Origin of the sequence: Streptomyces sp. NPDC051172, from assembly GCF_040682555.1 — a bacterium.
Lineage (GTDB): Bacteria > Actinomycetota > Actinomycetes > Streptomycetales > Streptomycetaceae > Streptomyces.
In genome coordinates this window covers 18,761-76,431 of sequence record NZ_JBFBBE010000014.1, presented here as the reverse complement: position 1 = coordinate 76,431, position 57,671 = coordinate 18,761, and the positions used below count along the sequence as shown (strand labels likewise).

Below are 57,671 nucleotides of genomic sequence, written 5' to 3'. Positions count from 1 at the left end.
ATCACGACTCCTTCGGGACCGCCGAACTCGTTCATCGCCAGATCCTCCACGGCGTATCGCAGCGGCAGGCTGGCGACCGGCGCTTCGACACGCAGCGTCTCCTCGATCACGTCGTCCCAGGAGGCGTGGCCGCTGCGGACGAGGGCGAGTTGGTCGGGGTGGGTGAGCAGTGCGTGAATGGCGTTGTCGATGAGGTTGACCGTGGTTTCGTGGCCAGCGCTGACCATGAGCACCAGGGTGTCGAGGAGTTCCTGCTCGCTGAGGCGGCTGCCGCCCTCGTCGTGCCGCGACGCGATGAGGGCGGACGTCAGGTCGTCGCCGGGTGACTCCCTTTTGGCAGCGACGAGTTCGGCGAGCGCCGCGTAGAACCGCGTGTAGATGTCGGTGACCTCCTCCGGTGTGGCGGAGGTGTGGAAGATGCCGTCCACGACGGCCCGTAGCTCTGCGCCCTGGTCCTCGGGCAGGCCGAACAGTTCGCTGATGACCTGGATCGGCAACGGGTAGCAGAACCCGTCGCGCAGATCGACGACCCGCCCGTCCTGTCCGGCCTGCTCGACCCGGTCCAGCAGGTTCTTGGTGATCTCTTCGACACGAGGCCGGAGCGCGGCGGTGCGGCGTGCGGTGAACGCCTTGGAGACCAGGGCCCGCAGGCGTTTGTGCTCGCCGCCGTACGCGGTGAACATGTTCTGCACCGCGACCCACGTGAACAGCGGCCATTCCGGGGCGATTTCGCCGTTGATCCAGCGGGTCCAGTGGCGGCGCGGGTCCTTGGAGACGCGCGGGTCGGTCAGCAGGCGCCTGAGCAGATCGGGGGAGCTGACGGCCCATGCCGCGACCCCGTCGGGGAGTTCGACCAAGGTCACCGGTCCGCGATCGCGGATACGGGCGGCTTCGCCGTGAATGTCGCGACCGGTCGGGTCGATCACTAAGGGGTCGGGATGTTCCATCGCAGCCTCACAGAATCTCGAACGCCGATACGAAGCGTTACGCTACTTCGCCGTAGCGTCGCCGGGCGAGAGCGCCGTGGTGGATGCAACCCGCGTTCGGTGAAGCCGAACACACCGGTCGTCCGGGAGGCGCCGAAGCCGATGAGGGCTCCGAGCGCGACACCGGCGGCCGACTCCCGCAGGGCCAACCGGCATCCCGGTCGGTGGACTGACCAGCAGCAGAGCGGCGAGGGCCACGGAGGCGGCGGCCGGCCGCACACCGATGCGCGTGGCCGCCCCGATGGTCGTACGGGCGATGGTCACGCTGGGCAGGCTTCTGCCTCCCGGCGCTCCTGGTAGAGCGCGGCCGGCCGGCGGGCGGGTCGTGGACCCGAAGCGCATCTGCGTCCGCGGGCCGTGACCGCCTGACTTTCAGTCGAACGCGCCGAGGTCCAGGCGGGCGAGCCGTTCCGGGTCGGCCAGGATGTGCAGGGCCACGATCCGGCCGTCGGCGACGGTGACGCCCATCACCGACAGCGGCCGTCCCTCGGGCGCGTTGATGACACCGATCTCCCCGTTGACCAGCACCACCCGCGCGAACTGCGCGAACTGCCGGAACAGCAGCGCCTGTTCGGCCACCGGCTTCGCGCCGCGCACCGTCTTGGACGCGGCGGCGCCTCCGACCAGCGCACCGGAGTCGGCCCGCAGCACCACGTCGGGATGCAGGACAGCGACCAGCGCCTCGAAGTCACCGGCTCGGGCGGCCGCCATGAAGGCTTCGACGACCTGCCGCTGTCTGCCGAGGTCGGGCTCCGAGGACGGTGTGGCACCGCGGACGCGGCGCCGGGCCCGGCTGGCCAGCTGTCTCGTCGCCGCGGAACTGCGCTCCACGATCGGCGCAATGTCGTCGAACGGCACGGCGAACATGTCGTGCAGCACGAACGCCAGCCGCTCGGCGGGTTCCAGGGTCTCCAGGACCACCAGCAGTGCCAGCCCCACCGAGTCGGCCTGCAGGACCTCCTGCTCGGGGTCTATCTGCGCCAGGGGCCTGATCACGGGATCGGGCACGAACGTCTCGTCGATGGGATCCTCGCGACGCGAGGCCCGGGAGCGCAGCATGTCGAGACAGACCCGTCCGGCCACGGTGGTCAGCCAGCCGCCCAGGTTCTGGATGGCGTCCACGTCGGAGCGGCTCAGCTTCAGCCAGCTCTCCTGGACGGCGTCCTCCGCCTCGGCGACCGAACCGAGCATGCGGTAGGCGACCGCCTTCAGCTGACCCCGGTGTTCCTCGAACCGGTCGGCCAGTGCGTCCGTGCCGTTCATGTGCTCCCCCTGTGCGTCGTGAACGTGCGGGTGATCTATCGGTTGAAGACCTCGAAAGCGACCGAGGGCCGGCCCCCGAACCGCTCCCCCGTCGCCGTGGCGTTCGCGGTCAGGAATCCGCGGGCGTACGTCTCCGGGTCCTCGTCGGTCAACACCTCGATGTAGCTGCGGTGTTCGAGCAGTGAGTGCACCGCGCGCTCCAGTCCGGCCGAGGCGTCCGCCGCGTGCGTGGGCGAGGCGGAGCCTGCGACGGCGACCCAGCGGACGCCGTTCCAGGGCTCCAGACCCTCTTCGACGAGTTCGGGGAAGATCCACCGGTTGCCGGCGTCGCCCGTCGCGTCGAGCACGGCGCGGCCGACGGCCACGTGGTCCGGAGTGTTCCAGGCGCCCCCGCCCCAGGTGTCGCGGTGGTTCATGGTGATCACCAGCTCGGGTCGGTGGCGGCGGATCGCGGCGGCGACGTCACGGCGCAGAGCGGTGCCGTACTCGATCACGCCGTCCTGGTGGTCGAGGAACTCCACCTGCGTCACCCCCACCACCGCCGCGCTCGCCCACTGCTCCCGCTCGCGCAGCGGACCGCACTTCGCGGGCTCAAGGGTGTCGATACCCGCCTCACCGCGCGAGGCCAGTACGTAGACGACCTCGCGGCCCTCGTCGGTCCAGGCGGCGACGGCCGCCGAGCACCCGTACTCGAGGTCGTCCGGGTGCGCGACGACGGCGAGGGCGCGCTGCCAGTCGGCGGGCATGGGCCGCAACTCGGTGATCTTCGGCTCGGTCATGGTCGAAGACTAGTGCGTGACGCCGACATCACTCCCGGTGAAATCTCATGCCTCGTCGCGCGTCAGCGCCAGCAGCCGGTCCAGCACCCGCGGCCCTCCGGCCCGTACGCCGTCGTGCTCGAACTCGTCGGTCACCCAGGTCCGCAGGCCGCGGATGGTGCGTGCCGTCTCAAGAGCGTGCGCCGTGTCGACGTACATGTCGTCGTGGTAGATCGCCGCCGCGACCGGGACCTCGTTGGCGGCGAGGCGGGCGGGGTCGTAGAGGGGTGGCCAGTCGGTGCGGGCGGCGAGGAGGTCGGCGGTCTCGCGCAGGGGGCGCAGCGCCGGGTCGCAGTCGAACATCCACGGGTGGACGGACTCGCCGGTGAACAGGAGCGGGCCGTCGCCCGCGAGGGTCTTCGCGGCGTCGAACTGCGGGAACTCGGCGCGGACGCGTTCGGCGGACCACGCGGTGGGGCGTTCGTCCTGGCCGTAGATCGCCTCGTGGACGAGGGCGTAGAGGGGGTGGCTCGCGTAGGAGAGGAGGCCTTGGGTCTGTTCCTGGAATGCGTCGGAGAGGGCCTGGCCGTGCGGGGTGCGGACGAAGGCGTGTTCCAGGAGGTAGTGCAGGCGGTGGCTGCCCTCACTGCTGCCGAGGACGATACCGAGGGACTGGAAGGCCTCGGCGGTGAGGCGGTAGCCGCCCGCGAGGGTGACCTCGTGGGTGAGGAGGTGGTCGGCGATACGACGGGCCCGCTCGACGTCCTGCGGGTAGCGGGCGTAGTGGGCGGCGACCTTGCGTTCGATGCGGGGGTAGGCGGCGCGGTAGACGTCGTCGGCGTGCGCGTCGAGGGAGGGCAGGCCGCCGGTGATCACGGCGGCGGTCAGGCCTTCGGGGGCGCTGGAGAGGTAGTTCACGGTGCAGAAGCCGCCGAAGCTCTGGCCGAGGACCGTCCAGCGGGCGCCGCCGGTGACCTGGGCGCGGATCGCCTCGCAGTCGCGGACGATCGCGTCGGCCCGGAAGTGCGCGAGGTAGTCGGCCTGTCGGGCGGGGCCGCCGCGCAGCGGAAGGGTCTGGCGGTTGGCGGGTGTGGAGTGGCCGGTGCCGCGCTGGTCGAGGAGGAGGACGCGGTACTCCTTGAGGGCGCGGCCAAGCCAGGACTGTCTGCCCACGAAGCGGTTCGCGCCGAAGCCGGGGCCGCCCTGGAGGTACACGAGCCAGGGCAGGTTCTGCTGGGTCTTGTCGCTCGCGACGACTTCACGGGCGTAGAGCTCGATCGTCTCCCCCGCCGGCTCGTCGTGGTCGAGGGGAACGGTGAAGTGGCGGTCGGTGAGGACGACGCCGGGCTGGCGGTAGGTGGCGGTCAACGGGTCTCCAGGGACGGACGGGTGTCGGGCCGCGTCCCACTTCACCACATGTTCGGCCGGCGGCGGACCCCCGGGATCATGAAAACTTACTGACCGGGCGATCAGCGGGCGGACAGGCTTGAGCGTCGTACGACGAGCTCCGGCTGGAGTACGACACGCCGGTGCTCGTGCCGCCTTGCCGCGGTCTCCGCCTCCGTCTCCTCCAGCAGCAGCTCGGCGGCCAGGGCGCCCATGGTGACGGCGGGCTGGCGTACCGAGGTGAGCGGGACGGCCGCGGCAGCGGCGAACTCGATGTCGTCGTAGCCGACGATGGCGAGGTCGTCGGGGACCGTTATGCCGGCTGCGTACATGGCCTGCAGGACGCCGAGGGCGAGGAGGTCGTTGGCGCAGAAGACGGCGGTGGGGCGGTCGGCGAGGCCGAGCAGGCGGGCACCGGCGTCCCGTCCGGCGGCCACGTCCAGCCGTTCGGTGGGCAGTTCGCGCAGGCGGTCCGGTGCCAGGCCGGCCTCGGCGAGGGCGTTCAGGGCGCCCGTGCGGCGGTCGCGGACCTGGTTGAGGCCGGGCGGACCGCTGACGTAGGCGATGGTGCGGTGCCCGGCGTCGACGAGGTGGCGCACGGCCAGGGCGCCGCCCGCCACGTCGTCGACGGAGACGGAGCACTCGGTGGTGCCCTCGGCGACCCGGTCGACGAGGACGAAGGGGATGTTGTGCCGCCGGAACGTCTCGATGTTGCGGCCGGTCGCGTCGGCGGGGGTCAGCAGCACGCCGCGCACCCGCTGCTCGGCGAAGAGGGAGAGGTACTCGGCCTCCTCGCCCGCGCTCTGGGCGCTGTTGCAGACCATGACGCCGAGCCCGGCGTCGCGTGCGGCACGCTCGGCGCCGCGCGCGACGTCCACGAAGAACGGGTTGCCCATGTCCAGGACCAGCAGCCCCATGATCCGGCTGCGGCCCGCGCGCAGCTGGCGCGCGGACTCGCTGCGGACGTAGCCGAGCCGGTCGATCGCGGACAGCACCCGGGCCCGGGTCTCCGTGGCGACCGTGTCCGGACGGTTGATCACGTTCGACACCGTGCCGACGGAGACTCCGGCGGCGCGGGCGACGTCCTTGATACCCACCGACTGGCTCATCGGGCAGGGACCTCCAGGGGACGTGATTCGGCCGGAATGCCTTCACATTACCGTCATCGTCCGACGCATCCGGCCCGGTCACGCGGGCAGTGCGAAGTCGACGACGTGGAGTGCCGAGGGCGTCGTACCGCTCGACCTCTCCTGGTACATGAACGACAGGACGTTGTCCGCCTCGACCCGCAGCTCGTCGATCACGACCTCGCCGAAGGCGTTCAGTTCGCTGCCGTCGTACAGCAGCGTCCAGTCCGTGTGTCCGGAGGCCTTCGAGGCGCCGGCGATCCGGCCGAAGGGGAAGATCGCGTAGGCGTTGTCGTACTTGTCCAGGATCAGCTTGGTGCGCTGGCTGGAGCCCAGCGCGACGGGGATCTCGGTCTTCTGCCAGGTGCCGGAGGGGTTCTTGCGGAGGTGGAAGGCGCGGCCGCCCGCGGTGCGGTCGGCGACGTAGTCGGTGGTGCACTGGCCGAAGCGGCCGGGGACGTAGCTGATGATGGCGTGCGGGAGGCCGGAGGAGTCGGTGAACTGGCTTTCCTGGTTCATCAGCGAGTGGTCGGGACCGAGCGAGTCGACGACCAGTCCGGTGTCGGTGACGGCCACCGTGTCGGAGCTGCCGGTCGTCGCCACGAGCGCGCCGACGTCGTTGCGCCAGGTGCGGCCGCGGTCGGTGGAGTAGACGTAACCGGTGTCGTGGTTGGTGATGCCGCCGCTGTTGCACATCACGGCGGCGTTCTGCTCGCGCCAGGTGAAGAAGGAGTGCAGGCGGCCGCCCGCGTCGTAGTCGATGCCGTGCAGATACATGTTGCGGGCGGTCGAGGAGCCGTGCGAGCTGGTGTACGTGCCGGTGGAGCTGGACCACTCCCCCAGTGCCGTCCACGTCGAACCGTCGTACTCGGCAAGGGCGTTGCGGCCGTTGCCGGAGATCCCGACCCGGTAGCTGAGCTGCAGCTTGCCCTCGGGGGTCGAGATGAACTGGGGGTAGGTGAACCGGGAGGTGAGCGCGAGGCCGTCGAGTGAGGTCTGCACCGCGCCGAAGACGGACGAGGTCCAGGCCGTGGTCGCCGGGTTGTCGAGGAGTCCGGCGACGGACTTCACGTAGAAGTAGCCGTCGCTGTGGGAGTCCATGTTGAGGTGCAGGCGGCCGTCGGCCTTGGAGACGCCCATGGAGATGACGTTGTGGGAGTCGCTGGTCTTGAGGACGTGGGACAGCGTCACGGTCGACCAGCTGCTCCCGTCGAGCACGCGACGGCCGATCACGGCGTTGCCGGTGGAGGTGTACCAGGCGGCGTACTGGTGGCCCTTGTAGGTGAGCAGGCCGCACTTCTGGAACGAGTTGTTGTTGACCAGTCCGTCGTAGGAGACGAAGAAGACGGCCTGACCGTCGAGTTGGGTGGTGCTCTTCTTGCTGACGGAGGGGCCGGGATCGGCGGCCCGTGCGACGCCCGGCGATGCCACGGCCGTCAGCATGGCGGTCGCGAGCACGGTACGTCTTCTCATGAGCGGCTCCAGCAGGGGGGCGAGGGGACGTCAGGCGAGGTGGAAAACTTCGGTGAGCGGTTTCATTACCTCGTCGGGCCGGGCGCCGTCCAGCGACTCGAAGAGCGTCGCCATCTCGGCCTGCCAGCGGGAGTTGACCTCGGTGGCCTCCATGCCGGCGATCGCGGCGGCGAAGTCCTCGGTCTCCAGGTAGCCGACGAGCAGGCCGTCGTCGCGCAGGAAGAGGGAGTAGTTGTGCCAGCCGGTGGCGAAGAGCGCTTCGAGCATCTCCGGCCACACGGCGGCATGGCGTTCGCGGTACTCGGCGAGCCGGTCCTCGCGGACCTTGAGGAGGAAACAGACGCGCTGCATGAAGTACCAGCTCCCGCAGGGGTGGAAGGGGCTCAGAAGTTGAACTGGTCGATGTTCTCGGCGTTGAACACGGTCGGCTTTCCCAAGGTGATCACGCCGTCCTTGCCGATGGTGTAGGTGGTGTTGCCGGCCTTGAAGGTCTCGCCCTCCTTCCCGGTGATCTGACCGGAGGCCAGCGCGACGGCGGTGCGGGCGGCCAGGTCGCCGAGCTTGGACGGGTCCCACAGCTCGAAGCCCTCGACGGTGCCGTTCTTGACGTACTTGCGCATGTCGTTCGGGGTGCCGAGGCCGGTCAGCTTGACCTTGCCCTTGTACTTGGAGCCGGACAGATACTGGGCGGCCGCCTTGATGCCCACCGTGGTCGGGGAGATGATCCCCTTCAGGTTCGGATACTGCTGGAGCAGGCCCTGGGTCTGCTGGAAGGACTGCTGGGCGTCGTCGTTTCCGTAGGCGACCTTGACCAGCTTGATGTTCTTGTACTTCGGGTCCGCCAGCTCCTTCTTCATGAAGTCGATCCACACGTTCTGGTTCGTCGCGGTCTGGGCGGCGGACAGGATCGCGATCTCGCCCTTGTAGCCGATCTGCTGGGCGAGCAGCTGCACCTCGGTACGGCCCAGGTCCTCGGCGGAGGCCTGCGAGACGAAGGCGTTGCGGCAGTCGGGCTTGGTGTCGGAGTCGTAGGTGACGACCTTGATGTTGTTCCTCATGGCCTGCTTGAGCGCGGTGCACAGGGCGCCCGGGTCCTGCGCGGACACGGCCATCGCGTTGACCTGCTGCTGGGTGAGCGTGTTGACGTAGGAGACCTGGCCGGCGGTGTCGGTGGCGCTGGAGGGGCCGACCTCCTTGTACTTGCTGCCCAGCTCGGTCAGCGCCTGCTCGCCGCCCTTGTCAGCGGAGGTGAAGTAGGGGTTGTTGACCTGCTTGGGCAGGAAGCCGACGGTCAGGCCCTTCTTGAGGGCGGCGCCCGGGTCGGCCTTGGCGGTCGAGGTGGCCGCCGTGTCGTCACTCTTGGAGTTGTTCTTGGTGGTGCCACCACAAGCGGTGAGGGCAAGGGCGAAAGAGGTGCCGGCGGCGAGCGCCGCACAGGCACGGCGGAGGGATGACTTGCGCATGGTGAAGGTCCTTTACGAGGGAGAGCTGACTTACGACGTCGGAGTCGAGGCGGCGGCTCTGCGTCCTGCCCTCGCGACGGAGATCTGGCGTGCGACTCGGGGGCCGAGCACGGAGATGACGAGCAGAACGCCGGTGACGACGATCTGCGACTGCGCCGAGACATTGAGCAGACTCATCACGTTCTGCAGCGCCCCGAGCAGAAACACCCCCGCGATCGCACCGCCGATCGTGCCCTTGCCGCCGTCGAAGTCGATGCCGCCGAGCAACACCGCGGCGACGACGGAGAGTTCGAGACCGGTGGCGTTGTCGTAGCGGGCGCTGGCGTAGTGCAGCGCCCAGAAGATCCCGGTGAGGGAGGCCATCAGCCCCGTCACCGTGAAAAGGATCAGCTTGTGCCGCTTGACGCGGATGCCGGCGAACCGCGCCGCCTCCTCGTTCGCGCCGATCGCGAACAGGGAGCGTCCGAACGGGGTGGCGTGCAGGACGACCATCGCGACGGCGACCAGTACCAGGAAGGGCAGGAGGGTCTGCGGGATGAAGGTGTTCCCGATGCGTCCGGCCGCGAAGTCCAGGTACTGGGTGGGGAAGTCGGTCACCGCGTCGGAGCCGAGCACGATCTGTGCGATGCCACGGTAGGCGGCCAGGGTACCGATGGTGACGGCGAGGGAGGGCAGCCCGAGCCGGGTGACGAGGAGGCCGTTGACGAGCCCGCAGACCACGCCCAGCAGCAGGCACAGCGGGATGATCGTCTCGATGGCCATTCCGTCGTTCCACAGCTTGCCCATAACGGCGCCGGAGAGGCCGGCCGTCGAGGCGACGGACAGGTCTATCTCGCCGGAGACGACCAGCAACGTCATGGGCAGGGCGATCAGGGCGATCGGCAGGGTGTTGCCGATCAGGAACGACAGGTTCAGGGCGTTGCCGAACCCGTCGACCGTGCCGAACGACACCAGCAGCAGGACGACCAGGAGCGCGCCGACGACCGTGTCCCAGCGGACCGCGCGCGTCAGTGACTCAGGCATGGCGGGCGTTCCTCTTCTTCAGGGCGGAGGCCACGCGCAGCGCGACGACCCGGTCGACCGCGATGGCGAGGATGAGCAGGATGCCGTTGATGGCGAGCACCCACACGGAGCTGACGCCGAGGGCGGGCAGCACGCTGTTGACGGAGGTCAGCAGCAGGGCTCCCAGCGCGGCCCCGTAGACACTGCCGGAGCCGCCGGTGAAGACGACGCCGCCGACCACGACCGCGCTGACGACGGTGAGTTCGTAGCCGTTGCCCGTCCCGGAGTCGACGTTGCCGAACCGGGCCAGGTACATGGCGCCCGCAAGGCCGGCGAGGCCGCCGCAGAAGGTGTACGCGGCCAGGATCCGCTTGCGGACCGGGATACCGGCGAGCCGGGCGGCCTCCGGGTTGGAGCCGAGGGCGTACAGCTCGCGCCCGCTTCCGAAGTGCTTGAGGTAGTACGCCGTCGCCACCAGTACCGCCAGGGCGATCAGCGCCAGCCACGGCACGGCGGAGAGACCGCCCGAACCGAAGTCCACAAAGCCGCCCGGAAGATCGGCCGCCGTGATCTGACGGGAGCCGACCCAGATGGAGTCGACACCGCGGATGATGTAGAGCGTGCCGAGGGTGACGACGAGGGCGGGCACCTGGCCGAGGCTGACGAGCAGGCCGTTGAGCAGGCCGAAGCCCACGCCCAGCAGCACCGCCAGCAGGATGGCGACGAGCGAGTTGCCGCCGCCGTGCAGGAAATCACCGGCGGCGAAGGCGCTGATGCCCAGGGTCGAACCGACCGACAGGTCGACGTTCCTCGTGATCACCACCAGGGACTGGCCGGTGGCGACCAGCACCAGGATGGTCGCGTTCAACAGCAGGTCCTTGATGCCCTGCTCGGACAGGAACTGGCTGTTGCCCGCCTGCGTGATGGCGATCATCACCAGGAAGACGACCAGGATGGCGAGTTCGCGCATCTTGAAGACGCGGTCGACGAGCCGGGTCCCGCTGGACCTGGGCACCTCGGCGACGGGGGTTTCGTCGGGAGTGGTCACCGTCATGCGGCGGCCCTCCCGGTGGCTGCGGCCATCACGGATTCCTCGGTGGCTTCGGCGCGTGGGATCTCAGCGGTCAGGCGGCCCTCGTGCATCACGAGCACGCGATCGGCCATGCCGAGGATCTCGGGCAGGTCGGAGGAGATCATCAGAACGGCCACGCCGTCGGCGGCCAGCTCGCTGAGCAGCCTGTGCACCTCGGCCTTGGTGCCGACGTCGATGCCTCGGGTGGGCTCGTCGACGATCAGCACCCTCGGGCCGGTGGCGAGCCACTTGGCCAGGACCACCTTCTGCTGATTGCCACCGGACAGGGTGTTGACCGTGTCGGCGATCCTGGCGTACTTGACCTGGAGCTTGACGGCCCAGTCGAGGGAACGGCTGCGTTCGGCGCCGCGGTCGACAAGACCAGCACGGACGGTTGTGCGCAGACCGGTCAGGCCGATGTTGCGCTCGATGGACATGTCCATCACCAGGCCCTGGGCGCGCCGGTCCTCGGGGACGAGGGCCAGCCCGGCAGCCATGGCGGTGGAGGGGGCACCGTTGGTGAGCTTGCGCCCCTGGACCTCGACCTCGCCTGCGTCCCAGCGGTCGATGCCGAAGACGGCCCGGGCGACCTCCGTACGGCCCGCGCCGACGAGACCGGCGAGGCCGACGATCTCGCCGTGCCGCACCTCGAAGGAGACATCGGTGAAGACGCCCTCACGGGTCAACCGCCGTACGCTCAGGGCGACTTGGCCGGGCTCGACATCCTGCTTGGGGTACAGCTCGTCGAGGTCGCGGCCGACCATGCGCCGTACCAGGTCGTCCTCGGTCATGCCCTCGACCGGCTCGCTGGAGATCCAGGCGCCGTCGCGCAGGGTGGTGACCCGCCGGCAGATCTCGAAGATCTCCTCCAGCCGGTGCGAGATGAACAGCACCGCGGCGCCCTGTTCGCGCAGGGTGCGTACGACGCCGAAGAGGCGGGCCACCTCGCTGCCGGTGAGGGCGGCGGTCGGTTCGTCCATGATCAGGACGCGGGCCTCGAAGGAGAGGGCCTTGGCGATCTCGACGATCTGCTGGTCGGCGATGGACAGGCCGCGGGCCGGGCGGTCGGGGTCGAGTTCGACGCCGAGACGCTGCATCAGGGCCAGGGTCGCCGCGTGGGTGGCCCTGTGGTCGATACGGCCGAGGGCGCGCCGGGGCTGACGGCCCATGAAGATGTTCTCGGCGATCGAAAGGTCGGGAAAGAGCGTGGGCTCCTGATAGATGACGGCGATGCCGGCGTCGCGGGCGTCGCCGGGCCCGTGGAAGACGACGGTCTCACCGTCGAGCAGCACCCGGCCGGCGTCGGGCCGGTGCACACCGGCAAGGGTCTTGATCAGGGTCGACTTGCCCGCGCCGTTCTCTCCGGCGAGTGCGTGCACCTCGCCGGGGAACAACTCCAGGGAAACGTCTCGCAGGGCGCGCACCGCGCCGAAGGACTTCGAGATGTCCTCGAGCGCCAGTACCGGGGCCGGACCCGTGTCGGACGGGTGGGTCATCAGGGGCTCCTCGACAACGCCGACAAGGGGCTCACGACGTCGTGAAAGGTTTCAACTTGGTTGCCGGGACGTTAGGCGCGTCGGCCATGTCACGTCAATGGGGTCGACTCGAAAAAATTTCGAGAGCTCTTCGAGAGCCAAAGGTCACGGTCGGGCCACGGGCAACAGCCTCTGCCGGAACGCTTGACACTCCTGCGGGGGGCTCTAGGCTTCCCATGCTGAATCGATTCATCCATCGGCCGTTACGGCCAAACGTCACAGGAGCCCTGAAGTGACCGAGCTCGCCGCGGTGAAGGCCGCGCTGAAGACCCAGGCAGTCGAGACGCCGTCGTGGGCGTACGGGAACTCGGGGACCCGGTTCAAGGTGTTCGCGCAGCAGGGCGTTCCCCGTACACCGTGGGAGAAGCTGGCCGACGCGGCGCAGGTGCATGCGGTGACCGGTGTGGCGCCGACGGTCGCGCTGCACATTCCGTGGGACAAGGTGGACGACTACGGTGCCCTGGCGAAGTACGCCGAGGACCAGGGCGTGAAGCTGGGGACGATCAACTCCAACACGTTCCAGGACGACGACTACAGGCTGGGCAGCATCTGCCACCCCGATGCGGCGGTGCGCCGCAAGGCGGTCGACCATCTGCTGGAATGCGTCGACATCATGGACGCCACCGGGTCCAGGGACCTCAAACTGTGGTTCGCCGACGGCACGAACTACCCCGGACAAGACAACCTCCGCGCCCGCCAGGACCGGCTCGCCGAAGGACTCGCCAAGGTCTACGCCCGGCTCGGGGACGGACAGCGGATGCTGCTGGAGTACAAACTCTTCGAACCCGCCTTCTACGCCACCGACGTGCCCGACTGGGGCACCGCCTACACCCACTGCCTCAAGCTCGGCGACAAAGCACAGGTCGTCGTCGACACCGGACACCACGCCCCCGGCACCAACATCGAATTCATCGTCGCCACCCTGCTACGGGAGAACAAACTCGGCGGATTCGACTTCAACTCACGCTTCTACGCCGACGACGACCTCATGGCCGGCGCCGCCGACCCCTTCCAACTCTTCCGGATCATGCACGAAGTCGTCCGCGGCGGCGGCTACACCCACCAGGTCGCCTTCATGCTGGACCAGTGCCACAACATCGAAGCCAAGATCCCCGCCATCATCCGCTCCGTCATGAACGTCCAGGAGGCGACGGCGAAGGCTCTGCTGGTGGACGTGGAGGCGTTGGGGGCGGCCCAGCGCTCCGGCGACGTCCTCGAAGCCAACACCGTACTGATGGACGCCTACAACACCGACGTACGGCCACTACTCGCGCAGCTCCGCCAGGAAATGGGACTCCACCCCGACCCGATCCACGCCTACCACCGCTCCGGATGGGCCGAAAAGATCATCGAAGAACGGATCGGCGGACAGCAAGCCGGATGGGGAGCCTGAACGCTGCACCTCATCTCATCTGCCAGATCCGATTGTTTGCAGACCGCCGACCGGATGTGACTGGCCACGCAGTACCCCGCACCCCTGTAGGGGCACGTCGGATGTCCGCCACCAGTAGTCGGTAACCGACGTCGAGTGTGTCGTGTCTGAGCAGGTCGGCGTGCTGCGTGTGCCAATGCCCCGATGTCAGCTCCTCGGAGAGGGCTGCATGACCTGGCTGGGTTCGACGGCGCGGACGGCCTGCGGTGGCTCGTACGAGCCGGTGCCGACGCCCACGTTGACCACGTCCGCGGCGTTTCCCAGGGCGGAGTGAATGTGTGCGGCGATCCGCTTGGGCCCGTGCGGTCAGGTTTCTTCCATCCCGAACGAGTCGTGGACGGGCCGCACCTCGACCGCCACGACGTGGAAGTCCAGGACGCGTTCGGCGATCTCACGTGCTCGCTCCGGGGTGGCGCAGTCGATCACGTAGTACGCGGTCACGTGGTCCGTGGTGTCCGTGAGCGGGCCGTCCGTCGTGGTCGGGTACGTGCCTTCGCCCTGCCACCGGATGGTCTTCGTGTCCCGGGGCAAGGCCAGCCCGGCTCCGTTCAGCATCTCGCCGGTGCCTTCCAGGTCCTGGTGCAGGGCCTCGTGTCGACGGAAGACCTCCGCGCGTTCGGCGGCGGTCATCGCTTCGGTCGCCGCGGGATCGGCGTACATCAGGACCAGGTACTTCATGCAGCCGCCTCGGCAGTGGGGCCCACGGACGCGGCCGCCCGGACCAGTGCGGCGGTGGCCGTCGAGCAGGACTGCTGGGGCCAGGCGATCGACAGGGTGGCCGGTGGGGCGTCCGGAACCTCGCGGAAGGCGAGTCCCGGGCGCGGGTACCGGGTCGTGACGGATTCGGGCAGCAGGGTCACGATCTCGCCCAGTTCGACCAGGGTGAGCAGCTGGGACAGGTCGGCGATGTGGTGGCGCTCGACGATCATGTCCAGGTAGTCGGCCAGACCGTCGAGGCGACCCACCCCGACCCCCGGGATGGCCAGGTCGGCGAGGGTGAGGTGGTCGCGGGCGGCCAGGGGGTGGGTGGCCGGGAGGGCGGCCAGGCGGCGTTCGACGGTGACCGTTTCGCTGTCCAGACCCGTGTGGTCGAAGGGTTCGTGGATGAGGGCGGCGTCCGCCTCGCCCTGGCGCAGCAGACGGGCCTGGTCGCCCCAGCCGGAGAGGCGGAGCGTGACGGGGAGGGCGGCGGGCTCGGTCGCGTAGCGGGCGAGGATGGGTTCCAGTAGGCCCCCGTCGCCGTCGGCCTTGAGGGCCAGGACCAGTTTCGCGTCCTGGGCGGCCGCGCGCTGTGCCCGTCGGCCGGCCGCCTGCAGGGCGTCGAGCGCGATCCGGGCCTCCCCGAGCAGGACCGTGCCGGCGGGGGTCAGCTCGACGCTGCGGGTGGTGCGCTCGAAGAGGGTGACGCTCAGGTCGGCCTCCAGTTTGCGGATGGCGCGGGAAAGGGGCGGGGCGGAGATGCCCAGCCGTTCGGCTGCGCGGGCGAAGTTGAGTTCTTCGGCCACCGCGACGAAGTAGCGCAGCGATCGGGATTCCACCACCCGGCACCTCCGTTCGGTATTACCCAGAGGGTAACAAGCGGGATCCCTTCGGTCCTTCCGTCTCGCAGGGGTGCGCCGCAGGATCGAAGCACGCGGTCCCCCGGCCCGCCCAGCGGCCGCAGGGTGCCAATTTCCTTGTCGGCGAGCCCTCTTGGAGCCTTTCATGCTTGTCATCACCACTCCCACCGGCCAGATCGGCCGCCAGGTCGTCGACGGTCTCCTCGACGCCCAGGAGCCGGTCCGCGTGATCGCGCGCGACTCCTCCCGGCTGTCTGCGCAGGTGCGCGAGCGTGTCGAGGTCGTCCAGGGCTCGCACCGTGACCTGGATGTCGTCATGGAAGCCTTCGCGGGCGCGGAAGCCGTGTTCTGGGTGGTGCCGCCGGACCCGCGCGCGGAGAACGTCGAAGGCCACTACGTCGACCACACGCGGGCGGCCTGTGAGGCGATCGCCGCCCGGGGCGTCAAGCGGGTCGTCGCCGTGTCGACCATGGGCCGCGGAATCGACAAGCACGCCGGGCACCTGTCGGCTTCGCTGGCCAAGGACCGGATGATCATGGACACGGGTGTGCACTTCCGGGCGCTGCAGCCACCGGCCTTCATGGAGAACCTGCTCTGGCAGGTGGCCGCGATCAGGGACCAGGGCGCGTTCTACTGGCCGCAGCCCGGCGACCGCGTCGTCGCGTCCGTCGCCACCCGGGACATCGCGGCCAAGGCCACCGAACTTCTGCTCGACCGGTCGTGGAGCGGTCAGGAGGGCGTACCCGTGGTCAGCCCCGACGCCCTCTCCCCCGACGGCATGGCACAGGTCCTCTCCGAGGTGCTGGAGCGGCCCGTGAGGTATCAGCAGCTGCCCCTCGACACCTACCGGGCGACGATGCTGGAGCACGGCGCGAGCGAGGCATGGGCGCAGGGGCTGGTCGACATGGCCGTGGCCCAGATCAAGGACGCCTACGACGAGGACCACCGCACCGCCTCGCCCAGCCCCACCACGTTCCGCCAGTGGTGTGAGGAGGTGCTCAGGCCGGCCGTCCTGACCTGAGCCCTGGTTCGCCCTACTCCTCCGGTGCGGCGAACGGATTCCGGATCGCGGCCGGCGGCCAGGCGGGCGCGGTGTACGGCCGCCGGAAGGTACGGCGGCCCGAGCCGACCTCGAACGGCTCACCGTCACCCGGTAGTCGGACCTCGGCCCGGGTGTTCGGCGGGACGAGCACCTCCACCACGAGCGTGCCGTCCTCGATCCGCCAGCCCGCCTCGGCACGGCCGTACGGCGTGTCGTGTGCGGCCTTGGCATACGTCAGGTCACCGCCCGGAACGGGCGCGATGCGCAGCCGACGCCAACCCGGTTCGGCGGCTTCGAGACCTGCGACCGTGCGGTGCAGCCAGTCCGCGACGGCGCCGAGGGCGTAGTGGTTGAAGGAGGTCATCTCGCCGGGGTTGATGCTCCCGTCGGGCAGCATCGAGTCCCACCGCTCCCACACGGTCGTCGCCCCCATGCTCACGGGGTACAGCCAGGACGGGCAGCCCTCCTCCAGGAGCATCCGGTACGCCAGTTGCGCTTCCCCGCCCGCGCACAGGGCGTCGCAGATCAGCGGCGTACCGGCGAATCCGGTGGCGATGCGGAAGCCGGCCTTGCGCACGATGTGAGCCAACCGCCTCGCGGCGCCTCGCCGTTGACGTTCCGTGGGCAGCAGCGCGAAGCACAGGGCGAGCGCGTACGCGGTCTGCGCGTCGCTCGACATGCGCCCGCCCGGGGTGACGAACTCGTCGGCGAACGCCGCCCGCACCGACCGCGCGAGTTCCTCGTAGCGTACGGCGTCGTCCTTCTCCCCCAGCAGCCGCGCCGTCTCGGCGAGCACGTCGGCCGAGCGGGCGACGTATGCGTTGGCGACGAGATCGCCGTCCGTGCGGGCGTCTCCCGGAGCGTTTGGCGGGGCGGCAGGGTCGAGCCAGTCGCCGAGCTGGAAGTCCTGCCGCCACAGGCCGCCGCCCTCCGCGGTGAGGCGGGCGGCGGTCTCCACCCAGGCGCGCATGCTCGGGTACTGGGTGTGCAGCACCGCCGGATCGCCGAAGCACCGGTACAGCGTCCACGGCAGCAGCACGGCGACGTCCGCCCACACCGCGTGCGGGGTGCCGCCGAAGCCGGAAGGCAGGATGTCGGGGACGACCAGCGGGGGCGTGCCGTCGGCGCGGGCGAGTTGTTCGGCGGCCAGGTCGCGCAGCCAGCCGCCGAGCATGCCCGAGCAGTCGTAGAGGAAGGAGGCGGTGGGGGCGAAGACCTGGATGTCGCCGGTCCAGCCGAGGCGTTCGTCGCGCTGGGGGCAGTCGGTGGGGATGTCGAGGAAGTTGCCGCGCATGCCCCATACGACGTTCTCGTGCAGGCGGTTCACGAGCTCGTGCGAGGACTCGAACCAGCCCGTGCGGGTCATGTCGGTGTGCAGGACGACGGCTTCGACCGCCGACGGGTCCAACTTGCCGGGCCAGCCCTCGATTTCGGCGTAGCGGAACCCGTGGAAGGTGAAGCGCGGTTCGTACGTCTCCTCGCCCGTGCCGGCGAGGGTGTACGTGTCGGTGGCGGTGGCGAGACGCAGGGGCCGGACGCCGAGTTCGCCGTGCTCCAGGACTTCCCCGTGCCGCAGGCCGATGGTGTGTCCGGCCGGACCAGAGACGCGGATGCGCAGGCGTCCGACCAGGTTCTGCCCGAAGTCGAGGACGGTCTTCCCGGACGGTGTGGTGAGAACGTCGACGGGGGCGAGGGTCTGGGTGCGGCGCACGGGCGGGCCGGACGGAGCCACCAACTCGGCCTCGGGCAAGGGGAGTTCGGTGACGGGTGACCAGTCGGAGGTGTCATGGCCCGGTTCGGACCAACCGGGGCGGGCCGCCCGAGCGTCGTAGACCTCGCCGTCGTAGAGCTCGGAGCGCAGGATCGGGCCGGTCGTGGCCCGCCAGGTCTCGTCGGTGCCGAGGGTGGTGACGGTGCCGTCGGGATGGGTGACCTCCAGCTGGGCGAGGAGCGCGCGGCGGTCGCCGTAGAGGTTGCGCCGACCGCCGTGGAAGCCGAGACGACCCGTGTACCAGCCCTCTCCGAGGAACGCCCCGATCGCGTTGTCACCCTCGTGCAGCAGACCGGTGACGTCGAAGGTCTGGTAGCGCAGCCGGTGGTGGTAGGAGGTCCAGCCGGGGGCGAGGACGTGGTCGCCGACGCGGTTGCCGTTGATCTCGGCCTCGTAGACGCCGTAGGCCGTGATGTGGAGGCGGGCCGACGTGACCGCCTTGGCGAGGGTGAAGGTGCGCTGCAGGAGCGCCACCGGGAGCGGGGCGTCGGCGGGTTCGTGGTCCGGGGTGACGGGCCGGGCGGTCCAGTCGGTACGGGCGAGCAGCCCCGTCTCCGCCCAGGTGACCGGTGACCATGCGGACGGCTCGGCCCCCTCGCCCCACACCTGGACGCGCACCCCGACGCGGCTGCGCGAGGCGAGCGCTTGGCCCGGCCACTCCACGAGCAGCGAGTCGGCACCCTCGACCCGCCCGGTGTCGGTCAGGACGGTGCCGTCGGTGCCGGTGATTTCGAGCCGGTACGCCCGCTGCGTCCAGCCGGGTGTGTCCGTCTCGGTGCGCCAGCTCAGGCGGGGCCTGCTCTCGCCGATGCCGAGCGGCTCGCGATGGTGTTCCAGGACAGGTGCGGTGACGCGCATCAGATCGCTTCCTTCGCGCGGACGGTGGAGGTGTCCCCTGTGGCCGCAGCCCGGCCCTGCGGAGCGATGGTGCGGACGACCCACACCCCGATCAGACCGGACACGGCCACACACGCCGTAGTGATCCACAGGACGGCCGAACCGCTGACCGCCATCAGGGTGGGGGTGGCCAGGCCGGCGAGACCGCACAGGGCGCGGCTGACGCCGTAGGTCAGTCCCTGGGTGGTCGCGCGCAGTTCCTCGGGGAACGCCTCCTGGGACCAGACCTTGTAGTTGGCCTCGCCGGCGAACTGGTTGACGACGTTGTAGAGGAGCAGGAAGAACACCATCGCCGCGATCACGGCGCCACCGGTCGCCGCGGCCACGGCGAAGGCAAGGACCTGGAGCACCGCGCAGACGTAGAACAGCCGGTCGCGCCAGGGGGTGTCGGCCAGCCGTACGAAGGCGAGCGAGCCGGCCAGGCCGATCGGGAGCCCGGCCAGGCCCATCCCCGTGGCGAGGGTCTGGGAGGCACCGCTGACAGTGGTCAGGAAGTACGTGCCGTACTGGCCCATGGTGTTGGCGGCAAGGTTCCAGGCGAGGTAGAAGCCGCCCGTCGCGAGGAGCGGGACGAGGACCGGCTTGGCGCCGAGGCGGCGCAGCGCCCGCGCGTCGATGCCCTCGCCACCGCCGCCGCGCTCGGCCTCCTCCAGCACGGGAGACAGCCGCATACGGTTGCGCAGCACCCAGCTGACCAGGGCCACGACGGCGAGGTGGGCGAAGAGGAGCTGAGCGGAGAGGTAGCCGAGCGTGGAGGTGCCGAAGCCGATCACGATCGCTGCGGTGATGCCGGCGACCCACATGGTCTGCGTCGCACCGATCAGTCGGCCGCGCACCGAGCGCGGGGAGTGCTCGGAGACCATGGCCAGCGAGGTCGGCAGGTCGGCGCCGGCCGCAAGACCGCCGATGATCATGCCGGCGAAGAGGAAGGCGCTGTTGGGGGCGAAGACCAGCAGGGCGGCACCGATGGCGTAGACGAGGATGTCGATCCCGTACACCCGCTTGCGGCCGAAGCGGTCGGCGAGGCGGCCGCCGACGAGTGAGCCTATGGCGATGGAGAAGGTCAGCGCCGCGCTCAGCGCGCCGAGGCCCCAGGAGGACAGGTGGAAGCGGCTCTGCCACAGACCCAGTGACAGGCCGGAGGAGACGATGATGCCCGAGTCCAGGTAGGAGGCCATGCCGGAGAGGACGGCCAGGCGCCACTGGGAGCGGGTCACCCGGGGTTCGGCGGGCCTGTGCGAGATGGCGTCGTTGCTCATCAAGGCGGCCTTTCTGATGGGGAGTTCGGGGACGGAGGGCGGTGCGCGCCATGAGTGTTGACACGTGTAATCAGCCCTGAATGCAGACGTGAAACGTTTCACGGCATCGTGAGCCCACCACGGCGGCCCGTCAAGGGTTTGGGCAACGAAATCTCCGCACCCTCAGGAACACCCCAGAGTGAGCGCGCCGACGCCTTGACGACATCCCACCAGTGGGACTACGTTCCCTGAAACGATTCAAACAGGGTTCAGAGGTGGTCATGCCAGACCAGTCCGCGGTGAAGGCAGCGCTTGCGGCACAGAAGATCGAGACGCCGTCGTGGGCGTACGGGAACTCGGGGACCCGGTTCAAGGTGTTCGCGCAGCAGGGCGTTCCCCGTACACCGTGGGAGAAGCTGGCCGACGCGGCGCAGGTGCATGCGGTGACCGGTGTGGCGCCGACGGTCGCGCTGCACATTCCGTGGGACAAGGTGGACGACTACGGTGCCCTGGCGAAGTACGCCGAGGACCAGGGCGTGAAGCTGGGGACGATCAACTCCAACACGTTCCAGGACGACGACTACAGGCTGGGCAGCATCTGCCACCCCGATGCGGCGGTGCGCCGCAAGGCGGTCGACCATCTGCTGGAATGCGTCGACATCATGGACGCCACCGGGTCCAGGGACCTCAAACTGTGGTTCGCCGACGGCACGAACTACCCCGGACAAGACAACCTCCGCGCCCGCCAGGACCGGCTCGCCGAAGGACTCGCCAAGGTCTACGCCCGGCTCGGGGACGGACAGCGGATGCTGCTGGAGTACAAACTCTTCGAACCCGCCTTCTACGCCACCGACGTGCCCGACTGGGGCACCGCCTACACCCACTGCCTCAAGCTCGGCGACAAAGCACAGGTCGTCGTCGACACCGGACACCACGCCCCCGGCACCAACATCGAATTCATCGTCGCCACCCTGCTACGGGAGAACAAACTCGGCGGATTCGACTTCAACTCACGCTTCTACGCCGACGACGACCTCATGGCCGGCGCCGCCGACCCCTTCCAACTCTTCCGGATCATGCACGAAGTCGTCCGCGGCGGCGGCTACACCCACCAGGTCGCCTTCATGCTGGACCAGTGCCACAACATCGAAGCCAAGATCCCCGCCATCATCCGCTCCGTCATGAACGTCCAGGAGGCGACGGCGAAGGCTCTGCTGGTGGACGTGGAGGCGTTGGGGGCGGCCCAGCGCTCCGGCGACGTCCTCGAAGCCAACACCGTACTGATGGACGCCTACAACACCGACGTACGGCCACTACTCGCGCAGCTCCGCCAGGAAATGGGACTCCACCCCGACCCGATCCACGCCTACCACCGCTCCGGATGGGCCGAAAAGATCATCGAAGAACGGATCGGCGGACAGCAAGCCGGATGGGGAGCCTGAACGCTGCACCTCATCTCATCTGCCAGATCCGATTGTTTGCAGACCGCCGACCGGTTGTGGCTGGTCGCGCAGTTCCCCGCGCCCCTATCGGGGCGCTGATCCGCACGTAACTTTCGAAGGACTGAATCGACATGGCATCCCACCCCGAAGCCGCCGCTCTGCTGGCCCGGTCCCATCGGCTCGGCTCTGATCCCCGCAATACCAACTACGCGGGAGGTAACGCTTCCGCGAAGGGCACCGACACCGACCCCGTGACCGGTGGTGACGTCGAGTTGATGTGGGTCAAGGGGTCCGGTGGTGACCTCGGCACGCTCACGGAGGCCGGGCTCGCCGCGCTGCGGCTGGATCGGCTGCGGGCCCTGCGGGGGGTCTATCCGGGTGTCGAGCGCGAGGACGAGATGGTCGCCGCGTTCGACTACTGCCTGCACGGCAAGGGGGGTGCGGCGCCCTCCATCGACACCGCGATGCACGGTCTGGTCGATGCCGCGCACGTCGATCATCTGCACCCTGACTCGGGGATCGCGCTCGCCTGTGCGGCCGACGGGGAGAAGCTGACCGCCGAGTGTTTCGGCGACACGGTGGTGTGGGTGCCGTGGCGGCGGCCCGGGTTCCAGCTGGGCCTGGACATCGCGGCGGTCAAGGAGGCCAACCCGCAGGCCGTCGGGTGCATCCTCGGCGGACATGGGATCACTGCCTGGGGCGACACCTCCGAGGAGTGCGAGCGCAACTCGCTGCACATCATCCGGACCGCCGAGGTGTTCCTCGCCGAGCGCGGGAAGGACGAGCCGTTCGGGCCGGTCGTCGAGGGCTACGCGGCGCTACCGGAGGCCGAGCGGCGGGAGCGGGCGGCGGCACTGGCACCGTATGTGCGGGCCGTCGCCTCTCAGGACAAGCCGCAGGTCGGGCACTTCGACGACTCCGATGCCGTCCTGGAGTTCCTGGCGCGGGCCGAGCATCCGCGGCTCGCCGCGCTCGGGACCTCCTGCCCCGACCACTTCCTGCGGACGAAGGTACGGCCGCTCGTGCTCGACCTGCCGCCGGCCGCTCCGCTGGAGGAGGCGATCGCGCGGCTGAAGGAGCTGCACGCCGAGTACCGCGAGGAGTACGCCGCCTACTACCAGCGGCATGCGCTGCCCGACTCCCCCGCGATGCGCGGCGCCGACCCGGCGATCGTGCTGGTGCCGGGTGTGGGCATGTTCAGCTTCGGCAAGGACAAGCAGACTGCGCGGGTGGCAGGCGAGTTCTACGTCAACGCCATCAACGTGATGCGCGGGGCCGAGGCGGTGTCGACGTATGCGCCGATCGAGGAGTCGGAGAAGTTCCGCATCGAGTACTGGGCACTGGAGGAGGCCAAGCTCCAGCGGATGCCGAAGCCCAAGCCGCTCGCCACGCGGGTCGCGCTCGTCACGGGCGCGGGCAGCGGGATCGGGAAGGCCATCGCGGAGCGGCTGGTCGGTGAGGGCGCGTGTGTCGTCGTCGCCGATCTCAATGCGGAGAACGCGGCATCCGTGGCCGAGGAGTTGGGCGGCCCGGACAAGGCCGTCGCCGTTACGGTGGACGTGACGGACGAGGAGCAGATCGCCACGGCCTTCAAGGCGACCGTGCTCGCCTTCGGCGGGGTCGATCTGGTGGTCAACAACGCCGGGATCTCCATCTCCAAGCCGTTGTTGGAGACGTCGGCGCGCGACTGGGACCTGCAGCACGACATCATGGCCCGTGGGTCCTTCCTCGTGTCGCGGGAGGCGGCCCGGGTGATGATCGCGCAGGAGCTGGGCGGTGACGTCGTCTACATCGCTTCCAAGAACGCCGTCTTCGCCGGCCCCAACAACATCGCCTACTCGGCCACCAAGGCCGACCAGGCTCATCAAGTACGGCTGCTGGCAGCGGAGTTGGGTGAGCACGGCATCCGCGTCAACGGGGTCAACCCGGACGGTGTGGTGCGCGGTTCCGGGATCTTCGCGGGCGGCTGGGGTGCGCAGCGGGCGGCGGTGTACGGGGTGCCGGAGGAGAAGCTGGGCGAGTTCTACGCGCAGCGGACGATCCTCAAGCGTGAGGTGCTGCCGGAGCATGTCGCGAACGCCGTGTTCGCGCTGACCGGCGGGGAGCTGACCCACACCACGGGGCTGCACGTCCCGGTCGACGCCGGCGTCGCGGCCGCCTTCCTGCGGTGAGCGCGCTCGTGAAGTCGTACGCCGCGGTCGACCTCGGCGCGTCCAGCGGGCGTGTCATGGTCGGCCGCGTCGGCCCCGACAGCCTGGAGCTGACCGAGGCGCACCGCTTCCCCAACCGGCCCGTCCGGGTGCCCGAGGGGCTGCGGTGGGACATCCTCTCGCTGTACGGGGGTGTCCTGGACGGCCTCAAGGCAGCGGGACAGGTGGATTCCGTCGGCATCGACAGCTGGGCCGTGGACTACGGGCTGCTGGACGCGGACGGGGCACTGCTCGGCAGTCCTGTGCACTACCGGGACTCCCGCACCGAGGGCATCGCCGAGAAGGTGTGGGCGAGCGTGCCCGCGGAGCAGCTGTACGCGGCGACCGGGTTGCAGTACGCGCCCTTCAACACCCTGTACCAGCTGGTCGCGGCGCGGGAGACGGCCCAACTGGCCCATGCCGGGCGGTTGTTGCTCATCCCGGACCTGATGTCCTACTGGCTCACCGGCGAGCAGGGCACCGAGCTCACCAACGCCTCCACCACCCAGCTGATCGACCCCCGGACGCGCGAGTGGTCACACGAGGTCGCCTCCCGGCTCGGCGTCGACCTGGGCCTGTTCGCGCCGCTGCGGCAGCCCGGCGACCCGGCGGGCGTACTGCGGCCGGACGTACTGGAGGAGACCGGTCTTGCGGGTCCGGTTCCGGTGACGACGGTCGGCTCGCACGACACCGCCTCCGCGGTCGCCGCCGTACCGGCGACCGGGGAACGGTTCGCCTACATCTGCACCGGCACCTGGTCCCTGGCGGGCCTGGAGCTGGAGGCGCCGGTGCTGAGCGAGGAAAGCCGGGCCGCCAACTTCACCAACGAGCTGGGGCTGGACGGCACGGTCCGCTATCTGCGCAACATCATGGGCCTGTGGCTGCTCCAGGAGTGCGTACGGGCCTGGGGCGAACCGGAGTTGGGGGAACTGCTGCAGGCGGCGGCCAAGGTGCCGACGCTGCGGTCGGTGGTGGACGCCGGGGATGCGGCGTTCCTGGCGCCCGGGCGGATGCCGGAGCGGATCGCCGAAGCGTGCCGTGTCTCGGGGCAGCCGGTGCCCGAGTCCCCCGCGGAGATCACGCGCTGCATTCTCGACTCGCTCGCCCTGGCCCACCGCCGGGCGATCGAGGACGCCCAGCGGCTGGCCGGGCATCCGGTGGACATCGTCCATGTCGTCGGCGGCGGTACCCGCAACACCCTGCTGTGCCAGCTGACCGCCGACGCCTGCGGGCTGCCTGTGGTGGCGGGTCCGACGGAGGCGGCGGCGCTGGGGAACGTGCTGGTCCAGGCGCGGGCGCACGGGCTGGTCGGCGACCTCGTGGGCGGGCGGCGCCTGCTCACGCGCACCCAGCCGCTGACCCGCTACGAGCCGCGGGGCGACACCACCCGGTGGCGTGAGGCGCAGGCCGGGCTCGCCGGAAGGTGAGGGGGTCTCCCCCACGCCCCGTCCCCCGGCTACCCTTCACTCATCCGATGATCGACCACAAGGAGCCGCGATGCGTGTCGCCCTGTTCCTGACCTGCGTCAACGACACGCTCTATCCGGAGACCGGGCGCGCCGTCGTGAAACTGCTGACCAGGCTGGGCGTCGAGGTCGATTTCCCGATGGCGCAGACCTGCTGCGGGCAAGCCCACTACAACACAGGCTACCGGCATGAGGCGGAGCCGCTGGCCCGGCATTTCTCCGATGTCTTCGGCGAGTACGAGGCGATCGTGACACCCTCCGGGTCCTGCGGGGCGATGGTCCGGGAGCTGTATCCGCGGATGGGTGAGCGGGCGCGGGCCGAGGGACGCGGGGATACGCTCGCGGCGACGCTCGCTCCCGTCGTCCCGAAGACGTACGAGCTGACCGAGTTCCTGGTGGATGTGCTCGGGGTGACGGAAGTCGGCGCGTACTACCCGCACACGGTGACCTACCACCCGACCTGTCACGGGCTGCGCGGCCTTGGGCTCGGCGACCGCCCGCGCCGACTGCTCCAGGCCGTGAAGGGCCTGGAGCTGGTCGAGCTGCCGGGGGCCGAGGAGTGTTGCGGCTTCGGGGGCACCTTCGCCCTGAAGAACTCCGATGTCTCGGCGGCGATGGGCGCGGACAAGGTGCGCAACGCCGAGTCGACCGGCGCTCAGGTGCTGTGCGCGGCCGACAACTCCTGTCTGATGCACATCGGCGGGACGATGACACGACTCAGCAGCGGCATGCGGCCGGTGCACATCGCGGAGATCCTGGCGAGCACCGAGGAGGAGCCGGCCGTATGAGCGGGACGTTCGTAGGGATGCCGGCCTTCCCGAAGGCCGCGCACGAGGCAGTCAACAATCCGACGCTGCGCGGCAATCTGCGGCACGCCACGCACACCATCCGCGCCAAGCGGGCGAAAGCCGTGGCGGAGGTGTCCGACTGGGCGGCGCTGCGCGAGGCGGGCAAGCGGATCAAGGACCATACGCTGCGTCATCTGGACCGGTATCTGGAGCAGTTGGAGGAGTCGGTCACGGCCGCGGGCGGCATCGTGCACTGGGCCGCCGACGCCGACGAGGCCAACCGGATCGTGGCGGGCCTGGTGAAGGCGACCGGCGAGACGGAGGTCGTCAAGGTCAAGTCGATGGCCACGCAGGAGATCGGCCTCAACGAAGCCCTCGAAGCCGAGGGCATCCGCGCCTACGAGACCGATCTCGCCGAGCTGATCGTGCAGTTGGGCAAGGACCGGCCCTCCCACATCCTGGTCCCCGCCATCCACCGCAACCGCGGCGAGATCCGGGACATCTTCGAGCGCGAGATGAGCGAGTGGGGCCGCCCGGCCCCCGAGGGCCTGACCGACACGCCCGCCGAACTCGCCGAGGCCGCCCGCCTCCACCTGCGGGAGAAGTTCCTGCGCGCCAAGGTCGGCATCTCCGGCGCCAACTTCATGGTCGCCGAGACCGGCACGCTGGTGGTCGTGGAGTCCGAGGGCAACGGGCGGATGTGCCTGACCCTGCCCGAGACGCTGATCTCGGTCGTCGGCATCGAGAAGATCGTGCCGACCTGGCAGGACCTGGAGGTCTTCCTGCAGACCCTGCCCCGCTCCTCCACCGCCGAGCGCATGAACCCCTACACCTCGACGTGGACCGGCACCACGGACGGCGACGGCCCGCGCACCTTCCACCTGGTGCTGCTCGACAACGGCCGCACCGACACCCTCGCCGACGAGGTCGGCCGCCAGGCCCTGCGCTGCATCCGCTGCTCGGCATGTCTCAACGTCTGCCCGGTGTACGAGCGGGCGGGCGGCCACGCCTACGGCTCGGTGTATCCCGGCCCGATCGGCGCCATCCTCAGCCCCCAACTCCGCGGCACCGCAAGCGAGATCGACGCCTCCCTGCCGTATGCCTCGTCGCTGTGCGGCGCCTGCTACGAGGTCTGCCCGGTCGCCATCGACATCCCCGAGGTCCTGGTCCATCTGCGGGAGCGGGTCGTGGAGGGCGGGCAGGTGACCCGCGAGGGCAACAAGGTGGTGCTGCAGCCGGCGAAGGGACACGCGGCCGAACGGGCGGCGCTGCGCGCGGCCCGCTGGGCGTTCACACACCCGGGTGCCCTGCGCACCGGCCAGCGGCTCGCCTCCCGCACCCGACGCCTCCATCCACGGACGCTGCCCGGTCCGGGCAAGGCGTGGAGCGGCAGCCGGGATCTGCCGTCGGTGCCGGCGGAACCGTTCCGCGACTGGTGGCAGCGTACGAACGGCGGAAAGGACGGCGCGAAGTGAGCAGCAGGGAACGGATCCTGGGCCGGGTGCGGCGCGCACTCGCGGACGTACCGCAGGACGACACTCCGTACGAGCAGGCCGTTTCACGCGAGTATCTACGGGAGCACGGGGAGCGGGGCGTCGAGCAGACGGTGGATCTGCTGGCCGAGAACCTGGCGGACTACCGGGCGATCGTGCATCGCTGCACAGCGGCCGAACTGGCAGCGGTGATCGGCCGGTTGCTCGCCGAGCGGGGCTCGAAGACGGTACTGGTGCCGTCCGGGCTGGACGCGGAGTGGCTCGCGGGGACGGACGCCGAGCGGGTGCCGGATCACGCCGAGAGCACCCCGCACGAGCTGGACCAGGTCGAGAGCGTGGTCACCGGCTGCGCGCTCGCCATCGCCGAGACGGGCACCATCGTCCTGGACGGCGGCCCCGACCAGGGCCGGCGCCGCATCACCCTCGTCCCCGACCACCACATCTGTGTCGTCCGGGTCCCGGAGCAGGTCGTCTCGTCCGTGCCCCAGGCTCTCGAACGCCTAGACCCCGGCCGCCCGTTGACCTGGATCTCCGGCCCGTCGGCGACCAGCGACATCGAACTGGACCGGGTCGAGGGGGTGCACGGTCCGCGCACGCTGGAGGTGGTGCTGGTGAGCGGTCGGCCGAGCGGCGAAGTCAGCTCTTAGCCTCCGTACCGTCAGCGAGCGCGGTGGGTGAGTCGCGGTGATCAGTTCGTGGTGTGTTCAGCCGCAACAGCATCGCCGCCTCCACGCCGACCGACGGCGGCCTGTCGCGCGGGAGCCGGTGCTGCCCTGGCGTGACGAGAGGTCAGGGCAGGCCCGGCAAGTCGAGTACGGCGAGAGTCCTGACGCCTGGTGTTGATCATGTTCGTGGCTCGGCATCCGAGCTCTGCCTTCAGGCGCGGGACAACAGAGTGGCGCCAGAAGTCTGTCAATCCGTTTCGGGGAGGGTTCGGGGCAGTCCGAAGCGCGTCATGACGTCGGTGGTGAAGCTGGTGATGGCTGTGATGTGGTCGCCGGCGGTGGTCAGGACCAGGAGGCAGTAGGCGCGGTAGACACCCGCGTGGAGGTCTGCCAGGTACAGGCCGAAGGCCGGCTGGCCGTTGGCGCGGGTGGGTACTGCGCGGTAGGCGCGGCCGGGGCGGAAGGTGACGGCGGCCAGGATGCGCTGGGCTGTTTCGATGCCGCGGTATTCCAGCATGGCCGGGGGCATGGAGAGCCTCACGTCGGTGACGAACAGTTCGATCAGGGCGTCCAGGTCGGCGCGTTCCATGGCGTCGGTGAACCGGGCGACGAGCCGCTGTTCGACGGCGGTGTCGGGTTGGGGTGCAGACCTACTGCTGCCGCTGGGGTCTGCCAGGTGGTTGTCGACGGTGGCGCGGGCGCGTTTCAGGGCGCTGCTCACGGCTTCCTGGGTGGTGCCGAGCATCTGGGCGACTTCGGCGGCGTGGTAGCCCAGGACGTCGCGGAGGACCAGGGCGGCGCGTTGGCGTGGTGGCAGCAGTTGCAGGGCGGTGATGAAGGCCAGGGAGATGGCCTCGGTGATCTCGTAGCGCGCCTCCGGTCCGGGGCGCCGGTCGACGAGGTGGTCGAGCAGGACGTCGGGGTAGGGCTCCAGCCAGGCCGGGGCGTCGCCGGCACCGGTGGCCGCGCGCAGGTCGACCTCGGGCAGCGGGGCGGCGATGCGGGGGCGTCGGCTGTCGGCGCGCAACATGCTCAGACACCGATTGGTCGCAATCTTGTAGAGCCAGGTCCTGAGCGAGGACCGCCGGCCGAAATCGCCGAGGTTACGCCAGGCGGACACGAGGGTCTCCTGGAGCGCGTCCTCGGCGTCCTGCAAGGATCCCAGGATGCGGTAGCAATGCACCTGCAACTCGTGGGAGTGGCCCTGTACCAGGTCGCGGAACGCCTGCTGATCGCCGGCCCGGGCCCGAGCGATCAGGTCCGTCGTGTCCCTCTCCATCGGCATGCATCCTCGCTCTTCTTCTTCCCGTCGGGGTGCGTTCGGCTCACTCAACGATGAAGACGCCGTCGGTCCGGCGAATTGGGCGGCGGTGCGCCGACCAATTTCGGGTGGACGCCGGCGTCCACCCGGTTGGAGGCGGTCCCGGTCCGGGGCACGCCCCTGACACAGAACAGGACCACAGATCATGGCGAAGTACGTTTTCTCCTTCCGTGTGCCCTCCGACTACGTGCCCGGCGCCGAGACGGCGGCCGAGTGGCAGGCCTGGTTCGGCGGGCTCGGCTCCGCCCTGGTGGACGTCGGCAACGCGGTGACCGGTTACGCCTCGCTCGGCGAGGTCGGCGGCAGCGATTCCCGGATGGTCGCCTACTCGGTGGTGTCCGCCGAGGACATGGACTGCGCGCTGGCGCTGGCCAAGGACTGCCCGGTGCTGCGGGTCGGCGGTGGAGTCGAGGTCGGCCCCGTGATGGAAGCCGCCGGGTCGTGAGCGGCGCAATGACCGCATCGACGGACCCGCCGCGCGGGTCGTTCCTTGCGACCGGACGCGGGAAGGTCACGCTGGCGCTTCTGTGCGCGGTGACGTTCCTGGACGTCATGGACGGCGCGATCGTGAACGTCGCGCTGCCGACCATCCGTACGCATCTGGGGTTCTCGGTGCAGAACCTGCAGTGGGTGGTCAGCGGCTATCTGGTCACCTATGGCGGGTTCCTGCTGCTGGGCGGTCGGGCCGGGGACCTGCTGGGGCGGCGGCGGCTGCTGATCGCCGGGACCGCGCTGTTCGCGGCCTCCTCGCTGGCCTGCGGGTTGGCCGACACCCAGGGTTTGCTGGTCGGCGCCCGGCTCGTCCAGGGCTTCGGGGCGGCGATGATGTCCCCGGCGGCGCTGTCCATCCTGACCACCACCTTCCAGGACTCCGACCGGCACAAGGCGCTGGGCGTGTGGGCCGGGATCAGCGGGATGGCCTCGGCGGTCGGCCTGCTCTTCGGCGGGCTGCTCACCGAGGACTTCGGCTGGCGGTGGGTGTTCTTCGTGAACCTCCCGCTGTGCGCGCTGGTGCTGTTCGGGGCGTTCCGGATCCTGAAGGCCGACCACGGCCGGTCCGTGCCGGAGGGTTTCGACGTGGTCGGCGCGGTGCTGGTCACCGCCGGCATGCTGCTGCTGATCTTCACGTTGGTGAAGGCGCCGGACGAGGGCTGGGGTGCGGGCCGCACCGTCGGCGGGCTGGCCGCCTCGGTGTTGCTGATGGCCGCGTTCGTGGTCAATGAGCAACGGCGCGCCCATCCGTTGGTCCCGCTGTCGATCTTCCGGATCAAGGGCCTGGCCGCGGCCGATGCCACCCAGGTGATCGCCTGGGCCGGGTTCTACTCGATGTTCTTCTTCGTCACTCTGTACATGCAGAACGTCCTGGGCTACTCCCAGCTGCAGTCCGGGCTCTCGTATGTACCGGTGAGCGTCGGCATCGGGTTCGGGTCGACGGTGGCGACGAAGATGTTCGTCCGGACCGGTACCCGCCCGATCATCGTCTCCGGTGCGCTGCTCGCCGCCGGTGGCATCCTGTGGCTGTCCCGCATCCCGGTGGACGGCACCTATCTCGGCAACCTGCTCGCCCCGCTGGTGATCATGGGGGCCGGGCTGGGGCTGCTGTACGCCGGTGTGCAGACGGCCGCGAACGCGGGCGTGCCGGAGGATCGTGCCGGGTTGGCCGCGGCCCTGATCACCACCTCTTTCCAGCTCGGGTCAGCGCTCGGCCTGGCGGTGTTCAGCGGGATCGCGACCAGCCGCACCAGCCACCTGCTGGCCACGCACGCCCCGCCCCCGGAGGCGCTCACCGCCGGATTCCAACGGGCCCTTCTCGTCAGCGCCCTCTGCCTCCTGGCAGCCGGTGTCATCGGGCTGCGCGCCTCCAACACCCGTGGTGAGCCGGCCGCCACGCCAGAAACCCGACAAGACCTGGAACCCTCCTACGACCCCGCATGACATGAAGAGAATTCCGGGGTGGCGTTGAGAGCCATCCCGGGATTTCGTTGTGTCGGGCGTCACCGCCGGGTGCGTATCAGGAGTACGCAATCGGACAGCCGCGGCGCAGCGAGTGCTGGGCGGCGCGCAGATACAGCGCCACGTAGAACGCCGTGTCCAGGTCCTCGCTCCACGGTCCGGGCCGGGTGGCGGCCAGGTTCTTCGCCGGTCCGTCGAGGAACCACGTGGTCAGGTCCAGGTTGTCGTTGGCCGCCGGTATCTCGTCCATCGGCAGTTCGACGGCCGTGGCAAGCCGCTCGGCGAGGCGGAGCACCTGGGGAGCGCCGGCGACCATCGTCTCGTCCGTGTAGGCGGAGTTGACGGGCAGCCAGATCTCCTCGTCGAGGGACAGTGGCACCAGCAGTGTCCAGCCGCAGAGCACTTCCTCTTCGGCCCGTGACAGATGCGAGCGGCACAGCGCGCTGAAGCCGTCCATGGGAGGCACCAGCTTCTCCTCGAACGACATCCCCGAGCCGCGCACGAAGTCCGCCTCCTCGGGCACCGAGGCGTACGGCGGCAGTCCGTCCGCGCCGTCTCAACTCCTCGTCGAGCGAGGAGGCGACGGCTCCTCGGCCGCCCTCCTCCTCGTCGTCCTCGAACCACTCCTGCGCACCGACACTGACGAGATAGATCCCCATGGCCGAAACGTACAAGGCGCCACTGACAACGGGCTTCCTCCTCGCTGGACTGCGCCTTTCAAGCTGGTTCGAAGGCGGTCGAGTCCCGTCCCGGGGGCCACTCCGGGGCAGGCGCTTCGCCGTCCGCCCCCCACATTTTGCGTGACAGCGGGGGTGAACAAGCGCTTAGATAGTAGATCCGACCCATGCCGAGCTGGAGGCCCCGTTGCTGTTCTCATCCGTCGACGACGTCTCCGCGCGTCTGGCCGCGACCGGCTACCTCGCCTCGCCCGCGGTCGCCACGACCGTCTTCCTCGCCGACCGCCTGGGCAAGCCGCTGCTGGTGGAGGGCCCCGCCGGGGTCGGCAAGACGGAGCTCGCCAAGGCCGTGGCCGAGGTGGCGGGTGCGCGGCTGGTCCGGCTGCAGTGCTACGAGGGCGTCGACGAGTCCCGGGCGCTGTACGAGTGGAACCACGCCAAGCAGCTGCTGCGCATCAGCGCCGGCCGCGACGAGACCTGGGACGAGACCCGCACGGACATCTTCAGCGAGGAGTTCCTGCTCACCCGCCCGCTGCTCACCGCCATCCGCGGCGACGACCCCAAGGTGCTGCTGATCGACGAGACCGACAAGGCGGACGTCGAGGTGGAGGGCCTGCTCCTGGAGGTGCTGAGCGACTTCCAGGTCACTGTTCCCGAGCTGGGCACGATCACCGCGACCCGTCGCCCCTTCGTCGTCCTGACCTCGAACGCGAGCCGCGAGCTGTCCGAGGCGCTGCGCCGCCGCTGTCTGTTCCTGCACATCGGCTTCCCCGAGCAGGAGTTGGAGCGCCGGATCGTACGGCTGAAGGTGCCCGGCCTGGACGAGGCGCTGGCCGACTCGGTGGTGCGGGTGGTCGGTGCGCTGCGCGCGATGGACCTGCGCAAGGTGCCCTCGGTCGCCGAGACGATCGACTGGGCGCGCACCCTGCTCGCGCTCGGCGCGGACACCCTCGACGAGAGCGTCGTACGCGACAGCCTGGGCGTCCTGCTCAAGCATCAGGACGACGTCCTCAAGGCGGCCGCCAAGCTCGACCTGGACGCCGTGTGACCGCCCCGGGAGTGGCGGAGCGCCTCACCTCGCTGGTCGGAGCGCTGCGCGCGCACGGCATGCGGATCGGTACCGGCGAGACCGTGGACGCGGCGCAGGCGGTGGCGGCGCTGGGACTGGCGGACCGTGAGCTGCTGCGGGAGGGGCTGGCCGCGACGCTGCTGCACGGCACGGTGCAGCGGCAGGTGTTCGACCCGGTCTTCGACCTGTACTTCCCGCGGGGCGTCGGCGCGCCGGAGACGAAGCCCGCGGACCGGGACGAGTTGCGGGAACGGCTCGCCGCGGCACTCGCCGCGGGCGACGTCGTCCTGATGGGGCAGCTGGCGGCGGAGGCCGTCGACGGCTTCGGCGGATACGGTGCGTCGCCGGGGTCGCAGGGCTGGTCGTCGTACCAGGCGCTGGACCGGCTCCGCCCGCAGACCCTGCTGGCCCGCGTCCGAGAGAACGTCCAGGCACGAAACGGCAGTTCCGGGTTTGCCGACCGGCTGCTCGACGACGAGATCCGGCGGCGTATCGAGACGTTCCGCAGACAGGTGGCCGTGGAGGCGCGGCGCCGGATCGCCGAGCGGCGTGACCGGGACGAGCTCGCCCGGCGGGCGGTGGGCACCACGCCCGACCGGATCGACTTCCTGTACGCCGGGAAGCTTCAGCTCGCCGAGCTGCGCAGGACGGTTCAGCCGCTGGCCCGTAAGCTCGCCACCCGGCTCGCGGCCCGTCGGCGCCGCGCCGCCCGCGGCAGCATCGATCTGCGGCGCACCCTGCGCGGTTCCCTGTCCACGGGCGGTGTGCCGATGAAGCCGGTGCTGCGCAGACGCCGTCCCGTTCGGCCCGAACTGGTGCTGCTGTGCGATGTGTCGGGGTCGGTCTCCGGGTTCTCGGACTTCACGATGCTGCTGGTGCAGGCGCTGCACGACCAGTTCAGCAAGGTGCGGGTGTTCGCCTTCGTCAACCGGCTCGACGAGGTGACCCGGCTGCTGGAGCGCGGTGCGGCCGACCCGGAGGGGCTGGGCGCCCGTATCCGGGCGGAGGCGACGCTCACGGGCTGGCACGGCAGCAGCGACTACGGCGTCGCACTGGGGGAGTTCGCGGAGCGGTACGGCGACGCGGTGGGCCCACGCACCACGGTGTTCGTACTCGGTGACGCCCGCACGAACATGAGCGACCCGAACCTGTCGGCGGTGCGGCAGGTGGCCGAACGGGCCCGCCGCGTCTATTGGTTGAACCCCGAGCCGCTCGCCCAGTGGGGCACGGGCGACTCCGCGGCACCCGAGTACGCCGACCTGGTGGAGATGCACGAGTGCCGCAACGCGCGGCAGCTCGGCGCACTCATCGCGCGCCTGCTGCCGGTGTGACTTTCAGCCCTTCGACTTCGCGTAGTCCGTCGCCATCTGTCCCGCGAAGTCGTACACGACGCACGGCTCGTCGCTGACCACCCAGGCGTCGTGCCCAGGCGACACCACGAACACGTCGCCCGGTCCGATCTCCTGCTCGGCGCCGTCGTCCGTGCGCAGGCGCATGCGTCCGGAGACGCAGTATCCGTTGTGGTGGACCTGGCAGCTGTCCGTCCCGGCGATCGGGGCCACGGATTCCGACCACTTCCAGCCGGGTTCGAAGGTCCCCACCGCGAAGTCGAGTCCGGTCATATGGACGGCTTCGAGGTGTCCGCGCGGGAAATCGCGCCGCTCGTCGGGCTTCTCGACAGCCTTGATCTCAAGCATGACGGCTCCCTTCCTTGCGAGCCCCGCCCGCCAGACCATCGTCCGCCGGTCCAGCCGGGACCGCCATCCGGGATGCGGAGAAAAGTTCAATGAGCGGACAACTGGGTCGAACGAGCGGGGAATGATGCGAGGCCGCTTTCGCCGAACCACCCAGAAAGGTGGCGATCAGCGTGGCTGAACACCCCCATGCACAACTCGTCCGCACCGGCTATGAGGCTTTCTCGCGCGGCGACTTGGACACCCTGCGCTCGATGATGACGGGCGACGCCGCGCACCATGTACCCGGAAGCCACCAGTTGTCCGGCGACTGCAAGGGGGACGGGCTCGGCCACGCGGTTTCCATGCACCACTTCACCGCCCGGCGCGGCGACAAGCGGATCGACAAGGACGGAGCCATCGTCTTCCGGATCGTCGGGGGCAAGACCACCGACCTTGACGAGTGCCTGACGGACATCGACAGGGCCGACGAGTTCTGGTCATGACGCTGTCGCCCGGCCGCACAGCCGGGCGAAGCGGTCCGCGTCCACGTTCCCGCCGGAGACGATGACACCGATCCGGCGCGGAAGGGAGCCCGCACGCCCGGCGAGCAGGGCGGCGATCGGGGTGGCACCGCTCGGCTCGACGACGATCTTCAGGCGCTCGAAGACGAACCGCATGGCGTCGCGGATCTCGTCGTCGGAGACGAGGGCGATGCCGTCGACGAGCCGCCGGTTGACGGAGAACGTCAGCTCGCCGGGCGTGTCCACGGCCTGCCCGTCGGCGATGGTGCGCGGCACGGGGATGCTGACGCGCCGGCCCGCCTCCAGGGACCGCTTGGTGTCGTCCCCGGCCTCCGGTTCGACGCCGATCACACGGATCCCGGGGTGCAGCCCCTTGGCCGCGGTGGCGGACCCGGCGATCAGCCCGCCGCCGCCGACCGGCACCAGCAGTGCATCCAACTCCACTGTTTCCTCAAGGAGTTCAAGGGCGGCCGTGCCCTGCCCGGCCATGACGTGCGGGTGTTCGTAGGGCGGGATGAGGGCGAGGCCCCGCTCGGCGGCCAGCGCCTGGCCGACGGCGACGCGGTCCTCGGTGTAGCGGTCGTACGTCACGATCGTGGCGCCGTATCCGACGGTGGCGTCCACCTTGGAGCGCGGGGCGTCCTCGGGCATGACGATGACGGCGGTGGTGCCCAGTTCGCGCGCGGCGAGAGCGACGGCCTGGGCGTGGTTGCCGGAGGAGTAGGCGGCGATGCCGCGGCCCAGCTGCTCGGGGGTGAGCCGGGAGGCCGCGTTGTAGGCGCCGCGGAACTTGAAGGCTCCGACGCGCTGGAAGTTCTCGCACTTGAGGAAGACCTCGGCGCCGACGAGTTGGTCGAGGGTGCGGGAGCGGAGTACGGGGGTGCGGTGGGCGACGCCCTTGAGCCGGTCGGCGGCGTCGCGGACGGTGTCGAGGGTGACCGGCGGGATGGTGGTCGTCACGCGTGTCCTCCAGCGGGGGTCGGGTCGGTGGCGGCTCGGGCCTGGGAGAGGTAGCTGTAGGCGGAGGCGCGGGAGATGCCGAGCCGGGCGGCGACCTGCTCGATCGCGCGCCGCACGGCGAAGACGCCGTGTTCGTCGAGTCCGCGGAACAGGTCGAGGCGCTCGGCCCGGTCCAGTGCGGCCCAGCTCTGGTTTCGTCCGAGCCGGTGGGCGTCGAGGATGGCGTCCACGACGGAGTCGATGTCGTTGCCGAAGGCGGTGACCGGCGGCTCCGCGGCGCCCGCGCCGAGGCCGGCCAGGGCGCCGAGCAGGGCGTGGGCCTCGTTGACCGCGCCGATGTCCACGTTGACGCACAGCGCGCCGAACACCGCTCCCGTGGAGTCACGCAGCACCATCGTGGACGACTTGACCAGCTTTCCGGCCGCGGTGCGGGTGACGTAGTTCAGGTCGTCGGCCGCCTCGTCGCCGCGCGCGAGCACCTTCATGCCGATCTCGCTCATCGCCCCGCCCACGGCCCGCCCGGTCACCTCGCCGGCGACGGCGACGACCGACTTGTCCGGTTGCCGGTAGTCGTGCAGGACCACCTCGCACACCGGGCCGAACGTCGCCGCGATCCCCTCGACCACCGGCCTGAGCGCGGCGAGGATCGCATCCCGCTCGGCGTCCTGGAGGTGCTCGTCAACCATGCCTCCTAGACTACCGGTCCAACCTCTGGACGGAAAGTCCAGGATGCCGTGTCGTGAGCCGCGGCGTACGTCAGCGCCTCGCGTGCGGCATGCCGGTCGCCGGCCGTCTCCCACCAGGGGTGCGTGTGCATCTCCTCGGCGAGGCGCCGACAGCGCTCCCGGGCATCCGCGAGTCGCTCGCGCTGCTCGCCGGTGATCTCGGCGCGGCCGGCCGCGATGTCCACGCCGCTGGGCAGGCGCGCGGCAATGTCCGCACAGTGCTCCAGCGCCCGGGTGAAGGTCCGCCGGGCGGCGACCAGATCGCCGGGTATGACGAACTCGCCCACGGTGAACGGCCGCGAGAATTCGGACGACCCCGGCTCCGTGTGCCACAGCGAGGCGTCGATGGGCCGTTCGTCGTCACGCGCCCGGGTGAGCTCGCCGCGAAGGCCCCCCTCCAGGTGGTCACCGGCCTCCCACGCGCCGGTCCGAGGCGCGGGCACGAGACCCACCCCGCCGACGCGGGGCAGCGCCGACCGGCCGGGCAGGGGCTCGGGGCGGCCTTCGAGGAACTCGTCCTTGTCCGTCGGGGTGACCCACATGTGCCAGCCGCGCCGTCCCGCCGGGCGGGGCAGGTAGAGCGAGACGAGTTCACCCGTGGCCGTGCGCCGGATGACGTCGTCGTAGTAGAGGCCGCGCACGGGTTCCCACACCGCGTGCCGTCCGCCGCAGCGGCCGGCGCCCTGCTGCGGGCAGGGCACGGGATGGCTCCAGTCGCAGCGGGACATGTGCAGTTGCTTGATGCCGCCGCGCACCGGCAGGGCCGCGCGGTCGGTCACGTCCCGCCAGCCCTGGACGTTCAGCCGGGCCCAGGGCGCGCGGTCGATGGGGATCGCGTTCTCGTTGTTGACGAGCCACAGTGGGGTGAGCCCGTCCCGGAATGCGCTGCGGGTGCGCTCGTCGACGGAACCGCCGGCTATGGCCGCAAGCTGTATTTCGTACGCGAGCCTGCGGCTGTCGCCGCCGTCCACGGTCACATCCGTGCGATGCGTTCCCCCCTCGGCCCCATCCGCCCCCGTGACCCGGAACCCCTCCCCCGCGGCGACCTTGGCGGTGTATTCCTTGAGCGCCTTGTGGAGATCGCTTTCGTCCTTCGTCTCGGGGCGCTCCCCTTTGGCCACGTGCATGGCGTGCGGGCGGCCGTTGACCTTGCGGACGGCCATGAAGCCGGGGCAGATGAAGCCCTCGTCCTCATGGGCTTCCAGGCAGTACAGAAGATCCGGCTGGTAGTTGCCGTAGATGTCGTCGAGCAGCCGCGGGTATTCGGGGTGCCCGAGATCCGCCTCGGTCAGGTCGAGCGTGATGCCGAGGCCCCTGTGCCAGACGCAGTAGGTCATATGGCGAGAGTAGGACGCACCACTGACAATCGGCCTAAGTCATGATCAGTAACGCAGGCCGAGCCGCCGGACAAGCCCCTCCCGGCGGCATTCACATCCATCCACGCATGAAATCTTGCGGCCGTCTTGCCTACACACCTAAGATACTTTCGTTACTCCTCGTGACTGACGAAACATCTCCTGTTCGCGGCTATCGAGAGTAGGTGTCCCATGACGGTTGCAGCTGCGTCGACGATCCATCCGGGCGAGGTGCACGAAAGACTCGGCCGTCATGTGCTGACCGACGGTTTCAAGCTGGTGCTCGACCCGCTCGCCAGTCGGGGCTCGTGGATCGTGGACGCACGCACCAGTGAGAAGTTCCTCGACCTCTATTCGTTCTTCGCGTCCGCTCCGCTGGGCCTCAACGCGCCGGGCATCGTGGACGATCCGGAGTTCATGACCCTGCTTGCGCAGGTGGCGGCCAACAAGCCCGCCAACCCGGACATGTACACCGTGCACTACGCCGAGTTCGTCGAGACGTTCGCCCGGGTGCTGGGCGATCCGGAGCTGCCGAGGCTGTTCTTCGTCGAGGGCGGGGCGCTCGCCGTCGAGAACGCGCTGAAGACGGCGTTCGACTGGAAGAGCCGCCGCAATGAGGCCGCGGGCCGCTCCCCCGACCTCGGCACCAAGGTGCTCCACCTCAGCCGCGCCTTCCACGGCCGCAGCGGTTACACCCTCTCGCTGACCAACACCGAGCCCAACAAGACGGCCCGCTTCCCGCAGTTCGGCTGGCCCCGCATCGACGTACCCGCGATGCGCTTCCCCCTCGAACGCCACCTTGCCGACGTCGAGGAGGCCGAGCGACGAGCCCTCGCACAAGCACGCCGGGCGTTCGAAGCCAACCCGCACGACGTCGCCTGCTTCATCGCCGAGCCGATCCAGGGCGAGGGCGGCGACAACCACATGCGCCCCGAGTTCCTGCAGGCGATGCAGGCGCTGTGTCACGAGTACGACGCGCTGTTCGTGCTCGACGAGGTGCAGACCGGCGTGGGCATCACCGGCACCACCTGGGCCTACCAGCAACTCGGCCTGGAGCCGGACATCGTGGCCTTCGCCAAGAAGGTCCAGCTCGGCGGCATCATGGCCGGCCGCCGGGTCGACCAGGTGCCCGACAACGTCCTGCGGGTCTCCGGGCGGATCAACTCCACCTGGGGCGGCGGGCTGGTCGACATGGTCCGCGCCCGGCGCATCATGGAGATCATCGAACGAGACGATCTGGTGGCCCATGCCGCCGCCGTGGGATCGTGGTTCCTTGCCGAACTGCGTGATCTGGAAGTCCGGCACGCGGCCGTGGCGTCCAACGCGCGCGGACGCGGGCTGATGAGCGCCATCGACCTGCCGGACAGCGGCGCCCGCGACGAGGCGGTACGCCGGTTGCGCACCGAGGAGCAGGTGATCGCATTGCCGTGCGGTGAGCGTTCGGTGCGCTTCCGTCCCGCCCTGTCCATCACCCAGGACGAGCTCGCCCTCGCCCTGCGGGCTCTCGACCGGGTCCTGGCCGGCCTGCACTGACCCTCCCGGCGGACACCGCCCCATCCCAGCGGACAAGGAGCAATTCATGGCCCGTTCCGTCGCCTCGATCGTTGCCGGCCACCCGGTCGCCGGCGCTCCCGGCGGGACTCTTCAACGCCCCAATCCCGGCCGTACCGCCGAGGTGGTCACCGAGATCTCGCTCGGGGACGCCTCGACGTTCGTCGAGGCCGCCAAGGCCGCGAAGGCGGCGCAGCGGTCCTGGTCCGTCGTCCCGGCGCCGGTGCGCGGATCCGCGATCGGAAAGATCGGCCGGCTCGTCGAGGCCAACAAGGACCGGCTCGCCCGCATCGTCACCGAAGAGATCGGCAAGCCGCTCGCAGAGGCACTGGGCGAGGTGCAGGAGATCATCGACACCTGCGACTTCTTCCTGGGCGAGGGCCGCCGGCTGTACGGGCAGACGGTGCCCTCGGAGATGCCCGACAAGCAGTTGTTCACCTTCCGCAATCCGGTCGGCGCGGTCGCGGTGATCACCGCGGGCAACTTCCCGGTGGCGGTCCCGGCCTGGTACCTCGTGCCGGCGCTGGTGACCGGCAACACCGTGGTGTGGAAGCCCGCCGAGTACGCCGCCGCGAGCGCCAAGGCCCTCTTCGATCTGTTCGTGCACGGCGGCGGCCTGCCCGACGGCGTGCTCAATCTCGTACTGGCCGACGGGGAGCAGACGTACGCCGGTCTGGAGTCCTCGCTCGACGCGGGCCTGGTCGACAAGGTCGGCTTCACGGGGTCGACGCTGGTCGGCCGGAAGATCGGCGCCCTCTGCGGAGGCCACCTGCAGACCCCCTGCCTGGAACTGGGCGGCAAGAACCCTCAGGTGGTCACTCCGAGCGCGAACCTCGACCTGGCGGTCGAGGGGGCGTTGTTCTCCGGTTTCGGTACCGCGGGCCAGCGCTGCACCTCCCTCGGGACACTCGTCGTCCACGAGTCCGTCCACGAGGACTTCCTCGCCCGCTTCGACGCCGCGAGCCGTGCGGCCCGGATCGGTGACGCCTTCGAGGACGTCCTGTACGGCCCGATGCTCGACGAGCGGTTCGCGCAGCGCTACGAGACCTTCCTGGGCTGGATCAAGGACCACCACCGCACCTGCGGCTCCGACGGCATCGGACGGATCACTGCCGACAATCCGCGCAAGGGTTTCGTCGGCGACCCCGAAGCGGGCCTGTTCTACCACCCCGTGATCGTCGACGGAGTGCGCCGCGAGGACGACCTGTTCCTCACCGAGACCTTCGGCCCCATCGTCTCGGTGACCACCTACCGGGACTTCGACGAGGCCCTCGATCTGGCCAACGCCCACGGGTACGGGCTGTCCGCCGCGATCTACACCACCGACCCGCACGAGGTGTGGACGTTCAGGCGCGGCATCTCCGCGGGCATGGTCAGCGTCAACAACACGACTTCCGGAGCCGAGGCGCACCTGCCGTTCGGCGGCAACGGCAAGTCGGGCAACGGCTCTCGCCAGTCGGGGCAGTGGGTGCTCGACCAGTTCACCCGGTGGCAGTCGATGAACTGGGACCACTCCGGCCGGCTGCAGAAGGCGCAGATGGACGTGGCCGCGCTCGAACCCGACATGGCGTTCCGCCTGTGAGCGGCGTCGAGGACCTGGACCGGCACTTCCGCGAGGCGGTGGCCGGTCTGCGGTCTGCCGCCCGGGCTGCGGGCTCACTGGATTCCCGTATCGCCCTCGACCTGTTCGACGCACAGTTGGAGAGCCGGCACGCCGACGCCGCGGCGCGCTGGATGCAGCAGCAGGGCCGCGGCTACTACACCATCGGATCGAGCGGGCACGAGGGCAACGCCGCGCTCGCTCTCGCGCTGCGGCCCACCGACCCGGCGTTGCTGCACTACCGCTCCGGCGCGTTCTACTGCGCTCGCGCCCGGCAGGCCGGCGGCGTCGACGCGGTCAGGGACATGCTGCTGGGGGTGGCCGCCGGGGCCGACGAGCCGATCGCCGGCGGCCGGCACAAGGTGTACGGGCGCCACGAACTGGCCGTCATTCCGCAGACGTCGACCATCGCCTCCCACCTGCCGCGGGCGGTCGGGGTGGCGTGGAGCATCGCCCGCGCCAAGCGGCTCGGAACCGAGTGCGCCTGGCCCGCTGACGCCGTCGTCTGCTGTTCCTTCGGGGACGCCTCGGTCAATCACTCCACGGCGGCGGGTGCCATCAACAGCGCCTGCCACGCCGCCTACCAGGGTCTGCCGATGCCCATCCTCTTCGTCTGCGAGGACAACGGCCTGGGCATCAGCGTGCCGACCCCGCCCGACTGGGTGCGGCGCGCCTACGGCGACCGGCCCGCCCTCGCCTACTTCGCCGCGGACGGCTGCGATCCTCAGGCCGCCCACGACACCGCGCGCGAGGCGGTGGCCCACGTACGCAAGCACCGCCGACCCGCGTTCCTGCACCTGTCGATGGTGCGCTTCCTCGGCCACGCGGGCTCGGACGCCGAAGCCGCCTACCGGATGCCCTCCGACGTCGCCGCGGACCTGCGACGCGACCCCCTGCTGGCCACGGCGCGGCTGCTCACCAACACCGGCGTCCTCACCCCGCAGGAGGTTCTCGACCGGTACGACGAGGTGGGCGGCCGGGTGTTCGCCGTCGCCAAGGAGGCCCTCGAGAGCGAGCCCCTGACCACCGCCGCGCAGATCGTCGCCCCCATCGCACCCCGCCGGGCCGATCTCGTGGCGACTGCGGCACGCCGAACGAGCGAAGCATCCGCGGCGCCCGTGGGCGAGCCCGTCACCGTCGCCCAGGCCGTCACCCACACGCTCGCCGACCTGCTCGGGAGCCACCCGGAGCTGGTCGTCTTCGGTGAGGACGTCGGCCGCAAGGGCGGGGTCTACGGACTGACCAGGGGCCTGCAGCGCCGTTTCGGCACCGCCCGGGTCTTCGACACCCTCCTCGACGAGCAGTCCGTCCTCGGGCTCGCGCTGGGCGCGGGCCTGTCCGGGCTGCTGCCGGTGGCGGAGATCCAGTACCTGGCGTACCTGCACAACGCAGGCGACCAACTGCGCGGCGAGGCCGCCACGTTGCAGTTCTTCTCCCAGGGGCAGTACCGCAACCCGCTTGTGGTGCGGATCGCCGGATACGGCTACCAGCGCGGCTTCGGCGGCCACTTCCACAACGACAACGCGGTGGGCGCCCTGCGTGACATTCCCGGTCTGGTCATCGCCTCCCCGTCCCGCCCCGACGACGCCGCCGCGATGCTGCGCACCTGCGTGGCGGCGGCGAAGGTGGACGGCACGATCAGCGCCTTCCTCGAACCGATCGCGCTCTACCACGCCCGGGATCTCCATGAAGACGGGGACAACGCCTGGCTCACCCCCTATCCACCACCCGCCGAGCACGTACCGATCGGCCGGGCACGTACCTACGGCACCGGCACGGACCTGACTCTCGTGACCTTCGGCAACGGCCTGCGCATCTCGCTGCGGGCCGCGCGCCGGCTGGAGCAGCAGGGCATTGCCTGCCGGGTCGTCGACCTGCGTTGGCTGGCCCCCCTGCCGGTCGACGACCTGCTGCGGGAGGCCCGAGCGACGGGCCGTGTCCTCGTGGTCGACGAGACCCGCCGTACGGGAGGCGTCTCGGAGGGAGTCGTCACCGCCCTGGTCGACGCCGGATTCACCGGTGCGGTCCGACGGGTCACCAGCGTGGACAGCTTCGTTCCGCTGGGGCAGGCGGCGCAGTTCGTGCTCGTATCGGAGGGCGATGTCCAGCGGGCCGCGGGCGAGTTGCTCTCAGGGGGCCGCTGAGGTCAGGCACACGCCGGGGACAGACCAGCCGGCCGTACGGGAGTTGTCCGGGGCATGGTGGGCGGCGTCGGCAGCGCACCTCTTTGCGTGCACCGATGCCTTTCTTGGGCAGGACCCGGTCCGTACGTCCGCTCCCGTACACGTTCTGCCCTTCCCATGTCGTTGCACGGTTCGCCGCCGCCCCCCGCGCCGTACAACCAAGGAGCACCGTTGTTCCGACGTCCAGTCCGTCCCGCCCGTACCGTCGCCGCGGCCGCAGCCGCGCTCGCCGCCGCGGGCTCTCTCACCGCCACGGCACACGCGCCCGCGCAGGCACACGCTCGCGCCCGGCACGTCCTGCTGCTGTCCGTCGACGGCCTGCACCAGTCCGACCTGGCGTGGTACATCGGCCGCCACCCCGACTCGGCGCTCGCCCGACTCGTCGGCGGCGGTGTGGAGTACACCCACGCGAGAACCACCAACCCCTCCGACTCGTTCCCCGGCATGGTCGGTCAGCTCACCGGCGGCGACCCGGGCACCACGGGCGTCTACTACGACGACACCTACGACGCCGCGCTCCTTCCGGCCGGCACGACGGCCTGCGCGGGCGCCAAGCCGGGTGTCGAGGTCGACCTCACCGAGGACCTCGACAAGAACAAGGACTCCCTCGACGCCGGCCAGGGCCTTACGGGACTGCCCGGCAGCATCCTGAAGATGACGGGAGACGCCGCGAGCCTCATCGACCCGTCGAAGCTGCCGGTCGACCCGAAGACCTGCAAGCCGCTCTACCCGCACCGCTACCTGAAGGTGAACACGGTCTTCGAAGTGGCTCGCAAGGCGGGCCTGCGCACCGCATGGTCCGACAAGCACGTCGCGTACGACATCCTCAACGGCCCGAGCGGCAACGGCATCCAGGACCTGTTCGCCCCCGAGATCAACAGCCAGGCCCTCGGCTACCCCGCGGGCAAGGACTGGACGAAGGACAACGCGGCGACCGAGCAGTACGACGGCTACAAGGTGCGGGCCGTGCTGAACGAGATCGACGGCTACGACCACGGCCGCAGCCACAAGGTCGGCACCCCGGCGGTCTTCGGCATGAACTTCCAGTCGGTGTCGACCGCCCAGAAGCTGCCCACCTCGAACGGGCTGACGGGCGGCTACCAGGCCAAGGGCGTACCCGGGCCGCTGCTGGCCAAGAACCTCGACTTCGTCGACCAGCAGGTCGGGGCGTTCCTCGCCGAGCTCCACAAGCAGCACCTGGACCGCAGCACGACGGTCATCCTCTCGGCCAAGCACGGCCAGTCTCCGACCGACCCGAAGGCGCTGACCCGCATCGACGACGGCCCCCTCCTGGACGGGCTCAACGCCGCGTGGAAGGCCGCCCACCCGGGCGCCGGCGACCTGGTCGCGCATGCGGTGGACGACGACGCGATGCTCCTCTGGCTCACCGATCGCTCCAAGGCCGCCACCGACTTCGCCAAGACGTACCTGCTCGCTCAGTCCGGCACCGGCAACGGCATCGACGGCGCGGCCAAGCCCTTCACGTCCGGCGGCCTGAAGACCCTGTACGCGGGTGCTGAGGCCGCCCGCTACTTCCACGCCCGCCCGGGCGACTCCCGCGTTCCCGACCTGCTCGGCATCACCCGGTACGGCGTCGTCTACACCGGCGGCAAGGGCAAGATCGCCGAACACGGTGGCGCCCACGCCGACGACCTCGACGTCCCGCTGATCGTCTCCGGCGCCGCCACCCCGCAAGGGGTACGCGTCGGCAACTCGGTGCGGACCACGCAGATCGCCCCGACGATCCTGCGGCTCCTGGGCCTCGACTCCCGGTCCCTGGACGCCGTACGCATCGAACACACGCGGGCGCTCCCGCTGCGCTGACCGGTACCAAGACCGGCGAGCCGAGCGCCTGGCCCTTCGGAAGACCGGGTCAGGTGCTCAGCTCAGCAGCCCGCGGTGAAGCACCGGTTGAGATGGCGCGGGATCTCGCCCGCGTCGGCGAGCGCTCTGTCAGGAGGGGACGATCTGCCACTGCTGCTGGGCGATGGCGGTGTAGGCCCACTGGTTGATGGCGGCTCCGTCGGCGGTGGAGCCGCTGTCGACGTTGAGGGACAGGCCGCTCAGCCTGTTGGTGAGGAGGTAGTAGCCGTCGCCGGTGGGGGTGATGGCCCAGTGCTGCTGGGGCGCGTCGGCGTCGCCCCAGATGTCGGCGGTTCCGCCGTTCACGCGGGAGAGTCCGCCGATTTCCATGAGTGTGCCGCTGTTGACGTTGCGGATCTTGTAGTAGCCGGAGTCGGCCCGGGCTATCGTCCACTTCTGGTTGGCGTGGTTCTGCCAGGGCCACTGCAGGATGGCGGTGTTGTCGGCGGTCTTGGCACCCGAGACGTCGGCAACCTTGCCGCTGTGGCGGGCGACGAGGCGGTACGCGGTGCCGTCGCCGGGAAAAAGGGTGGAGACCAGGGCGGGTGTCGCGGTGCGCCCGCCGATGCGCAGGTTGCCGATGTTGGCGTAACCGCCGGTGGCGGCGGTGACCCGGATGCGGACGAAGGCGGCGTTGGCGGCCGGCCAGTCGATGACCTTGGTGGTGCGGTCGCTGGCCCAGGAGGCGGTCGCGACCTGGGTGAAGGTGGTGCCGTCGGTGCTGGTGGAGATGGTGCAGGCGGTGATGTCACCGTCGGTGGTGTTGGTGCGGTTCCACTGCTTGGGCAGGTACTCCAGGGTGGAGATGTTGCTCCACACGCCGCCGAGGTCGATGGTGATGGTCTGGGGCAGTGGGAGATTCCAGGTGGACCAGCACGTCTCGAAGCCCTTGTCGCTGAGCCCGTCGATGGCGTTCATGGGGCCTTCGCCGGTGTGGTGGTCGGTGGCGTAGGCGGCCACGGGGGTGACCGGGTGTTCGGCGCGGAGCATCTGGGCGGGCAGGGGCGGCCGGGAGGTGTCGGGGCCGCTCCAGGCGGCGCCGACCTCGGAGAGCCGGTTGACGATGTTGGTGTCCAGCACACCGTTGCGGTTGGGCGGGCAGTTGAGGATGAACGAGGTGTACTTGGGCTCCAGGTCCGCCAGATGGGAGAGGATGGAGTCCTTGCTCATCGGGTCGGTCGTGGGCGTCGTCGGATGCCAGAACCACCCGTTGCTGATCGTCTGGCCCTGCAGCGAGGCGTAGGTGTTGCCTGCGGGTGAGGTGATGCCGAGGGGTTCCTCGAAGTAGATCGCGTCGCCGAGGAAGGGCACCGACAGCCCGCCGTGGTCGATCATCACGATGTTGGGCTGCAGGGACTTCACATGTTCCCTGATGCGCTGATAGGGGACGGCCTGCTGGCCCATCTGCCAGGCGTAGCCGTCGGTGACGAACATGTCGATGGTGCCGTAGTTGGTGAGCAGTTCGGTGATCTGGCTGAGGATGTAGGTGATGTCGCCGGGCTGGACGGCCTGGTCGGAGGCGACTTGGTGGCGGGTGTCATAGGCCTGCACGTTGTAGGTGCGGTCCCAGATGGAGAAGTACAGGCCGACCTTCAGGCCCTGGGCCCGGAAGGCGGTCACGTACTGTGCGACGACGTCGTGCTTGTACGAGCTGTTGGCAACGTTGTACTTGTTGTAGGCGCTGGGCCACAAACAGAAGCCGTCGTGGTGCTTGGTGGTCAGGACGCCGTAGCTCATCTTCGCCGCCGCGGCGGCGGCCGCCCACTGGGCACAGTCGACCGCCGTGGGCGCGAACAGAGCCGGATCCTGGTTCGGGGCGGCCCACTCCTGGTTGGTGAACGTGCCCATGTTGAAGTGGTTGAACATGCCGAACCGCATGTTCACCAGGTTGCCGAGATTGGTCTGCAGGTCCGCGGCGGCCGCCTGAGGGAGCAGGCGCGAAAGGCCGGGAACCACGGGCAGCGCGCTCGCGGCCGCGGCGGCGGCCGCGGAGCCCAGCAGGGTACGACGGGACAGTCTTCTTCCTGACGGCACAGATGTACTCCCGGTCTCGGACGGCTCTGATGCGTCGGGGACAGCCCAAGGGCCTGCGATCACAAGGGCCTTCAGGCGCGGCCCCGGCTCTGGGCTCCATGCGCTGAGTTACGCATGAAGTTCAGTGATGTAACTGCGCCGTGTCAACAGGTACGTGGATGAAAGTGCTCGGACAGAGCGTCAGCAAGGACGTTTTGCCTACTTTGACAATGATTCGCTCTATCGATACATGCCATGTTTCACAGAGAAGCCCGAGCGGAGCTCGACTCAGAGATCCCAGTAGCGAAATGAGTACTACTTATTTTGGAAAGGCTGGTTTCACTGAAGCGACCTGGCCGGAACCCGGCCGTCGGTCGATGACCACCGCAAATGGCGCCTTCAACTGGGGTGATTACCTGATTCGGGAGGGTTGGCGCACCCCGCGGACGGAGGCGTTGCCATGTCCCCCTTGTTGCGTCAGTGAAAAATAGGCGTGCCTATCGTCTTGACCTCGCCACCTCCTTGCATCGATAAATGCAACTCATAAGAAGCGGGGTTCGGAGGAAGGACACCACGGATGAGACGCCTGAGCATCGGCGCGGGGACAGTCAAGGCGCTCACAGCGGCTGCTGTCGTCGTCGCCGCCGTACTGCCCGCTCAGCCCGCCTACGCGGCCACGACGAACTTCTACGTCGACCCCGTCAACGGCAGTGACAGCAACTCAGGAACCAGCACCGCCTCGGCCTTCAAGACCATCCAGGCCGCCAAAGCCGCGGTCCGGACCGTCAACGCGAACATGTCCGACGACATCGTCGTGAACCTGCGTGGAGGCACCTATCCCCTCTCCAGCCCCATCTCCTTCGGCACCAGCGACTCGGGCACGAACGGCCACACGGTCGTCTACCAAGCCTACAACGGCGAGACACCCGTGATCACCGGCGGCAAGTCGATCACCGGCTGGACAGCGGCCGCCAACGGCGAGTACAAGGCGCCGGTCGGCAGCCTCAACTTCCGGCAACTGTACGTCAACGGGGTCCGCGCCACCCGGGCCCGCTACCCCGACCTCGGCACGGACTTCCAGCTGCAGGGCAGCGACAAGACCAACAAGCTGTTGAAGGTGCTCAGTTCACAGGTCTCCAACTGGAACCACCTCGACCAGGTCGAGATGATGCTGGAAACGCAGTGGGGCGAGAGCTACCTGCGGCTGAAGTCGATCAGCTCCGCGGGCGGCACCGCCGACGTGTCGATCCAGGACCACGAGGCGGGCATCCTGTTCCCGCGCCCCTTCCCGGTCCTCTCCAACGGCTCTCCCCTGCACTTCGAGAACGCCCACGAATTCCTCAACGAACCGGGCGAGTTCTACGTCGACACAGCCGCGCAGACCGTCTACTACAAGCCCCGCCCCGGCGAGGACATGTCCACGGCCACCGTGCAGGCACCCACGGTGCAGACGCTCTTCGACATCAAGGGCACGAGCCTCGACAGCCCCGCCCACGACCTGCGCTTCTCCGGGCTCACCTTCACCGGGACCACCTGGATGGAAGCGACGAACAACGGCTACCTCAACGGCCAGGGCGGCAACTACAACCTCTCGGCCGACACCTACAACAACCAGTACGTCGGCCGTCCGCCCGCCGGTGTCCAGGCCTCGTACGCCGACCGGCTCTCCTTCACCGGCAACGCCTTCACGCAGATGGGCGCCACCGCCCTCGACCTGCACCACGGCGTGCACGACAGCACCGTGACCGGCAACCTCATCTACGACACCGCCGGCAACGGAATCACGGTCGGCAAGTTCTCCGACCCGACCGTGGAGTTCCACACCATCTACAACCCGCCGTCCTCACCGGCGGGCGAGGACGCCCGGGAGGTCGTCAAGAACGTCACGGTCAAGGACAACCTGATCACCCGGATCGGCGAGGACTACCTGGGCACCGCGGGCATCAACGCGGGCTTCGTCAACAGCACCACCATCGACCACAACGACATCTCCGACGCTCCGTGGGCCGGTATCTCGCTGGGCTGGGGCTGGCAGTCGGCGGCCAACGCCGAAGGCAATAACAGCGTCAGCTACAACCGGATCGGCAACGTGATGAACCGGCTGTGCGACTCCGCCGGTATCTACCACCTCTCCAACGACCCCGGCACGGTCATCAACGGCAACTACGTCCACGACGTGATACGCACGCCCGCCGCCTGCGGCTCGGCGGTGTCCGGCCTGTACATGGACGAGGGGTCGAACAACATGACCCTCTCGAACAACGTGCTGGCGCACACCGACGGATTCATCAATCAGAACCGCAACGGCTCCAATGTCACGCTCACCAACAACACGACGTCCGGCGACTCGGTGATCAAGGCCTCCGGTCTTGAGCCCGCCTACCAGGGACTGGCGGCGAGGCTCAACCTCGCCTACGACAAGCCGGCGTCCGCCTCCTCGGTGAACGGCTCCGCCTGGGGACCGGCCAAAGCCAACGACAACGACGGTGCCACCGGCTGGTCGCCGACCGGGAGCGACACCTCTGCCTGGTGGCAGGTCGACCTGGGGCAGGCCTACCAGCTCGGACAGTTCTCACTGACGGCCCGTCAGGACCTGGACCAGCCCGAGACGCGCGGCAACTTCGAGATCCGGGCCTCCAACGACCCGTCCTTCGGCTCCTACACCGTCGTCGGACGCCAGACGAGCACCCTGCCGCTCGCCTCGACGCTCACGGGCAGCATCGACGTCCGCCAGAAGTTCCGCTATGTGCGGGTGGCCAAGACCGACGGCGCGTACTTCTTCATCGCGGACTTCAGTGTCCAGCAGGCCGGCGGTGCGCTGGAGGACGCGACCGGCACACCGACCATCAACCCGTCGACGAACTACACGATCAAGAACGTCAACAGCGGGAAGCTGATGGACGTCAACGGCGGGTCCACCGCCGACGGCGCGAGCGTCATCCAGTGGCCGAGCAACGGTGGTGCCAACCAGCAGTGGACCATCGTTCCGGTCAGCGGTCAGCTCTACAAGATCGTGAACAGGAACAGCGGCAAGGCCCTCGACATCGACAACTCCAGTCACCGGACGGGGACCGCGCTGCAGCAGTACACCTACAACGGCGGCAACAACCAGCTGTGGTACTTCGAGCCGACAAGCGGCGGGTACGTCATCCGCAACTTCGAGAGCAGGCAGGTCCTGGAGGTCGGCGGCGGATCGACGGCCGACGGAGCCGCCGTCAGTCAGTGGATGCCGCTGAACCAAACCAACCAGGCTTGGACGATCCAGTGACAGGATGACCGACGCGTCGGCGAATCCGCTCGCCCGGACACGTCCGCCCGCCGTCAACACCCCGCAGCCCGCCCCCAGCCCACGACGAACCCGGTTGGGGGCGCGGCTCGCTGTCCCCGTAACCATGAACAAGGGAGTACACGGTGCCTGAACTGCTCATCTTCCGAACGCTGGGCCGGGGGGTGGTCGTCTGCCTGGCTGCAATGGCGCTCGCTCTCGCCGGACTTGTCGCCTTCTCCGGCGCCTCGCAGGCCGCTGCACAAGGGCCCTGCGACATCTACGCGGCGGGCGGCACGCCGTGCGTCGTGGCGCACAGCACCACCCGCGCGCTGTTCGCCGCCTACAACGGACCGCTCTACCAAGTGCAGCGGGCCTCGGACAGTACGTTGCACGACATCGGCGTACTGTCGGCCGGAGGCGTCGCCAACGCCGCGGCCCAGGACTCGTTCTGCGCGGGCACCACCTGCACGATCACCCGCATCTACGACCAGACCGGCGGTGGCAACACCCTGGTCTACCAGGGACCCGGCGGTACCGGCGGCGCCGACACGGCGGCCACCGCGACCACCGAAGCGATCGGCGTGGGCGGCCAGAAGGCGTACGCGCTGTACATCAACCCCGGTAACAGCTACTTCGCGTACAACTCCACCGGTGGCGTGCCGACCGGCAGCTCGCCCGAAGGCGAGTACATGGTCACCAGCGGCACCCACGTCAACAACGGCTGCTGCTTCGACTACGGCAACACGGAGATCGACCACAAGGCCGACGGCAACGGCGCCATGGACGCGATCAACTTCGGCACGGAATGCTGGTTCGGCGGCTGCAGCGGAACCGGGCCGTGGGTGCAGGCGGACCTGGAGAACGGCCTGTTCGCCGGCGGCAGCAAGACGTGGAACCCCGGCCAGGTCTCCCAGACCAGCCGCTTCGTCACCGCGATGCTCAAGAACAACGGCACCACCCAGATGGCACTCAAAGGCGCGAACGCCCAGTCCGGGAGCCTGACCCAGCTCTACAGCGGCGCACTGCCCAGCGGATGGAACCCGATGCACAAGCAGGGTGCCGTCATCCTCGGCAGCGGCGGCGACTGCTGCCAGACCAACCACAACGCGAGCGCGGGCACCTTCTACGAGGGCGCCATGGTCAAGGGCTACCCCTCCGATGCCACCGACGCCGCCGTCCAGGCCAATATCGCCGCGGCCGGCTACAGCACCGACACCTCCAGTCCCTTCACCCCGGGCGCGAAGGTGTCGCTGCAGGCCACCACCTCCTGCTGCACCGGGGACTACCTGCAGCACGACACCGGCGACGACAAGGTCGTGATCGCGCCGGTGACCTCCAGCAGCTCGACCACCGACAAGGGCAACGCCACCTGGATCGTCCGCGCCGGCCTGGCCGACAGCAACTGCGTCTCCTTCGAGTCGGCCAACGCTTCCGGCAAGTACCTCAGGCACTACGCCTTCCAGCTTCATCTGCAGCCCGACGACGGTTCCAGCCAGTTCGCCGCCGATGCCACCTTCTGCTCCAAGCCGGGCAACAGCGGCACCGGTTACTCCCTGCAGTCCTTCAACTATCCGGCCAAGTACATCCGCCATTACCGCTTCACCGGCTACGTGGCAAGCAATGGCGGCACCAACGCCTGGGACACCTCGTCTTCGTGGGCCCAGGACACCAGCTGGCTCGCTGCTGCCCCTTGGAGCTGACGAGCAACCAGCCTCGGGGAACGCAGCCCTCTGTCCGCAGAGCCGGATGCCGTTCGAAAAACCGGACACCGACTCGTCCACGCCCCACCTCACACTCCACCCTGAGAAGGAGTTCTCCATGATCAGACCACCGTGGATACGCGGCGTCAGACGTGCGCTGCTGGCGGCAGGGGCCACCGCCGCGCTCGCCGCCGGACTGCTCACCGCAACGGCCGCCCCTTCGCAGGCCGCCACCGAGGGGCCGTGCGACATCTACGCCGCGGGCGGCACCCCCTGCGTCGCTGCGCACAGCACCACCCGCGCCCTGTACGGCACGTACAACGGCCCGCTCTACCAGGTCAGACGCGCTTCCGACAACGCGACCAAGGACATCGGCCTGCTGAGCGCGGGCGGATACGCCGACGCCGCGCAGCAGGACTCCTTCTGCGCGAACACCAGCTGTGTCATCACCGTCATCTACGACCAGTCGCCCCAGCACAACAACCTCACCCAGGCGCTCAAGGGCCACTGGCCCGGTCCGGCGGAGAACGGCAACGACAACCTGGCCAACGCCTTCGAGGCGCCGGTCACCGTCGGCGGCCACAAGGCGTACGGCGTCTACGTGGCACCCGGCACCGGCTACCGCAACAACAACACCAACGGCATCGCCACCGGCGACCAGCCCGAGGGCATGTACGCCATCTTCGACGGCACGCACGTCAACGGCGGCTGCTGCTTCGACTACGGCAACGCCGAGACGAGCGGCAACGACGACGGCAACGGCACCATGGAGGCCGTCTACTTCGGCACCAGCACGGGCTGGGGCCACGGCAGCGGCACCGGCCCCTGGATCATGGCCGACCTGGAGAACGGCCTGTTCTCCGGGGTCAACCGCGGCCTCAACGCGGGCGACCCGACCATCAACCACCGGTTCACGACCGCCATCGTCAAGGGCGGCCCCAACCACTGGGCCATCCGCGGCGGCAACGCCCAGTCGGGCGGCCTGTCCACCTTCTACGACGGCATACGCCCCATTGCCGGCGGCTACAACCCGATGAAGAAGCAGGGCGCGATCATCCTCGGCATCGGCGGCGACAACAGCAACACCGGCCAAGGCACCTTCTACGAAGGCGTGATGACCCAGGGCTACCCCTCGGACGCCACCGAGAACGCCGTCCAGGCCAACATCACCGCCGCCGGCTACAACAGCGGCTCGACCAGCACCGGCTCACTGACTCCCGGCTCCCGGATCTCCCTGCAGGCCACCACCGCACCCTGCTGCACCTCCCACTACCTGCGCCACAACAGCGCGGACACCAAGGTCGTCATCTCTTCCATCAACTCCGCCAGCCCGGCCACCGACAAGGCCGACGCCACCTGGATCGTCCGCGCCGGACTGACCAACACCTCCTGCCTGTCCTTCGAGTCCGCCGACAAGCCCGGCCAGTTCCTGCGCCACTCCAACTACCAGCTCTACCTGAACACGGACAACGGCGGCAGCTCGTTCGCGCAGGACGCCACCTTCTGCCCCACTGCGGGCAACAGCGGCGTCGGCACTTCCTTCCAGTCCTCCAACTTCCCGACCAAGTACCTCCGCCACTACAACTACACGGCCTACATCGCCGGCAACGGCGGCACCAACGCCTGGGACAACACGAACTCGTGGGCCCAGGACACCAGCTGGCTCACCGCATCCCCCTGGAGCTGACAAGCCACCCGCCTCTCTGAGCGCCTGCAGCAGCGAGCACAGCAACCCCCGCACAAGAGCGGAGAATGATCGTGATCTGCGGCGGCCCTGTCGGCATTCTCGCGAGAAGCCCGCACCGCCTCTTCGCTGCGCAATCGCCCGCTCGAAGCTGCGCCGCTCACCGACACTCCTGAGCCCTTGTGACGCCGAAGGGCCCGGGCGACGAAGATCCGCGTCAACCGCACTGACCACACCCCGGAGTCGCCACATGAACGCGTTGCCGACCGTCCGAACCAGCAGGAGGGGCAGACGATGAAGCCCGTCACGCCCACTGTCCGCAAGCTGTCAGCAGTGCTTGCCATGGCTTGCTCGGCTGCGCTGCTGACCTCCCTCACGACGCCGACCCCCGCCTCGGCCGCGACCCAGGCGACCTACTACGTCGCCCCCGACGGCGACGACGCCAACCCCGGGACGATCACCGCGCCGTTCAAGTCCCTCCAGCACGCGCGGGACGTCGTACGCACGGTCAACGACAACATGACCGGAGACATCAACGTCTATCTCCGCGGCGGCAACTACCCGGTGAGCAGCACCATCGACTTCACACCGGCCGACTCCGGAACCAACGGCCACCATGTCGTGTACGCCGCCTACCAGAACGAGAAGCCGGTGCTGAACGGAGGCGTTCAGGTGACCGGCTGGACCCAGCACAGCGGGAACATCTGGAAGGCCACGCTCAACCGCGACATCAAGCTCCGCGCGCTCTACGTCAACGGCAAGCGCGCCCAGATGGCCTCCAAGACGATCAACTCAGCCGGATGCTACGGGAACTACACCGTGACGGCCGGCCAGGCTCCCTGGGCCTGGGAGTCGGGTTCGCAGTGCGACGGAGCCAAGTACAGCCTCTCCGACCTGCCCGCCGTCGCCACCAACCAGGACGACGTGGAGATCAAGTCGGCGACGACCTGGACCACGGCCATCGTGGGCGTCCGCCAGATCACCACGAGTTCGGATGGCGCCAACCGGGTGGCCCTGTTCCAGGAGCCGGGTGCGGCCATCGCCCAGGGCCCGCCGAACGGCAGATTCAACGCCGGCAGCGGCAGCCACACCTTCATGAACGCGTACGAATTCCTGCACCAGCCGGGCGAGTTCTACTTCGACAAGACGAGCCGCACGCTGTACTACTACAAGTCCGGCTCCGAGGACATGACGTCGGCGCAGGTCTTCGCGCCGAACAATGTGTCCACCCTGATCAGGATCGCCGGTACGTCCACGACCGACCACGCCCGGAACATCACGTTCTCCGGGCTCACGGTCGAGCACTCCGACTGGAACCTGGTCGATGTCGCGGGCTCCGTCTTCCGGCAGGGCCAGCAGGGCAACGCCAGTTCCACCGTGTACGCGAGGCAGAACTTCCACGCGTACACCTACCGCAACGTCGACCTGCCGCCGGGGGCCATCCAGGTCGAGAACGCCGACGGGATCGTCCTGCAGCGCAACACGGTGCAGCACACCGGCGCGGACGGCATCAGCCTGGTCAACGACGTGACGGACTCGCAGTTGACCGGCAACGTCACGAACGACATAGCCGGATCGGCCATCACCGTGGGGCACCCGCAGCACGTGTACATCGGTGACTACACCTCGACCAACCACGAGAAGTACCCGGTGAACGTCGAGGGTCTGTGCAAGAACATCTCGATCACGGACAACTACCTCTACGACAGCGCGGTGTTGTTCCAGGGGTCCAGCCCCGTTTCGGCGTACTTCACCGACACGCTGTCCGTGCAGCACAACCGGATCGAGAAGTCCCCGTGGGCGGGCATCACCCTCGGCTGGGGGTGGTGGAACTTCGACGGCTCGGCGAACTCCATCAACCCCGGCACACCGACCACCACGGCGAAGAACAACACCATCAGCTACAACCAGATCATCGACACGATGCAGGTGCTGGGCGACTCCGCTCCCATCTACGACCTGGGAAGCCAGCCGGGCACCGTGATCAGCAACAACTACATCCAGGGCGTGCCGGCCGGCCACAAGTACGGACTGCATCCCGATGAGGGGTCCGCCCACCTCGACTTCCACGACAACGTGCTCGATGTCGACCCCAACGTGGCCTACACCATCAACTCCGGTACCTGGGGCCGGCAGCACGACCTGACCATCACGAACACCTACGGCACTCTCAACAAGATCTTCAGCAAGAGCGTCCCGAACAGCACCATCCAGGACGTACACGCGTACGCGGACGACGTGTGGCCGTCGCAGGCGTACAGCATCGCCGTGAACTCCGGTCTGGAGGACGCCTACAAGGACCTCGTCCCCCGGAGCAACCTGGGTCCACAGGACTACGCGCTGCCCGCGAGCACGTTCACCGGCAAGGGAGTGTCGTCCATCCCGGTCCGCAGCCTCGGCGACGCGACGAAGACGCTCTGGCTGGCTCCCTCGGGTACGACGACGTTCGCCGCCGGCCCCACCATGACCAAGGCGTCCGGAACGGCGACGACCATCAGTGTCCCGCCGACCGTCGGCGACTACCGCCTCTACGTCGTGGACGCCCAGGGGAACGCGTCCGCCGCGTCGAAGTCCCTCGTACGGCAGCGATGGGCCTATGTCGACGACAAGGACTCGGGGCTGACCTACTCCTCCACCTGGTCGAGCTGGAACGACCCCAAGGACTTCAACGGATCCGAGAGATACACCAACAAGACCGGCGACTACGTCCAGTACTCGTTCACCGGCTCGGGCGTCCGGTACCTCAGCATGAAGCAGCCGAACATGGGGAGGATCGACGTCTACATCGACGGCACCCTGGCGCAGTCGGGCATCGACGCCTACGCCCCGACGGTGACGAAACAGGTGCCGCTGTTCGAGAAGACCGATCTCCCCGCGGGCCCGCACATCATCAAGGTCGTCTGCGACGGAACGAAGAACGCGGCCTCGTCCAACACCGTCTGCGCGCTGGACGCGTTCGCCTCCATCCCCTTCCCCGCCAAGAACGCGTTCTACAAGGTCCTCAACAAGGGCAGCGGCAAGGCGGCCGACGTCTCGGGCGCATCGTCGACCGCCGGGGCGAACGTCATCCAGTGGAACGACACCGGAGCGCAGAACCAGGACTGGCGGTTCGTCGCGGTGGGTGACGGCAGCTACGAGATCGTCAACCAGAACAGCGGCCAACTGATGGACGTCACCAGCGCATCCACCGCGGACGGCGCGACCGTCATCCAGCAGCCCGACATCAACGCTGACAGCCAGCACTGGAAACTGACCGCCGCCGGAAACGGCTACTACAAGATCAAGAACGTGAACAGCGGCAAGCTGCTCGATGTGTCCGGCTCGTCGACGGCAGCAGGAGCTCAGCTCGTGCAGACGACGGACACGAACGCCGACAGCCAGCTGTGGCAGGCAGTGAACGTGGACTGAGGACCTGGGGGACGGTGCCGGCCGGACCCCGGGCGGCACCCTGCCCCGCCAAACACCACCCACTGACGTCACCAGAACAACGTCCGGCCACCGGGTCA

The 57,671-nt window shown here is 69.2% G+C and carries 42 protein-coding genes and 1 pseudogene (1 of these 43 cut by a window edge); 21 read left to right on the top strand and 22 right to left on the bottom strand.

The features are described 5' to 3' along the window. The 11 genes from AB0N07_RS11260 to AB0N07_RS11210 all read right to left on the bottom strand — a co-directional run. Positions 1–947 carry the 5' portion of a cytochrome P450 gene (locus AB0N07_RS11260; RefSeq protein WP_365833981.1) on the bottom strand. 298 nt of this gene lie to the left of the window's left edge, so 947 of the gene's 1,245 nt are visible here — the first part of the coding sequence; it begins with the start codon at positions 945–947; its stop codon lies off the left edge, out of view. Between the two features lie 411 nt (positions 948–1,358). Continuing rightward, positions 1,359–2,249, bottom strand: a complete 891-nt coding sequence (gene sigJ / locus AB0N07_RS11255) for an RNA polymerase sigma factor SigJ (RefSeq protein ID WP_365833980.1) — start codon at positions 2,247–2,249, stop codon at positions 1,359–1,361. Positions 2,250–2,284: 35 nt separating this feature from the next. Beyond that, on the bottom strand, positions 2,285–3,028 hold the full coding sequence (locus tag AB0N07_RS11250; RefSeq protein ID WP_365833979.1) for a PIG-L deacetylase family protein: 744 nt from the start codon (positions 3,026–3,028) through the stop codon (positions 2,285–2,287). A gap of 45 nt (positions 3,029–3,073) precedes the next feature. After that, positions 3,074–4,375, bottom strand: a complete 1,302-nt coding sequence (locus AB0N07_RS11245; RefSeq protein ID WP_365833978.1) for an alpha/beta fold hydrolase — start codon at positions 4,373–4,375, stop codon at positions 3,074–3,076. 101 nt (positions 4,376–4,476) lie between these two features. Then, complete coding sequence (locus AB0N07_RS11240; protein WP_365833977.1) at positions 4,477–5,502, bottom strand: LacI family DNA-binding transcriptional regulator; 1,026 nt, start codon at positions 5,500–5,502, stop codon at positions 4,477–4,479. A 78-nt stretch (positions 5,503–5,580) separates the two neighbouring features. Next, on the bottom strand, positions 5,581–6,993 hold the full coding sequence (locus AB0N07_RS11235) for a BNR repeat-containing protein (RefSeq protein ID WP_365833976.1): 1,413 nt from the start codon (positions 6,991–6,993) through the stop codon (positions 5,581–5,583). 30 nt (positions 6,994–7,023) lie between these two features. Beyond that, positions 7,024–7,344: an L-rhamnose mutarotase gene (locus AB0N07_RS11230; RefSeq protein WP_365833975.1), complete on the bottom strand. Its 321-nt coding sequence runs from the start codon at positions 7,342–7,344 to the stop codon at positions 7,024–7,026. A gap of 32 nt (positions 7,345–7,376) precedes the next feature. Continuing rightward, on the bottom strand, positions 7,377–8,456 hold the full coding sequence (gene rhaS, locus AB0N07_RS11225) for a rhamnose ABC transporter substrate-binding protein (protein WP_365833974.1): 1,080 nt from the start codon (positions 8,454–8,456) through the stop codon (positions 7,377–7,379). Positions 8,457–8,486: 30 nt separating this feature from the next. Continuing rightward, entirely contained in the window at positions 8,487–9,479 is a 993-nt protein-coding gene (locus AB0N07_RS11220; RefSeq protein WP_365833973.1) for an ABC transporter permease, read from the bottom strand. After that, a complete protein-coding gene (locus tag AB0N07_RS11215) occupies positions 9,472–10,512 on the bottom strand; it encodes an ABC transporter permease (protein ID WP_365833972.1) in 1,041 nt (346 codons plus the stop codon). Before AB0N07_RS11215 ends, AB0N07_RS11220 begins: the two co-directional genes overlap by 8 nt. Next, complete coding sequence (locus tag AB0N07_RS11210) at positions 10,509–12,026, bottom strand: sugar ABC transporter ATP-binding protein (RefSeq protein ID WP_365833971.1); 1,518 nt, start codon at positions 12,024–12,026, stop codon at positions 10,509–10,511. The genes AB0N07_RS11215 and AB0N07_RS11210 overlap by 4 nt, the downstream gene beginning before the upstream one ends. 271 nt (positions 12,027–12,297) lie before the next feature. Between AB0N07_RS11210 and rhaI (AB0N07_RS11205) the strand changes: the two genes are divergently transcribed. Continuing rightward, positions 12,298–13,458: an L-rhamnose isomerase gene (rhaI, locus tag AB0N07_RS11205; RefSeq protein ID WP_365833970.1), complete on the top strand. Its 1,161-nt coding sequence runs from the start codon at positions 12,298–12,300 to the stop codon at positions 13,456–13,458. A gap of 345 nt (positions 13,459–13,803) precedes the next feature. On the opposite strand, the gene AB0N07_RS11200 is transcribed toward rhaI (AB0N07_RS11205), so the two are convergent. Next, the gene (locus AB0N07_RS11200) at positions 13,804–14,175 is read right to left on the bottom strand and encodes a YciI family protein (protein WP_365833969.1); all 372 of its coding nucleotides are present in this window, start codon (positions 14,173–14,175) and stop codon (positions 13,804–13,806) included. Next, positions 14,172–15,035: a LysR family transcriptional regulator gene (locus AB0N07_RS11195; protein ID WP_365833968.1), complete on the bottom strand. Its 864-nt coding sequence runs from the start codon at positions 15,033–15,035 to the stop codon at positions 14,172–14,174. The genes AB0N07_RS11200 and AB0N07_RS11195 overlap by 4 nt, the downstream gene beginning before the upstream one ends. Before the next feature lie 166 nt (positions 15,036–15,201). Between AB0N07_RS11195 and AB0N07_RS11190 the strand changes: the two genes are divergently transcribed. Further along, on the top strand, positions 15,202–16,077 hold the full coding sequence (locus AB0N07_RS11190) for an NAD(P)H-binding protein (protein ID WP_365833967.1): 876 nt from the start codon (positions 15,202–15,204) through the stop codon (positions 16,075–16,077). Positions 16,078–16,090: 13 nt separating this feature from the next. Here AB0N07_RS11190 and AB0N07_RS11185 read toward each other — a convergent pair whose 3' ends face one another. Both AB0N07_RS11185 and AB0N07_RS11180 read right to left on the bottom strand, forming a co-directional pair. Continuing rightward, positions 16,091–18,727 carry a glycoside hydrolase family 78 protein gene (locus tag AB0N07_RS11185; RefSeq protein WP_365833966.1) on the bottom strand — a complete coding sequence of 879 codons (2,637 nt, stop codon included), beginning with the start codon at positions 18,725–18,727 and terminating at the stop codon, positions 16,091–16,093. Then, positions 18,727–20,025 (bottom strand): MFS transporter, encoded by a 1,299-nt coding sequence (locus AB0N07_RS11180; RefSeq protein ID WP_365833965.1) that lies wholly within the window; start codon positions 20,023–20,025, stop codon positions 18,727–18,729. Before AB0N07_RS11180 ends, AB0N07_RS11185 begins: the two co-directional genes overlap by 1 nt. A gap of 260 nt (positions 20,026–20,285) precedes the next feature. Here AB0N07_RS11180 and rhaI (AB0N07_RS11175) point away from each other — a divergent pair, with 260 nt between their 5' ends. The 6 genes from rhaI (AB0N07_RS11175) to AB0N07_RS11150 all read left to right on the top strand — a co-directional run bounded on the left by rhaI (AB0N07_RS11175) (position 20,286) and on the right by AB0N07_RS11150 (position 28,028). Next, positions 20,286–21,446 (top strand): L-rhamnose isomerase, encoded by a 1,161-nt coding sequence (rhaI, locus tag AB0N07_RS11175; protein ID WP_365833963.1) that lies wholly within the window; start codon positions 20,286–20,288, stop codon positions 21,444–21,446. 131 nt (positions 21,447–21,577) lie between these two features. Further along, positions 21,578–23,617 (top strand): bifunctional aldolase/short-chain dehydrogenase, encoded by a 2,040-nt coding sequence (locus AB0N07_RS11170; RefSeq protein ID WP_365833962.1) that lies wholly within the window; start codon positions 21,578–21,580, stop codon positions 23,615–23,617. A 56-nt stretch (positions 23,618–23,673) separates the two neighbouring features. After that, complete coding sequence (locus AB0N07_RS11165) at positions 23,674–25,062, top strand: rhamnulokinase family protein (RefSeq protein ID WP_365834053.1); 1,389 nt, start codon at positions 23,674–23,676, stop codon at positions 25,060–25,062. A 70-nt stretch (positions 25,063–25,132) separates the two neighbouring features. Further along, positions 25,133–25,888: a (Fe-S)-binding protein gene (locus AB0N07_RS11160; protein ID WP_365833961.1), complete on the top strand. Its 756-nt coding sequence runs from the start codon at positions 25,133–25,135 to the stop codon at positions 25,886–25,888. Further along, positions 25,885–27,363: a LutB/LldF family L-lactate oxidation iron-sulfur protein gene (locus AB0N07_RS11155; protein WP_365833960.1), complete on the top strand. Its 1,479-nt coding sequence runs from the start codon at positions 25,885–25,887 to the stop codon at positions 27,361–27,363. Before AB0N07_RS11160 ends, AB0N07_RS11155 begins: the two co-directional genes overlap by 4 nt. Further along, positions 27,360–28,028, top strand: coding sequence for a lactate utilization protein C (locus tag AB0N07_RS11150; RefSeq protein ID WP_365833959.1), 669 nt, complete (start codon positions 27,360–27,362; stop codon positions 28,026–28,028). Before AB0N07_RS11155 ends, AB0N07_RS11150 begins: the two co-directional genes overlap by 4 nt. Positions 28,029–28,293: 265 nt before the next feature. On the opposite strand, the gene AB0N07_RS11145 is transcribed toward AB0N07_RS11150, so the two are convergent. Next, positions 28,294–29,325, bottom strand: a complete 1,032-nt coding sequence (locus tag AB0N07_RS11145; RefSeq protein ID WP_365833958.1) for an RNA polymerase subunit sigma-70 — start codon at positions 29,323–29,325, stop codon at positions 28,294–28,296. A gap of 187 nt (positions 29,326–29,512) precedes the next feature. On the opposite strand from AB0N07_RS11145, the gene AB0N07_RS11140 reads away from it, so the two are divergent. Continuing rightward, positions 29,513–29,812, top strand: a complete 300-nt coding sequence (locus AB0N07_RS11140) for a hypothetical protein (RefSeq protein ID WP_365833956.1) — start codon at positions 29,513–29,515, stop codon at positions 29,810–29,812. Positions 29,813–29,820: 8 nt separating this feature from the next. Next, positions 29,821–31,302, top strand: coding sequence for an MFS transporter (locus AB0N07_RS11135; RefSeq protein WP_365833955.1), 1,482 nt, complete (start codon positions 29,821–29,823; stop codon positions 31,300–31,302). 76 nt (positions 31,303–31,378) lie between these two features. Here AB0N07_RS11135 and AB0N07_RS11130 read toward each other — a convergent pair. Beyond that, positions 31,379–31,979, bottom strand: a pseudogene (locus AB0N07_RS11130) (hypothetical protein). A 208-nt stretch (positions 31,980–32,187) separates the two neighbouring features. Here AB0N07_RS11130 and AB0N07_RS11125 point away from each other — a divergent pair. Further along, the gene (locus AB0N07_RS11125) at positions 32,188–33,045 is read left to right on the top strand and encodes a MoxR family ATPase (RefSeq protein ID WP_365834052.1); all 858 of its coding nucleotides are present in this window, start codon (positions 32,188–32,190) and stop codon (positions 33,043–33,045) included. A gap of 59 nt (positions 33,046–33,104) precedes the next feature. Further along, positions 33,105–34,397, top strand: a complete 1,293-nt coding sequence (locus tag AB0N07_RS11120; RefSeq protein WP_365834051.1) for a VWA domain-containing protein — start codon at positions 33,105–33,107, stop codon at positions 34,395–34,397. A 3-nt stretch (positions 34,398–34,400) separates the two neighbouring features. Here the strand turns inward: AB0N07_RS11120 and AB0N07_RS11115 are convergent, their stop codons facing one another. After that, positions 34,401–34,763, bottom strand: a complete 363-nt coding sequence (locus AB0N07_RS11115) for a cupin domain-containing protein (RefSeq protein ID WP_365833953.1) — start codon at positions 34,761–34,763, stop codon at positions 34,401–34,403. Positions 34,764–34,933: 170 nt separating this feature from the next. Here AB0N07_RS11115 and AB0N07_RS11110 point away from each other — a divergent pair, with 170 nt between their 5' ends. Further along, a complete protein-coding gene (locus tag AB0N07_RS11110; protein ID WP_365833952.1) occupies positions 34,934–35,245 on the top strand; it encodes a nuclear transport factor 2 family protein in 312 nt (103 codons plus the stop codon). Here the strand turns inward: AB0N07_RS11110 and AB0N07_RS11105 are convergent. Genes AB0N07_RS11105 through AB0N07_RS11095 form a run of 3 tightly spaced genes read right to left on the bottom strand, consistent with a single transcriptional unit; the run spans position 35,240 to position 38,285 of the window. Then, complete coding sequence (locus AB0N07_RS11105; protein WP_365833951.1) at positions 35,240–36,223, bottom strand: threo-3-hydroxy-L-aspartate ammonia-lyase; 984 nt, start codon at positions 36,221–36,223, stop codon at positions 35,240–35,242. The genes AB0N07_RS11110 and AB0N07_RS11105 overlap by 6 nt on opposite strands. Beyond that, positions 36,220–36,909 carry a PAS domain-containing protein gene (locus AB0N07_RS11100; RefSeq protein ID WP_365833950.1) on the bottom strand — a complete coding sequence of 230 codons (690 nt, stop codon included), beginning with the start codon at positions 36,907–36,909 and terminating at the stop codon, positions 36,220–36,222. The genes AB0N07_RS11105 and AB0N07_RS11100 overlap by 4 nt, the downstream gene beginning before the upstream one ends. A gap of 5 nt (positions 36,910–36,914) precedes the next feature. Next, positions 36,915–38,285: a hypothetical protein gene (locus AB0N07_RS11095; RefSeq protein ID WP_365833949.1), complete on the bottom strand. Its 1,371-nt coding sequence runs from the start codon at positions 38,283–38,285 to the stop codon at positions 36,915–36,917. 210 nt (positions 38,286–38,495) lie between these two features. Here AB0N07_RS11095 and lat point away from each other — a divergent pair, with 210 nt between their 5' ends. From lat to AB0N07_RS11075, 4 genes are all read left to right on the top strand, one after another. Next, a complete protein-coding gene (gene lat, locus AB0N07_RS11090; RefSeq protein WP_365833948.1) occupies positions 38,496–39,836 on the top strand; it encodes an L-lysine 6-transaminase in 1,341 nt (446 codons plus the stop codon). Positions 39,837–39,882: 46 nt separating this feature from the next. Next, a complete protein-coding gene (locus AB0N07_RS11085; RefSeq protein ID WP_365833947.1) occupies positions 39,883–41,436 on the top strand; it encodes an aldehyde dehydrogenase family protein in 1,554 nt (517 codons plus the stop codon). Further along, positions 41,433–43,598: a thiamine pyrophosphate-dependent enzyme gene (locus AB0N07_RS11080; RefSeq protein WP_365833946.1), complete on the top strand. Its 2,166-nt coding sequence runs from the start codon at positions 41,433–41,435 to the stop codon at positions 43,596–43,598. The genes AB0N07_RS11085 and AB0N07_RS11080 overlap by 4 nt, the downstream gene beginning before the upstream one ends. Positions 43,599–43,808: 210 nt before the next feature. Next, positions 43,809–45,461: an alkaline phosphatase family protein gene (locus AB0N07_RS11075; RefSeq protein ID WP_365833945.1), complete on the top strand. Its 1,653-nt coding sequence runs from the start codon at positions 43,809–43,811 to the stop codon at positions 45,459–45,461. A 129-nt stretch (positions 45,462–45,590) separates the two neighbouring features. Here AB0N07_RS11075 and AB0N07_RS11070 read toward each other — a convergent pair whose 3' ends face one another. Continuing rightward, entirely contained in the window at positions 45,591–47,456 is a 1,866-nt protein-coding gene (locus AB0N07_RS11070) for an RICIN domain-containing protein (protein ID WP_365834050.1), read from the bottom strand. A gap of 634 nt (positions 47,457–48,090) precedes the next feature. Between AB0N07_RS11070 and AB0N07_RS11065 the strand changes: the two genes are divergently transcribed. From AB0N07_RS11065 to AB0N07_RS11050, 4 genes are all read left to right on the top strand, one after another. Continuing rightward, a complete protein-coding gene (locus AB0N07_RS11065; RefSeq protein ID WP_365833944.1) occupies positions 48,091–50,781 on the top strand; it encodes an RICIN domain-containing protein in 2,691 nt (896 codons plus the stop codon). Between the two features lie 143 nt (positions 50,782–50,924). Next, entirely contained in the window at positions 50,925–52,481 is a 1,557-nt protein-coding gene (locus tag AB0N07_RS11060; RefSeq protein WP_365833943.1) for an alpha-L-arabinofuranosidase B, read from the top strand. A 118-nt stretch (positions 52,482–52,599) separates the two neighbouring features. Then, on the top strand, positions 52,600–54,168 hold the full coding sequence (locus AB0N07_RS11055; protein WP_365833942.1) for an alpha-L-arabinofuranosidase B: 1,569 nt from the start codon (positions 52,600–52,602) through the stop codon (positions 54,166–54,168). Between the two features lie 291 nt (positions 54,169–54,459). Then, a complete protein-coding gene (locus AB0N07_RS11050) occupies positions 54,460–57,573 on the top strand; it encodes an RICIN domain-containing protein (RefSeq protein ID WP_365833941.1) in 3,114 nt (1,037 codons plus the stop codon). Positions 57,574–57,671: the final 98 nt, after the last annotated feature.

What these genes read in the sequence shown, in the direction of transcription:
- AB0N07_RS11120 (WP_365834051.1), top strand. Translation starts at nt 33,105, where the DNA reads ATGCGGATCGGTACCGGCGAGACCGTGGACGCGGCGCAGGCGGTGGCG.
- AB0N07_RS11050 (WP_365833941.1), top strand. Translation starts at nt 54,460, where the DNA reads ATGAAGCCCGTCACGCCCACTGTCCGCAAGCTGTCAGCAGTGCTTGCC.
- AB0N07_RS11240 (WP_365833977.1), bottom strand. Translation starts at nt 5,502, where the DNA reads ATGAGCCAGTCGGTGGGTATCAAGGACGTCGCCCGCGCCGCCGGAGTC.
- AB0N07_RS11170 (WP_365833962.1), top strand. Translation starts at nt 21,578, where the DNA reads ATGGCATCCCACCCCGAAGCCGCCGCTCTGCTGGCCCGGTCCCATCGG.
- AB0N07_RS11055 (WP_365833942.1), top strand. Translation starts at nt 52,600, where the DNA reads ATGATCAGACCACCGTGGATACGCGGCGTCAGACGTGCGCTGCTGGCG.
- rhaI (WP_365833963.1), top strand. Translation starts at nt 20,286, where the DNA reads ATGCCAGACCAGTCCGCGGTGAAGGCAGCGCTTGCGGCACAGAAGATC.
- AB0N07_RS11165 (WP_365834053.1), top strand. Translation starts at nt 23,674, where the DNA reads ATGGTCGGCCGCGTCGGCCCCGACAGCCTGGAGCTGACCGAGGCGCAC.
- AB0N07_RS11140 (WP_365833956.1), top strand. Translation starts at nt 29,513, where the DNA reads ATGGCGAAGTACGTTTTCTCCTTCCGTGTGCCCTCCGACTACGTGCCC.
- AB0N07_RS11235 (WP_365833976.1), bottom strand. Translation starts at nt 6,993, where the DNA reads ATGAGAAGACGTACCGTGCTCGCGACCGCCATGCTGACGGCCGTGGCA.
- sigJ (WP_365833980.1), bottom strand. Translation starts at nt 2,249, where the DNA reads ATGAACGGCACGGACGCACTGGCCGACCGGTTCGAGGAACACCGGGGT.
- AB0N07_RS11200 (WP_365833969.1), bottom strand. Translation starts at nt 14,175, where the DNA reads ATGAAGTACCTGGTCCTGATGTACGCCGATCCCGCGGCGACCGAAGCG.
- AB0N07_RS11145 (WP_365833958.1), bottom strand. Translation starts at nt 29,325, where the DNA reads ATGGAGAGGGACACGACGGACCTGATCGCTCGGGCCCGGGCCGGCGAT.
- AB0N07_RS11210 (WP_365833971.1), bottom strand. Translation starts at nt 12,026, where the DNA reads ATGACCCACCCGTCCGACACGGGTCCGGCCCCGGTACTGGCGCTCGAG.
- AB0N07_RS11185 (WP_365833966.1), bottom strand. Translation starts at nt 18,727, where the DNA reads ATGCGCGTCACCGCACCTGTCCTGGAACACCATCGCGAGCCGCTCGGC.
- AB0N07_RS11180 (WP_365833965.1), bottom strand. Translation starts at nt 20,025, where the DNA reads ATGAGCAACGACGCCATCTCGCACAGGCCCGCCGAACCCCGGGTGACC.
- AB0N07_RS11135 (WP_365833955.1), top strand. Translation starts at nt 29,821, where the DNA reads ATGACCGCATCGACGGACCCGCCGCGCGGGTCGTTCCTTGCGACCGGA.
- AB0N07_RS11250 (WP_365833979.1), bottom strand. Translation starts at nt 3,028, where the DNA reads ATGACCGAGCCGAAGATCACCGAGTTGCGGCCCATGCCCGCCGACTGG.
- AB0N07_RS11155 (WP_365833960.1), top strand. Translation starts at nt 25,885, where the DNA reads ATGAGCGGGACGTTCGTAGGGATGCCGGCCTTCCCGAAGGCCGCGCAC.
- AB0N07_RS11230 (WP_365833975.1), bottom strand. Translation starts at nt 7,344, where the DNA reads ATGCAGCGCGTCTGTTTCCTCCTCAAGGTCCGCGAGGACCGGCTCGCC.
- AB0N07_RS11160 (WP_365833961.1), top strand. Translation starts at nt 25,133, where the DNA reads ATGCGTGTCGCCCTGTTCCTGACCTGCGTCAACGACACGCTCTATCCG.
- AB0N07_RS11115 (WP_365833953.1), bottom strand. Translation starts at nt 34,763, where the DNA reads ATGCTTGAGATCAAGGCTGTCGAGAAGCCCGACGAGCGGCGCGATTTC.
- AB0N07_RS11065 (WP_365833944.1), top strand. Translation starts at nt 48,091, where the DNA reads ATGAGACGCCTGAGCATCGGCGCGGGGACAGTCAAGGCGCTCACAGCG.
- AB0N07_RS11100 (WP_365833950.1), bottom strand. Translation starts at nt 36,909, where the DNA reads ATGGTTGACGAGCACCTCCAGGACGCCGAGCGGGATGCGATCCTCGCC.
- AB0N07_RS11190 (WP_365833967.1), top strand. Translation starts at nt 15,202, where the DNA reads ATGCTTGTCATCACCACTCCCACCGGCCAGATCGGCCGCCAGGTCGTC.
- rhaS (WP_365833974.1), bottom strand. Translation starts at nt 8,456, where the DNA reads ATGCGCAAGTCATCCCTCCGCCGTGCCTGTGCGGCGCTCGCCGCCGGC.
- AB0N07_RS11220 (WP_365833973.1), bottom strand. Translation starts at nt 9,479, where the DNA reads ATGCCTGAGTCACTGACGCGCGCGGTCCGCTGGGACACGGTCGTCGGC.
- AB0N07_RS11095 (WP_365833949.1), bottom strand. Translation starts at nt 38,285, where the DNA reads ATGACCTACTGCGTCTGGCACAGGGGCCTCGGCATCACGCTCGACCTG.
- AB0N07_RS11085 (WP_365833947.1), top strand. Translation starts at nt 39,883, where the DNA reads ATGGCCCGTTCCGTCGCCTCGATCGTTGCCGGCCACCCGGTCGCCGGC.
- AB0N07_RS11215 (WP_365833972.1), bottom strand. Translation starts at nt 10,512, where the DNA reads ATGACGGTGACCACTCCCGACGAAACCCCCGTCGCCGAGGTGCCCAGG.
- lat (WP_365833948.1), top strand. Translation starts at nt 38,496, where the DNA reads ATGACGGTTGCAGCTGCGTCGACGATCCATCCGGGCGAGGTGCACGAA.